Consider the following 43,054-nt stretch of genomic DNA (forward strand, 5'->3'; position numbering starts at 1 on the left):
GGGCGATCCGGGGCACTACCTGATCGAGCGAGCCTTCGTCGAGAAATAACCATCGAAACCGGTGCCGCTGCAATTGCTCAGCGGCGCCAGGGAAGGGTTAGACGCGGTCTAGAGATAAGCCGCACAACATTTCTTGAATTTCAGACCGCTGCCGCAGGGGCAGGGATCGTTGCGACCTTCCTTGAGCGGTACCGTCGGGTCGATGAAGTACCAGCGCCCGTCGCGCTGGACGAAAGCCGAGCGCTCCTGGTGGGCATGTTCGCCGCTCTGGTCGTGCCAGCGCGCGGTGAAGGTCACCAGGGCGTGCTCGGGCTTGCCGCCCAGCACGCTGCTCTCGTTCACCTCCAGCCCCAGCCAAGTGCTCTCCAGGCTCCAGCGACGCATCCCTTCCACATCCAGCGCAGCCTGCTGTGCAGGTAGCGTAGTGGCCTGTAGATAGTCCACCAGCCCCAATACATAAGCACTGTAGCGCGAGCGCATCAGTAGCTCGGCGCTCGGCGCAGCCACGCCGGCGTGATAGCGCCCGCAGCATTCGGCGAGGGCATCACCGCTGCCGCAAGGGCAGTTGAGGTCGGTTGGACGCGGTTCGCTCATGTCACCACCAGTACTTGCCGAACATTTCAGGATTGGCCCAGAACCTGGCATTGAGCCAGTCCGGAACCTGCTTGTATTGCAGTAGGTCGTATGTGAATAGCGTCAAGGTCTGTCCGTCGCGCTGGAAGCGTTCACTGACCTGCAGTGCCAGTGCATAGAAGTCCGTAGTCAGCCATTCGCATGCGTCGAGGTCGACGAGTACCGCCATCCGGCTGGTATTCAGATTGCGGATGCTGCCGAGCAGCTCCAGGCCGTTACGCTTGGAGAGGTGTTCGAGGCAGTCGACGAATATAGCCAGGTCGTAGCGCTGGCTGGCCAGATCTTCAGGCAGCGGTGCGGGATCGGCGCGATCAAGCTGGCACTCCGGATGGCATTCGGTGTAGGCAGTCAGAGCAGGTTGATCGCTGCGCCCCACGAGCAACACGCGCGTTGGAGCGTAGTGGTCGAGCATTGCCGCAAGCGCTTGCTGCGGTGTGTGCAGCGGTACAGGGTTTTCGCTCAACAGAGAATCCTCGTTTCAAAGGTGAAGACTAGCGCGGTGCCGTTTGTCGGCCTAGTCTGAAAGTAACCGGAGCCGCCTGGATTCCCATACGGGGCGATTCTGGCTGAATGTCATACTGGAGGTTTTGATCGATGAGTACATTACGGACAGCAGTACCCGTTATTGTCATGACCACGTTCCTGGCAGGTTGTGCAGGCGTGCAGAAGCAGGACTGGCCGACCTGTGCAGCCGTAGGTGGCGTGACCGGTGCCGCGCTGGGGGCCATCGAAAGCAGCAGCTACGCCGGTTGGGGTGCGCTGATCGGTGGTGGCGTCGCAGCGGCCTATTGTTGGGCCAACGGCATGGAAGAGGAAACCGTTGCGGTCGTTGAAACGGTTGAGCCGATGCCGCAGACCCAGCCTGAACCGGAACCCGCTGCTGCGCCGGTGCGCGTCGAGCTGGACGTCAAGTTCGACTTCGACCGCGCTGTGGTCAAGCCGGACAGCTACAGCGACATACAGAACCTGGCCGATTTCATGAAGGAGTATGGCCAGACCACTACCGTACTGGAAGGCCATACCGACTCGGTCGGCACCGATGCCTACAATCAGCGTCTTTCCGAGCGTCGTGCCAACGCCGTGCGCAACGTGCTGGTGGATGAACTCGGTGTCGAGGGCAATCGCGTAAATGCAGTCGGTTATGGCGAGTCTCGCCCGGTCGCCGACAACTCCACCGAGGAAGGCCGTGCGATCAACCGTCGCGTGGAAGCCGAGGTCGAAGCGCGTCCCTGATTAGTCGGGTAAGCAATGTTCCAGCCGGGCCCCGCGCCCGGCTGTTTTTTTTTGTGCAGTCAGAAGAGCGGACGCGCGCTGGCCAGGGCAATCACCAGACCCAGGATCAGGTTGACGCCCACCAGTCGGCGAATCTTTCCCAGCGCAGCGCCACCCGCTGGCCATTGCTCGCCTTCGATGGCCCTTTTGAGCGCAGGTAGTTGCAGCAGCTGGATGCGCAGGAACAGCGCCAGCATCACCAGATACAGCCCCGCCATGATGTGCACATAGCGCGGCGCGCTCTCCAGCGGGCCGAATCGCATGTGCCACATGCCGATGCCGCTGATCGGCAGCACCAGCACCGCGACCCATACCCAGACGAAGAAGCGGCGGAATACATCGGCCCATAGCCGCAGCCGCTCTGGTGCCTGCAGCACCGCCACGGCCGCTGGTCGCAGCACCATCCAGGCGAAGAACATGCCGCCGACCCACATTGTCGCGGCGAGTACGTGCAGTGCGTAGAGCATGGCGAAAGGCGTCATGGGCAAATCTCCGGTGGCGGTTGAGCGAACGCGCGCTATCATAGCCGCCCGATCGAAGTACTGAAAATATATACAGCTCCGCGCCCATGCTCAGCACCGAACTCAAGTCCCAGATCCAGGGCGCCTACACCCGTTTCCTCGAAGCCAAGGGGCTCAAGGCCCGTTATGGCCAGCGCCTGATGATCGCCGAAGTGGCCAAGGTGCTGGGCACCGTCAAGGTCGACGATGAAGGTCGGCGCAGCAGCGAGCCGGCGGTCGTCGCGGTCGAGGCGGGTACCGGTACCGGCAAAACCGTCGCCTACAGCCTGGCCGCGATTCCCACGGCTAAGGCTGCCGGCAAGCGATTGGTGATCGCCACCGCGACCGTCGCGCTGCAGGAGCAGATCGTGCACAAGGATCTGCCCGATCTGATGCGCAACAGCGGGCTCAATTTCAGCTTCGCCCTGGCCAAGGGGCGGGGGCGCTATCTGTGCCTGTCCAAGCTGGACATGCTGCTGCAGGAAGGCCAGGCGCAGAGCGCCACCGCGCAGCTGTTCGAAGAGGAAGGCTTTCGCATCGAGGTCGACGAGCGCAGCCAGAAGTTATTCACCAGCATGATCGAAAGGCTGGCCGGCAATCGCTGGGATGGCGATCGGGACAGCTGGCCGGAAGAGCTGGGCGATGCGGACTGGTCACAACTGACCACTGATCACAGCCAGTGCACTGGGCGACATTGCCCCAACTTCCAGCAGTGTGCCTTCTACAAGGCGCGCGAGGGCATGACCAAGGTGGATGTCATCGTCACCAACCACGACATGGTACTGGCCGACCTCGCGCTCGGCGGCGGAGCCGTGCTGCCCGACCCTCGCGACACCCTCTACGTGTTCGACGAAGGCCATCATCTGCCTGACAAGGCCATCGGCCACTTCGCGCATTTCACCCGGCTGCGCTCGACGGCCGACTGGCTGGGACAGGTGGAAAAGAACCTGACCAAGCTGCTCGCCCAGCATCCGCTACCGGGCGAGCTGGGGCGCCTGGTCGAAGGCATTCCGGAGATCGCCCGGGAGTTGCGTACCCAGCAGCAGTTCATGTTCAGCGCCTGCGAGCAGGTGGCCGACTTCAAGGCCGGAGAGGACATGGAGGGACGCGAGCGGCCGCGACACCGTTTCGTCGGTGGCGTGGTGCCGGAGCACCTGGTCGAACTTGGCACCGAATTGAAGAAAGGCTTCGCCAAGCTGACCGATCTCTTCACTCGCATCGCCGAACTGCTCAAGGAAGCGATGGATGGTGAGACCGGCAGCGGCATCGCCAGCCACCAGGCCGAGGAGTGGTACCCGCTGTTCGGCAGCCTGCTGACGCGCTCGCAGGGCAACTGGGATCTGTGGGCGGCCTTTACCGTCGAGGATCCGGAAGACAGCCCGCCGATGGCGCGCTGGCTGACGTTGGCCGAAGGCGGCGCGCTGTTCGATATCGAGGTCAACGCCAGCCCGATCCTGGCGGCCGAAACGCTGCGCCGCAACCTCTGGAACGTCGCCTTCGGTGCTCTGGTGACTTCCGCGACGTTGACGGCGTTGAACAGCTTCGACCGGTATCGGATGCGCGCCGGCCTGCCCAAGGCTGCGGTAACCGCGGTGGTTCCGAGCCCGTTCCATCACGCGGACGCCGGAGTGCTCCGCGTCCCTGATCTCAAAGCCGACCCACGTGATGCCGCCGCGCATACTGCGGCCATCGTCCGCGAGTTGCCGCAGCTGGTCGAGGGATCGCGCGGCACGCTGGTGCTGTTCTCCTCACGTCGGCAAATGCAGGACGTGTTCGATGGCCTGGAGCGTGACTGGCGCCGCCGGGTGCTCATTCAAGGCAACCTGTCGAAACAGGAGACGCTGAACAAGCACAAGGCGCGGGTGGACGATGGCGAGTCGAGCGTGCTTTTCGGGTTGGCCAGCTTTGCCGAGGGGGTCGATCTGCCCGGTGCCTATTGCGAGCACGTGGTGATCGCCAAGATCCCGTTCGCCGTGCCGGACGATCCGGTCGAGGCTGCACTGGCCGAATGGATCGAAGCGCGTGGCGGTAACCCTTTCATGGAGATTGCAGTGCCGGATGCCTCGCTGCGACTGGTGCAAGCGTGTGGTCGGCTGCTGCGCACCGAGGCGGATCGCGGTGCGATCACCCTGTTGGACAGGCGGGTGGTGACCCAGCGCTACGGCAAGGCGATTCTCAATGCGCTGCCGCCGTTTCGGCGCGAGATTGGCTAGTCAGCCGGGGCGGGATAAGCGGCTGCGATGAGCAGGCATCAGCGTGGCGTCGTGAGGTTTTCCTGGCCCGACGCGGTTGCCAGAATGGCAGACTTCGGATTCGAGAGGTGACAGCGTGCAGGTTCAGGGATTCTTCGATCTTCGTTTCGAAGCGGTACGCGACGCGTTCGCCGCATTGTTCGATGGCACCCAGCAGCGCGGCGCCGCGCTCTGCGTGCAGATTGGTGGCGAGACGGTCGTCGATCTGTGGGCCGGTGCAGCGGACAATCAGGGTGAGCAGGTTTGGCACAGCGATACGCTGGTCAATCTGTTCTCCTGCACCAAGACCTTCGCCGCGGTCGCGTTGCTGCAACTGGTAGAGGAAGGCAAGTTGGAGCTGGATGACCCGGTCGCACGGATCTGGCCCGAGTTCGCGGTCGGCGGCAAGGCCGCGATCACCGTGCGCCAGCTGCTCTGCCATCGGGCCGGGCTACCGGCGATACGCCAGTCGATGCCGCCGGAGGCTCTGTACGACTGGGCCGCCATGACCGGTGCCCTCGCTGCCGAGGAGCCCTGGTGGGTACCAGGCACTGACCAGGGCTACGCGGCAATGACCTATGGCTGGCTGGTCGGGGAACTCCTGCGCCGTGTCGATGGCTGCGGGCCAGGCGAATCGATCGTCCGGCGCACGGCACGGCCTCTCGACCTTGATTTTCATGTCGGCCTAAATGACGGTGAAGCGCATCGGGTCGCTTATCTGACGCGCTTCAAGAACGATTTCGGCGATGCGGCTGCACAGCGATTGTTCAAGGCGCTGATGACGCAACCTGATTCTGTCAGCGCTCGTGCTTTCAATAATCCGCCATCCATCATGAGCAGCGGTAACAAGCCCGAGTGGCGACGCATGGCCCAGCCGGCAGCCAACGGCCATGGCAATGCACGGTCGCTGGCCGGGTTCTATACCGGCTTGCTGCAGTGCAAGCTGTTGAATCGGGAGCTGCTGGCCGAAATGACCCGCGAGCAGAGCATCGGGGTGGATCGCGTCCTGCTGGCGCAGACCCGGTTCGGGCTGGGCTGTTGGCTCGATCAGCCTGATCTGGCGAACGCCACGTTCGGTATGGGCCCAAGGGCGTTCGGTCACCCCGGGGCGGGCGGTAGCGTCGGGTTCGCCGATCCGGAACGCGAACTGGCGTTCGGGTTCGTAACCAACACGCTTGGGCCCTATGTGCTGATGGATCCGCGCGCGCAGTCTCTGGCTCGCAGCGTTGCAGTTTGCCTGGGTTGAACCACTCGTCACTTCTGGTCAGGCAGGCTTTCCAAAAGAGGGACTTGCGTCCACAATTTCGAATCGAACTCACGTGTGATCTGGCTACGTCCGTTCGCTTTTCCCTGAATGCATCTGGTGATGGAACCTTGGCTCATGAACCTTCTGAAGAGCGCCTCGCTGATTCTCTGCTTGCTCCTGGCTGCCGGTTGCAGCTCGAAGAATGAAAAGCCGAGTGAGGTGGTCCCTCCAGTGGTGCCGAAGGTCGATTCGGCCTGGCTCGACGACTACGAGCCGCGCCTGCGTGAAGCGCTCGCGGACAGCCGCTTCGAGGTCGAGCGGCGTGATGGCCTGCTGGTCGTGACCGCCCCAGTTGATTCCTCGTTTAACCCAGATCGGCCGGGAATGCTCCTGCCGGTGACGCTCGGACCGATCACCCGGGTGGCGAAGCTGGTCGAGAAGGATGACAAGACTTCTGTGGTGGTCCTGGGGCACGCCGACAGCTCGGGCTCCGATGAAATCAATCGGACCATCAGCCGCGAGCGGGCAGGGGCCGTAGCCGCCATTTTTCGTCTGAGCGGTCTCAAACATGACCGGCTGCGAATTCGGGGTTTGGGCTCTGACAAGCCGCGCGCAGCCAACGACAGCCAGGAAGGGCGAGCCCTGAATCGTCGCGTCGAGATGGTGCTGGCGCCGCAAACCACTATGCTCGCACTTGTCGCTCAATACGATCAGCCGGCACAGCCTGCAACCCAGGTGGCACAGGCCGACGTGGTGAAGAAGTAAAGGCGCTGGATTGTCAGACCAAACAGGCCCGCAAGCGGGCCTGTTTTCGTTTGGCGAGGTTGCCTTGAATCAAGCGTATCGAGCCCTGACGCGGATATGCTTTCAAGGGTGTCAGGTTCCGGTTTCGGTCGTCTGCTTGCCAGCCGCCTGATACGCTGGAATCCGCTTTTCCATCAAAGGAGCCCCTCGATGATTCAGACCCTGGCCGATATGCGCCGCGACTATACCCGTGACGGTCTTAGCGAGGCCAATGCGCCCGCCGAGCCCTTTGGTCTGTTCCAGCAGTGGTTCGGTGAGGCGATGAAGACCGAGCAGGCACCGGTCGAGCCTAACGCGATGTCGCTGGCCACCGTGGATGCCGAGGGTCGGCCACACTGCCGGATTCTTCTGCTCAAGGCGCTGGACGAGCGTGGGTTTACCTTCTTTACCAATTACGACAGTGCAAAGGGCCGGCAGCTGCAAGAGGCGCCCTTTGCCGCCATGACCTTCTTCTGGCCTACGCTCGAGCGCCAGGTGCGGATCGAAGGGCGGGTTGAGAAGGTGAGCCCTGAAGAGTCGGATGCCTATTTTCAGGTGCGCCCGCTGGGTAGCCGCCTGGGTGCCTGGGCCTCGCCGCAAAGTCAGGTCATCCGTGATCGGGCCGAGCTGGAGCGGTTGCTGGCTGAGACCGAGCAGCGCTTCTTGGACAAGGCCCCCCATTGTCCGCCGCACTGGGGTGGCTATCGCCTGCTGCCAGAGCGCATCGAGTTCTGGCAGGGGCGTGCCAGCCGTCTACATGACCGGCTCGAGTATCGTCTGGTCGCCAACAGCTGGCAGCGCGAACGTCTCGCCCCCTGATCAGCTGGCGATGCCCGGCTACGGGCGGCTTGGTGATGTTGCTGGCCGTTCGAGCCGGAGTCGGCCCAGGTTCAGGCTTCGGTATAGCGCTGGGCCTGTTGTTCCAGCCAGGGCTGAAGCTCCTTGCGACGGATCTTTTGGGCTTTCGCTTCGGCAAGCTGTTGCAGCATCCAGGCGCGCTTCGCGGGATCGCCACCGGCGATCGATAGCGCGAGATCGCGGTCTGCCCAGCGGCGGAAGCGTACGATCAGCCAGCCGTGAAAAGCCAGGCCGGCCACGGTGGTGATGGCTATGATGAAGTAATCCATGGGGGTAATCTCGCTGGAAGGAACCCGGCAGGGCCGGTTCGACTCGCATACCTAGGCTTGCTGCTAGATGCTGAGTCAGGACGCTGAAGATGCCAAGCGCTTTTTTGTCGCCACCATTGCCGCTTCCGCCGGAACGAACAGCTGTCTGCAGGAGAATTTTCTATGCGCAATTCCTTTTTCGTTGCTTCCTTTGCTGCCGTGGCGCTGACCTTGGGCGGGTGTGCCTCCAGCCTGACCGGAGATACCTATTCTCGTGACGAGGCGCGTGCCGTTCAGACCGTGCGCTACGGCACCATCGAGTCGCTACGGCCGGTGAAGATCGAGGGAACCAAGACGCCGATCGGTTCCGGTGCCGGAGCGATAGTAGGCGGGGTGGCCGGTAGTGGGGTGGGTGGCGGTCGCGGCAGTGCTGTCGCTGCGGTCATCGGGGCGGTGGCCGGCGGAATGCTCGGAGCGGCGGCGGAAGAGGGAATTACCCGTACGCAGGGCGTCGAGATCACCGTGCGCGAGGATGACGGAAATGTCCGCGCCTACGTGCAAGCCGTGGAGCCCAACCAGGTGTTTCGCGTCGGCCAACGTGTCCGCATCCTGACCGTCAGTGGGACAAGTCGCGTGGCGCCTTGACCATCGAGACCGGCGAATAGCGCTGTACGTCCAGGCGCCGCCTTCCGTTCCGAAAGGAGCGGAGGCGGCGCCTTTTGTTTTTCGAAATACATGAATTCATGACGACGGCATCATCCGTATGGATAATCGGGCGCACATTTGTGTGCAGCTTCAGGCAGTTACTTCGCCTGCCAAGGATAAGAATGCCTCCGGATCGGCGGCTTAAGGGGTCTCGTTCATGGCGCTTGCGCTGATTATCGCTTTGCCATTCCTGGGCATCTGCCTGCCTCTGCTTCTGGAGCGTTTTGGTCGCTCCGCATGCGCCTTCGGCGCAGGTATCGCGCCGCTGACGGCGCTGATCCTCCTGCTTTCCAAGCGTGCCGATGTGTTTGCCGGTCAGACGGAAATCGTCCACTACAGCTGGCTGCCCGGGCTTGGGCTCAACCTCAGCCTGCGTCTCGATGGGTTGGGCTTTCTCTTTGCCTTGCTGATTCTCGGCATCGGCCTGCTGGTCATCCTCTACGCACGCTACTACCTGTCGAAGAAGGATCCGATGGGCCGCTTCTATGGCTTCTTCCTACTGTTCATGGGGGCCATGCTCGGCGTCGTGCTGTCAGAAAATCTGCTGCTGATGCTGATGTTCTGGGAGCTGACCAGCCTGTCGTCGTTTCTGCTGATCGGTTACTGGAGCCATCGGGCCGACGCCCGCCAGGGCGCACGCATGGCTCTGGCGATTACCGGTGGTGGCGGTCTGGCGCTGCTCGCTGGGGTCTTGCTGATTGGCTACATCGTCGGCAGCTTCGAGCTGACGACGATTCTGGCATCGGGCGATCTGATTCGCGGTAATTCCCTGTATCCGCTGACGCTGATTCTCGTCTTGCTCGGCGTATTCACCAAGTCGGCGCAGTTTCCTTTCCATTTCTGGTTACCGCAGGCAATGGCTGCGCCTACGCCTGTATCGGCCTTCCTGCATTCAGCGACGATGGTCAAGGCCGGGGTATTTCTTCTAGCAAGACTCTATCCGGCACTGGCGGAATCCGAATGGTGGTTCTATCTGGTGAGCATCACCGGGCTGGCGACCTTGTTGATCGGCGCTGTGATGGCGCTTTTCCAGCACGACCTGAAGGGACTGCTCGCCTATTCCACCATCAGTCACCTGGGCCTGATTACCTTGCTGTTCGGCCTCGACTCCCGCCTGGCGGCAGTGGCGGCAATCTTTCACATCATTAACCACGCCACATTCAAGGCCTCTCTGTTCATGGCCGCAGGAATCATCGATCACGAGACCGGCACGCGTGACATGCGGCGTATCAACGGCATGTGGAAGTACATGCCGCATACGGCGGCACTCGCCATGGTGGCTTCTCTGGCGATGGCAGGTGTGCCGCTGCTCAATGGCTTCCTCAGCAAGGAAATGTTCTTCGCCGAGACACTCGATCAGCATCTGCTGGGCAGCTTCTATTGGGCGATTCCGGTGGTGGCAACGCTTGCGAGCGCCTTTTCCGTGGCGTATTCGCTGCGCTTCGTACACGACGTGTTTTTCAACGGCGAGCCCATCGACCTGCCCAAGTACCCGCCTCACGAGCCTGCACGCTACATGAAGATTCCCGTGGAGATCCTCGTGCTGCTCTGCCTGCTGGTCGGCATGCTGCCGGCTTTCACGGTAGGGCCGCTTCTGGCTGCGGCGGTGTCTGGCACGCTCAACGGTGTCGTGCCGGAGTACAGCCTGTCGATCTGGCACGGTTTCAATCTGCCTTTGGCGATGAGTTTTGCTGCGCTGGTTGGAGGCATCGTCATCTATTCACTGCGCAAGTGGGCATTCCGCTGGTACGAGGGACTCCCCTCGGTGGATTCGCTGGAAGTGTTCGAACGGGTAATGGGCGGGTTGACGCTCGGCGCTCGCCATCTGACCTGCCTGCTGGACAACGGCTCGCTGCAGCGCTACCTGGCTATGATGTTGTTCAGCACGTTGGTACTGGTAGTGTTCGCGCTGACGCCTCTGGATGCTCTGCACGGTCCGGTTGCCTTGACGCCGCTGGATGGCATCACTGTATTGGGCATGGCCATTCTGGCACTCACCTCGTTGTTGACCGTGCTGTTTCATCGCCGACGGCTGGTGGCGCTGATGGTACTCAGTGTGGTCGGGCTGATGGTGGCGCTGGGCTTTGCCCGCTATTCGGCGCCTGATCTGGCGCTCACTCAGCTGTCAGTCGAAGTGGTGACCATCATCCTGTTGATCCTCGCGCTGTTCTTCATGCCGGACCGTACCCCGGCCGAGTCGAGCAGCCTGCGTGGCTTTCGGGATTTCGTGCTGGCGGCGGGCTGCGGCACCATGGTTGCGCTGCTGGCCTATGCGGTGCTGACGCGGCCCTACGACAGCATTGCCTCGTTCTTTCTGGAAAACAGTGTGTCTGGCGGAGGCGGCACCAATGTGGTGAACGTCATTCTGGTCGATTTCCGCGGCTTCGATACCCTTGGTGAGATTGCTGTGCTGGCAATCGCGGGGGTCGGCATCTTCGGGCTGCTAAAGGGCTTGCGCCTGCCTCACCCAGTTCGCGATTACGGTGGTCGGCTCTGGTCCGTCGACAGGCACCCCATGGTGCTGGATCTCCTGGCCCGGGCGATGCTGCCGATGGCGCTGCTGATTTCGGTCTTCATCTTCCTGCGTGGGCACAACCTGCCTGGCGGCGGGTTCATCGCCGGTCTGATAACGGCGGTCGCATTGATCCTGCAGTACATCTCCCACGGAGTCAGCTGGGCGCAGGCGCGGCAACCCATCAGTTACCACAGGCTCTGCGGAGCAGGGCTGCTCATCGCCGGCCTGACCGGGCTGGGGAGTCTGGTGTTCGGCTATTCGTTCCTCACCTCGTCGTTCGGTCATTTCCATCTGCCCCTCGTCGGTGAGTTCGAGCTGGCCACGGCAATGCTGTTCGATCTGGGGGTTTATCTTGTGGTGGTGGGGGCGACGTTGCTGATCCTTTCCAATATTGGCCAGGTGAGCCAGGACGACTCGGACAGGGAGGTGCTGTAATGGAGGCGTTGTTCGCGATTACCCTGGGGGTCATGACAGCAAGCGGTGTCTATCTGCTTCTGCGTGCTCGCATCTTTCCCGTGGTGATGGGGCTGACGCTGATTTCTTATGCGGTCAACCTGTTCATTTTTTCAATGGGCCGGCTTGCTACCGGTGTTCCTGCGGTGATCGGCAGAAGTGTCGAGTATGGTGACCCCTTGCCCCAGGCGCTGGTGCTTACCGCGATCGTCATTGGCTTCGCCATGACCGCTTTTGTGGTGGTTCTGGCGCTGCGCAGCATTGGCGAGCTGCGGACCGATCATGTCGATGGTCAGGAGCCGCGCCAATGAATCATGTGCTGATCCTGCCGCTGCTGGTGCCGCTGTTCACCGGAGCCCTGTTGCTGTTCGCCCATTCCTTAGGACGCTCGAGCAAACGCACCCTGTCGCTGCTTGCGACCTGGTCGTTGGTGCCTCTCGCGATCTGGCTGCTGGTGCTGGCGGACGACGGGCAACTGCGTGTCTATGCGCTGGGCAGCTGGCAACCGCCGTTCGGCATCGTCCTCATGCTGGACCGCCTGAGCGCGCTGATGCTGCTGGTCACCGCAGTGCTCGCCGGTTTCGCCGTGCTTTATGCCTGCCGCGGTGATGACGAGCGAGGCCCCAACTTTCACGCGCTCTATCAGTTCCAGTTGCTCGGCATAAACGGGGCCTTCCTGACCGGGGATCTGTTCAACCTGTTCGTCTTCTTCGAAATCCTGCTGATTTCATCTTATGCCCTGTTGCTGCATGGGCACGGCCAGCGCAGGGTGCGCTCCGGCATGCACTATGTCGTGCTGAATTTGCTCGGGTCTTCGCTGTTCCTCATTGGTGTGAGCATGCTCTATGGGCTGCTCGGTACGCTGAACATGGCCGACCTGGCTGCGCGGGTAAGCGCCGCCGATCCCGCGGATGGGCCTCTGCTGGCTGCGGCTGGCTACCTGCTGTTGGTGGTGTTCGCGCTGAAGGGCGCGATCCTGCCGTTGTACTTCTGGTTGCCGCGCGCCTATGCCTCTGCGACCGCGCCGGTCGCCGCTCTGTTCGCCATCATGACCAAGGTTGGGTTGTACGCAATCGTGCGGGTCTTCACGCTCATTTTCGGTAACGAGGCGGGGGAGTTGAGCCACATGGTCGATGCCTGGCTCTGGCCGCTGGCGTTGCTGACGCTTGGTGCTGCGGTAGTCGGTGCACTGGCTGCGCGCAATCTGCAGGTGCTGCTCGCCTATCTGGTGGTCGTTTCGGTAGGTACATTGCTGGCCGGCATAGCGCTCGGCAGTGAGGCGGGCCTCGCGGCAGCGCTCTATTACCTTGTGCACAGCACCCTGATTGCCGGTGCGTTGTTCCTGCTTGCCGATCTGATTGCGCGTCAGCGCGGTGACCTGGGAACCGATCTGATTACAGCTCCTGCGCTGCAACAACCGCTGCTGCTCGGCACGCTGTTCTTCATCGGCGCGATTTCCGTGGCGGGCTTGCCGCCGTTCTCCGGGTTTCTCGGCAAGCTGATGCTGCTTCGCGCGATCGAGCCGGGCGCGGAGGCGATAGCGCTGTGGGCGGTGGTTCTGGTTGGCGGGCTGGGTATGCTTATCGCACTGAGCCGGGCCGGCAGTCTGGTGTTCTGGCGGGCCAGCGCACTAGCCCAGGGGCACAAGGCGGATCCCGTACGCCTGCTGGCCACCACGGGACTGCTGCTCGGCAGTCTGGTCCTGGTTGCCGCGGCCGGGCCGCTGCAGGCATTCATGCAGGCCACGGCTGCACAGCTGCTGGACCTCCGGCCTTATCTGCAGATCGTTCAGGGAGGTGCGGCATGAAGGCGCGCTGGTTGCCGAATCCGGCCCTGACCCTGTTGCTGGCGCTGCTCTGGTTGCTGCTCAACAACACCCTGAGTTTCGGGCAGTTGTTGCTTGGGCTGTTTCTCGGCTGGGCGATACCGTTGCTCGTGAGCGGTTTTCTCATCGAGGTGCCTCGCGTGCGCAAGCCTGTGAAGCTTGTGCTGTTCACGCTGAAAGTTCTTCGCGATATCGTGGTGGCGAACGTGCACGTCGCCAAGCTGGTGCTCGGGCCCCGAAGGAGCCTGCGGCCAGCGTTCGTCGAGATTCCGATGGCCATCGACAACGAATTCGCTCTGGCTACGCTGACGAGCATCATCTCGCTGACACCCGGGACGGTCTCCGCCTGCCTGAGTCCTGATCGCAAGATGCTCATGGTGCATGCCCTGGATGCACCGGACATCGATGCCCTGATCGCCGAGGTCAAGCGCAACTACGAAGCCCCGCTGCTGGAGATTTTCGAATGCTCGCGTACGTGATTCCGTTCTGCCTGGCAGTGCTGGGACTGGCCGCCGTGTTGAACGTCGTCCGCCTGGTGCAGGGGCCGGACATGCCTGACCGGGTGCTCGCACTCGACACCCTTTATATCAACGCGCTGGCGCTGATCGTGCTGTTCGGCGTCTGGCTGGCCTCCGACCTGTTCTTCGAGGCTGCGCTGCTGATTGCCGTGATGGGTTTTGTCAGTACCGTGGCCGTGGGCAAGCACCTGCTGCACGGCGACATCATCGACTGAGGAGGCGACATGCCATTCTGGATTGAAGCGCTGGTGAGTCTGTTCCTGGTCGTTGGCAGCCTGTTCGCTCTGATCGGTGCGATTGGCCTGTATCGGCTGCCGGATTTCTATACCCGTTTGCACGGGCCGACCAAGGCAACGACGCTTGGGGTTGGTGGCATCATCATCGCCTCGATGATCTTTTTCAGCAGCCACAACGACGGCCTGAGCATGCACGAGCTGCTGATCACCCTGTTCCTGTTCCTGACCGCGCCGGTCAGTGCGCACATGCTGGCCAAGGCTGCCATGCAGCAGAAGCTGCCTGCTGTCGAGCAGACGCGCGGCAAGCCCTGGGACTGAGGCGCGACAAACGCTGTTCCAGAGGCTCGGACGCGACCCCAGCCTCAGATGACGATGCTGCTCGGTGAGGGCTGTTGCTCGTTCTCCTGTTGCAGCTCCTTGACCAGCGCCTGTTGCAGGCGCAGGCAGAACTGCGGATCGGAAAGTGGTTGATTGTTCGCGTCGGTAACGAAGAACACGTCTTCCACACGCTCGCCGAGTGTCGCGATCTTGGCGTTCTGCACGGACAGATCGAAATCGAGGAACAGCTGGCCGACGCGCGCCAGCAGGCCTGGCCGATCCGGGGCGATGATCTCGAGAATCGTCTGCGGCCGCTGAGTGTCGTTGTGGATAGTCACTTGCGGCGGGAAGGCGAAGTGCTTGAGCTGCCGAGGAACGCGCCGCTGGATGATGGTCAGGTAATCATCCGGGTTGCGCAGCGCGGCGATCAGACCTTTGCGGATTTCTTCGATGCGCTCCGGGTTGTTGCCGATCGGGCTGCCGTCGGCCTCCAGCACGATATAGGTATCCAGGGTGAACTGGCTGCTGGACGTCAGGATGCGCGCGTCATGGATGTTCAGGTTCAACTGGTCCATGGCCGCCACGGTCACGGCAAAGAAATCATGCTGGTCCGGCGCGTAGATGAAGATCTGCGTGCCACCCTCGAATTCGCGCTGGGTGGTCTCCTTGATCAACACCAGCGGACCGCTATCGGCAGGGTGTTCGATGATCGCATCGGTATGCCAGGCAACGTCGGTAGCGGTGTGGCGCAGGAAGTAGTCGTCGCCCAGTTGCGCCCAGAGCTGCTCGGCATCGTCCGGATCAGTGCCGTGGCGTACCAGATCGTCGAGTGCTGCGCGCTGCGTCTGGCGGATCTGTTCTTCGCGACCCAGCGGGTTTTCCAATCCGCGTTTGAGTGCGCGCTTGGTCTCTGTGTACAGCTGGCGCAGCAGGCTGGCGCGCCAGGAATTCCATAGCGTCGGATTGGTGGCGTTGATGTCGGCAACGGTGAGCACATAGAGATAGTCCAGGTGCGTCTCGTCGCCAACCAGCTGAGCGAAATCGTTGATGATCTGTGGGTCCGACAGGTCCTTGCGCTGAGCCGTGGTGGACATTACCAGGTGGTTTTCCACCAGCCAGACCACCAGGCGGGTGTCCCACGCCGGGAGCTTGTGTCGGCTGCAGAACTGCTCGGCATCGACCGCCCCCAACTCGGAGTGGTCACCGCCGCGGCCCTTGGCAATATCGTGGTAGAGGCCGGCGATGTAGATCAGCTCCGGCTTGGGCAGGCGTTCGACCAGCTTGCTGGCTAGTGGGTACTTTTCTGCAACGCCCGGTTTGGTCAGCTTGCGCAAATATTTGATGACATTGAGCGTGTGCGCATCGACCGTATAGATGTGGAAAAGGTCATGCTGCATCTGGCCGACAATATGGCCGAACTCGGGAAGGTAGCGGCCGAGAATGCCGTAGCGATTCATGCGCCGCAGATTGCGGTGAATGCCTTCCTTGCACTTGAACAGCTCGATGAACAGGCTGGTGTTGCGCAGGTCCTCGCGGAAGCTGTCGTCAATCAGGTAGCGGTGGTCACGTAGCAGGCGGATCGTATCGGAGCGCACACCCTGGATATCGGGATGCTGTGCCAGCATCACGAAGGTTTCCAGGATGGCGAATGGCGTTCGCTTGAAGATCGCCGGGTTGCTGACTTCCAGATAACCGTCGCGGACCTGGAAGCGACTGTTCAACGGCACGATTGGCCCGGACTCACCTTCCCAGAGAATCACTTCGGCGAAATGCTGGCCGACCAGATCGCCCAGCTCGGCAATGCTCATGACCACCCGGTAGTACTTCTGCATGAAGCGTTCGATGGCCAGCTTGGCGTCGCTGTCCTCGTAGCCGAGCAGTGCGGCAAGACTGCGCTGGTGATCGAACAGCAGGCGGTCCTCTGCGCGTCCGGCGAGCATGTGTAGGCCGTAACGGACCTTCCAGAGAAACTCCTGCGCAGCGGTCATCAGGCTGTGTTCGCCTTCCGTGAGAAAGCCCTGATCCACCATGGCCTGCAGATTCAGCGTGCCGAACTCACGGCGTGCGATCCAGAGGATCGTCTGGATGTCGCGCAGTCCACCCGGGGAGCCCTTGACGTTGGGCTCCAGGTTGTACTCGGTGTTGTTGTACTTGGCGTGGCGCGCGCGCTGTTCTTCGCGCTTGGCCAGGAAGAACTCCTTGCTCGGCCACATTTGCTGAGGGCTGGTGACCTGTAGCATGGCCTGGCGCAGGCGTTCGGGCCCGGCGATCGTGCGGCTTTCCATCAGGTTGGTGAGGACCGTCAGATCGGCACGTGCTTCGTCGGCGCACTCGGCGACAGAGCGTACCGCCTGCCCGACTTCCAGGCCGATATCCCAGAGCAGCGTGAGAAAGCCTTCGATCGAATCACGGAAGACTTCCTGGTCGCTTTCGTCTAGCAGAATCAGCAGGTCAATGTCGGAATAGGGATGCAGCTCGCCCCGACCGTAGCCGCCGACTGCAACCAGCGCGATATCGGTGCCCTTGTTCCACTCGAAGCGGTTCCATGCCGAGCACAGGATCTGATCGACGAACCAGGCCCGGTCCTGGATCAGCCGGCGGATGTCACGGCCGGCCCTGAAGCGCTCGTCGAGCACCTGGCGCGCCTGGCGGATCGCTTTCTTGTAGGCAGCGATGGGGCTGGCCTTGAGCGCCAGTTCCGCCTGGAACTGGCTACGATCGAACAGTTCCGGGTCGACCTGGGGCATACGGACATCCTCCGGTTGGGCTACGGCTGCGGATTTCAGGCCGAGGTGCGGGCGATGGTGTCGTCGCTGCGCAGGGTAAAGATCTCGTAGCCATCGGCGGTCACCAGAATGGTGTGTTCCCACTGCGCCGAGAGCTTGCGGTCCTTGGTGATGGCGGTCCAGCCATCGCCGAGCAGGCGGGTTTCCGGACGCCCCTGGTTGATCATCGGCTCGATGGTGAAAGTCATGCCTTCCTTGAGTTCCAGACCGGTGCCGGCGCGCCCGTAATGAAGCACCTGCGGTTCTTCATGGAACACCTTGCCGATACCGTGACCACAATACTCGCGCACCACGGAGAAGCCGTTCTTCTCGGCATGCTTCTGGATCACCTCGCCGATGTCGCCGAGGCGGGCGCCGGGACGGACCAGTTCGATGCCTTTATATAGACACTCCTGAGTGATCTGGCAGAGGCGCTCGGCCCATTCCGGTACCTTGCCGACCAGGAACATCTTGCTGGTGTCGCCGTGGTAGCCGTCCTTGATAACGGTGATGTCGATGTTGAGGATGTCACCGTCCTTCAGGGGTTTGTCATTGGGAATGCCATGGCAGACGACATGGTTGATCGAAGTGCAGATCGACTTGGGGAAGCCCTTGTAGTTCAGCGGGGCGGGAATGGCCTGCTGGACGTTGACGATATGCTCGTGGCACAGGCGATCGAGCTCCTCGGTAGTGACGCCCGGTTTGACGTGCTCGCCGATCATTTCGAGAACCTCGGCAGCGAGACGCCCGGCTACGCGCATCTTCTCGATATCTTCGGGCGTCTTGATTGTGACTGTCATGCAAACCTCTTGGTGCGCCCGCAGGCGAAGGCAATAAACGGAAAGCTGCGATGATAAACCAAAGCGCCCATGCCCTGCAGGTAAGGGCCGCTCAGGCAGCTGAGCGTGCGGCGGTTAGCCAAAGCAGTAGCCTGTCGGTGGTCTTTATGCTATAAAACGCGCCGCTCGACGGGGACACCCCGTTGCGCTTAACCCCACACACGTGTCGACACGGTATCCTGGGTGCTCGAAAGAGTTGGATATCGGGACGCGTGGAGGCCTAACCCGACTTATTCGAGGACTTATCATGTCTCAAGTCACCATGCGCGATATGCTGAAGGCCGGTGTGCACTTCGGCCACCAGACCCGTTACTGGAACCCGAAAATGGACAAATACATTTTCGGTGCGCGCAACAAGATCCACATCATCAACCTGGAAAAGACCCTGCCGATGTTCAACGACGCCCTGCGTTTCGTTGAGAAACTGGCTGCAGGCAAGAACAAGATTCTGTTCGTCGGTACCAAGCGTTCCGCTGGCAAGATCGTTCGCGAAGAAGCTGCTCGTTGCGGCTCGCCGTATGTCGATCATCGCTGGTTGGGCGGCATGCTGACCAACTACAAGACCATCCGTGCTTCCATCAAGCGTCTGCGTGAGCTGGAATCCCAGTCTCAGGATGGTACTTTCGAGAAGCTGACCAAGAAAGAAGCGCTGATGCGCACCCGCGACCTCGAGAAGCTCGAGCGCAGCCTGGGCGGCATCAAGGACATGGGCGGCCTGCCGGACGCCATGTTCGTCATCGACGTCGACCACGAGCGCATCGCCATCTCCGAAGCCAACAAGCTGGGCATCCCGGTCATCGGCATCGTCGATACCAACAGCAGCCCGGAAGGCGTCGACTACATCATTCCTGGTAATGATGACGCCATCCGTGCCGTGCAACTCTACCTCGGCTCCATGGCTGATGCCGTTCTGCGCGGCCGTCAGAATGCAGCTGGCGGTGCTGACGAGTTCGTCGAGGAAGTGGCTTCCGAAGCGGCTCAGGGCTAAGTGCGGCGCATTGCAGCGTGACACCCGATGAACAAAAAGGGGGCTAGGCCCCCTTTTTGTCTCTTGCGAATTGATCACCCGTGCGAAGGGTGAGTGGTTTAGAAACCAAATCGAGAGGATTCCCAACATGGCAGAAATCACTGCAGCCTTGGTCAAAGAACTGCGCGAGCGTACCGGTCAGGGCATGATGGAGTGCAAGAAGGCTCTGGTTGCCGCCGGCGGTGACATCGAGAAGGCCATCGACGACATGCGTGCTTCCGGCGCCATCAAGGCTGCCAAGAAGTCCGGCAACATCGCTGCCGAAGGCTCGATCGCCGTTCGTGTCGAGGGTGGCCGCGGTGTGATCATCGAAGTCAACTCGCAGACCGACTTCCTGGCTCTGCAGGATGACTTCAAGGCCTTCGTCAAGGAAAGCCTGGACCAGGCCTTCGAGCAGAAGCTGACCGAAGTGGCTCCGCTGATCGCTTCTCGCGAATCCGCTCGTGAGGCGCTGGTCGCCAAGTGCGGCGAAAACGTCAACATCCGTCGCTTGACTGCCGTTGAGGGTGATGTGGTGGGCGCCTACCTGCATGGCCATCGCATCGGTGTGCTGGTTACTCTGAAAGGCGGTGACGCCGAGCTGGCCAAGGACATCGCTATGCACGTAGCCGCCAGCAACCCGGCCGTTCTGAGCCCTGCCGACGTTTCCGAAGAGTTGGTTGCCAAGGAAAAGGAAATCTTCCTGCAACTGAACGCCGACAAGATCGCCGGCAAGCCTGAGAACATCGTCGAGAACATGATCAAGGGTCGCATCAACAAGTTCCTGGCCGAAGCCAGCCTGGTTGAGCAGCCGTTCGTCAAGGATCCGGAAGTCAAAGTTGGCGATCTGGCCAAGAAAGCCGGTGCCGAAATCGTATCCTTCGTTCGTTACGAAGTGGGCGAGGGCATCGAGAAGGCCGAGGTCGACTTCGCTGCCGAAGTTGCCGCTCAGGTGGCTGCAACCAAGAAGTAAGGACTGCTAGCCGGTTCCCGAAGAGGCTGCCCGCTCACGCGTGCGGCCTCTTTGTCGAATGGGGCGGCCGAAATTTTTTCGTCACGTTATATTCGTCGCTTGGCACCAACCGCTGGTTGCGCTGTCAAAGCGCAGATATTTTTTGGCCGGGTTCGGCCAGTCTTAGTCACACCACGCCGCAGGAGATAGAACGCCAATGGCTCAGCAGATGAGTGCACGCAACCCACGCTATAAACGCATTCTGCTCAAATTAAGCGGCGAGGCCTTGATGGGTTCCGAAGACTTCGGAATCGATCCCAAGGTGCTTGATCGCATGGCTCTGGAAGTCGGGCAGCTGGTGGGCATTGGTGTCGAGGTCGGCCTGGTGATCGGTGGGGGTAATCTGTTCCGTGGCGCGGCGCTTTCCGCAGCGGGAATGGATCGGGTTACCGGTGATCATATGGGCATGCTCGCAACGGTCATGAATGCGCTGGCCATGCGTGATGCGCTCGAGCGTTCGAATATCCCGGCGCTGGTCATGTCTGCCATTTCCATGGTCGGTGTCACCGACCATTACGACCGCCGCAAGGCCATGCGTCATCTCAAGAGCGGCGAAGTGGTGATCTTCTCTGCCGGAACCGGCAACCCGTTCTTCACCACTGATTCGGCGGCCTGCCTGCGCGCGATCGAAATCCAGGCGGATGTCGTGCTCAAGGCCACCAAGGTTGACGGCGTCTATACGGCTGATCCCTTCAAGGATCCGAACGCCGAGAAGTTCGCCGAGCTCACGTACGATGAAGTGCTCGATCGCAAGCTCGGGGTAATGGATCTGACCGCCATCTGCCTGTGCCGCGATCACAACATGCCGCTGCGTGTGTTCAACATGAACAAGCCCGGCGCCCTGCTCAATATTGTGCTGGGTGGCGCCGAAGGAACACTGATCGAGGAATCGAACGAATGATCAACGAGATCAAGCAAGACGCGCAGGAGCGCATGAAGAAAACCCTGGAATCGCTGGATCACGCCTTTGCCAAGATTCGCACCGGTAGGGCTCATCCCAGCATCCTTGATAGCGTCATGGTTTCCTATTACGGCGCCGATACGCCGTTGCGCCAGGTGGCCAACGTTGTGGCCGAGGATTCCCGCACGCTGGCGCTTACTGTGTTTGACAAGAGCATGATCCAGGCCGTCGAAAAGGCCATCATGACCTCCGATCTGGGCCTCAATCCGGCTACCGCGGGTACCACGATCCGTGTGCCGATGCCGGCGCTGACCGAAGAGACGCGCAGGGGCTACACCAAGCAGGCGCGGGCCGAAGCCGAGAATGCTCGTGTTGCGGTTCGCAACATCCGTCGCGATGCCATCGCCCAGCTGAAAGATCTGGTCAAGGAAAAGGAAATCAGCGAGGACGAGGAACGCCGTGGCCAGGATGACGTCCAGAAGCTTACCGACAAGTACGTCGCTGAGATCGACAAGGCCCTCGAGGCCAAAGAAAGCGATCTGATGGCTGTTTGACCGCTATTGGATAGTTGCCGCCGTGGCCGCAGTCGACTTCGGTCGCTGTGGACGGCGGCAGCGGTGCCTGGAAGCTGTTGCTGGCAGCTTTGTCTTTTGTTTGCAGCGTGTTCTAGCGCAAGTAGAGTTGTTCATGGAAAAGGTCAGGCAGATTGCCGGGCGGAAAATTCCCCGTCACGTAGCGATCATCATGGATGGCAACAACCGCTGGGCGAAGAGGCGCCTGCTGCCTGGTGTGGCCGGGCACAAGGCGGGCGTCGATGCTGTTCGAGCGGTGATCGAGGTCTGCGCCGATTCCGGTGTCGAGGTGCTGACACTGTTCGCCTTCTCCAGCGAGAACTGGCAGCGTCCGGCCGACGAGGTTGGCGCGCTGATGGAGCTGTTCCTTTCTGCCTTGCGTCGCGAGGCGCGCAAGCTTGACGAGAACGGCATTCGGCTTCGCATCATCGGTGACCGTACTCGTTTCCATCCAGAACTGCAGGCGGCAATGCTGGAAGTCGAGGAAATGACTGCAGCCAATCACCGCTTCGTGCTCCAGGTGGCCGCCAATTACGGTGGTCAGTGGGACATCCTGCAGGCGGCTCAGCATCTTGCCAGCGAGGCTCAGTCCGGGCGGCTGAACCCTGCCGAAATCACCCCGGCCTTGTTTCAAAGCTATCTGGCGACGGGGGACATGCCTTTGCCGGATCTTTGCATCCGAACCGGCGGCGAACGGCGCATCAGTAATTTCTTGTTGTGGCAGCTGGCTTACGCGGAGCTGTATTTCTCCGATCTTTACTGGCCGGACTTCAAGCACGTCGCCATGCGTAAGGCTCTCGCGGATTTCGCTACACGACAGCGGCGCTTTGGCAAGACCGGCGAACAGGTCGAAAGCGAGGTCAAGGTCGAATGCTGAAGCAGCGCATCATCACCGCAGCGATACTTCTGCCTGTTGCGATCGTAGGTTTCTTTCTTCTCCAAGGACTCGCCTTCGCGCTTTTCATCGGCCTCGTTGTGGTCTTGGGGGCGTGGGAGTGGGCCCGGCTGGCTGGTTTTGCCGGTCAGGGGTTACGGGTCGGATACGCGCTGTTGGTGGCACTGCTGCTTGGCGTGCTCTACCAGTTTCCATCGTTGGCGCCCTGGATGCTGGCCCTGGCTGTGCTCTGGTGGCTGGTCGCAACCTATCTGGTGCTGACCTATCCAGAGAGCAGTCGTCTATGGGGTGGCCGTGGCGGCAGCCTGCTGATCGGCCTGGCGGTGCTTTTGCCGTCTTGGCAGGGTCTTGTGGTGCTCAAGCAATGGCAACTGGGCAATTGGCTGATTCTGGCAGTGATGATTCTGGTATGGGTGGCGGATATCGGCGCCTATTTCTCCGGCAAGGCCTTCGGCAGGCGCAAACTGGCGCCGAAGGTGAGCCCTGGGAAGAGCTGGGAGGGGCTGGTTGGCGGGCTGCTGACCAGCTTGCTCGTCACGCTCGCGGTCGGTGTGTATCGCGGTTGGACGGCTCGCGAACTGGTTCTAGCTCTGCTCGGCGCCGCACTTGTGGTATCGATATCGGTCATCGGTGATCTAACTGAGAGCATGTTCAAGCGCAGTGCCGGCATCAAGGACAGCAGCCAGCTGCTGCCGGGGCACGGTGGTGTGATGGATCGTATCGACAGCCTCACCGCTGCGATCCCGGTGTTCGCTGTGCTGTTGTGGCTAGCAGGTTGGGGCGCGCTGTGAATCGACCGTTACAGGTAACCGTTCTTGGCGCTACTGGTTCGATCGGTCTCAGCACGCTGGATGTCATTGCGCGTCACCCGGATCGTTACGCTGTCTTCGCACTCACCGGTTTCAGCCGGCTTGCCGAGCTGAGGGCGCTCTGTCTTGTCCATCGTCCGCGCTTCGCGGTGGCTGCTGACGAGATCCAGGCCGGAGTTCTGCAGCAGCAGCTGCGCGAAGATGGTCTGACGACTCAGGTCATGAGCGGCGAAGGCGGTCTGAGCGAGGTCGCAGCACATCCCGAGACGGACGTGGTCATGGCCGCCATCGTGGGTGCCGCGGGCCTGAAGCCAACGCTGGCCGCAGTACAGTCCGGTAAGCGGGTGCTGCTCGCCAACAAAGAGGCGCTGGTGATGTCCGGTGCCCTGTTCATGCGGGCGTTGCGCGACAGTGGGGCCGTGCTGTTACCTATCGATAGCGAGCACAACGCGATCTTCCAGTGTCTGCCGTCCACCTATTCCCAAGGGCTCGGTTCGGTTGGCGTGCGACGTATCCTGCTGACCGCGTCCGGTGGGCCCTTTCGCGAGTTTGCGCCGGAGCGGCTTATCGATGTGACGCCGGAACAGGCTTGTGCCCACCCCAACTGGTCGATGGGGCGCAAAATATCGGTGGACTCGGCGAGCATGATGAACAAGGGGCTCGAGCTGATCGAAGCCTGCTGGTTGTTCGACGCTCACCCGAATCAGGTCGAGGTAGTGATTCATCCGCAGAGTGTCATCCATTCCATGGTCGATTACGTCGATGGCTCGGTACTGGCGCAGCTGGGAAATCCCGATATGCGTACCCCGATCGCACATGCGCTTGCATGGCCGGAGCGGATCGAGTCCGGAGTCTCGGCATTGGACCTCCTGCAGATCGGTCGGCTCGACTTCCAGGCGCCGGACGATTCGCGGTTTCCTTGCCTGCAGCTGGCTCGTCAGTCAGCTGAAAACGGTGGTACCGCGCCCGCGATGCTGAATGCGGCGAACGAAGTGGCGGTCGAGGCGTTTCTCAATCGACGCATCCGTTTCACCGAGATCGCGAGTATCATCGATGATGTATTGAACCGTGAGGCGCCAGTGGCCGTAGGCTGCCTCGAAGATGTGTTGGCGGCTGACAGATGTGCACGGGAACGTGCTGGGCAGTGGCTCGACCGCAACGGGCGATAGGGGTCTGCTGGCCTGCGGCCGGCAGTGATATCAGCACCAGACCCACCCCCGGAGGATAGTTATGGGCGCGCTTTACATGATCATTGGTACCCTCGTGGCGCTCGGGGTGTTGGTCACTTTCCACGAGTTTGGGCATTTCTGGGTTGCGCGTCGTTGCGGTGTAAAGGTGCTGCGATTTTCCGTCGGCTTTGGCAGCCCGCTGTTCCGCTGGCATGACCGTCAGGGCACCGAGTTCGTCATCGCTGCGATACCCCTGGGTGGCTACGTCAAGATGCTGGACGAGCGCGAGGGCGACGTGCCGCCGGCGCTGCTCGACAGCGCGTTTAACCGAAAGAGCGTCCGTCAGCGGTTTGCCATCGTGTCCGCAGGTCCGCTCGCCAATTTCCTCCTGGCTCTGGTGTTCTTCTGGCTGCTGGCCATGCTTGGCAGCGAGCAGATTCGTCCAGTTATCGGCGCGGTCGAGCCGGGCAGTCTCGCTGCTCAGGCCGGGTTGGCCGTCGACCAGGAAATCGTTGCGGTCAACGGTAAGCCGGTTAGCGGTTGGGGTGAGGTCAATCTGCAGCTGGTGAGGCGCCTGGGGGAGAGCGGGCAGCTCGACGTTACGGTGCGTGATGTGGGCGGCTCAAGCGAGAAACATCTGCAGATTTCCTTGCAGAACTGGTTGAAGGGGGTCGAGGAGCCGGACCCCATCACCTCGCTCGGTATCAGGCCGTGGCGGCCGCAGATTGTCCCGGTGATCGCGCAGCTGGACCCAGAGGGGCCGGCGCAGGCAGCGGGAATCCGTCTCGGTGATCGTCTGCTCAGCCTGAATCAGCAGCCTCTGGATGACTGGCAGCAGGTCATCGATGCAGTAAGGACTCTGCCTGGCGAGCCCGTTTCGTTGCAGGTCGAGCGGCAAGGGCAGCGCTTGGATGTATCGCTAACACTGGCCACCCGCGGCGAGGGCGAAGTGCGGCGCGGTTATCTTGGAGCTGGCGTCGAGGGAGGGGAGTGGCCAGCTGAAATGTTGCGCGAGGTCAGCTTCGGTCCGCTCGAAGCGGTGGCTGAAGGTGTCAGACGCACCTGGACCATGAGCCTGCTGACGCTCGATTCACTGAAGAAAATGCTGTTCGGGGAGCTGTCGGTAAAAAACTTGAGCGGCCCGATAACCATTGCTAAAGTGGCGGGCGCTTCTGCCCAGTCCGGTCTGGGGGATTTCCTCAATTTCCTCGCCTACCTGAGCATTAGTCTGGGGGTTCTCAATCTATTGCCTATCCCGGTGCTCGACGGCGGGCATCTGCTCTTCTATCTCGTTGAGTGGGTGCGTGGGCGTCCATTGTCGGAGCGGGTGCAGGGATGGGGAGTACAGATCGGCATCAGCCTGGTGGTTGGCGTGATGCTGCTTGCGTTGGTCAACGACCTTGGCCGTCTGTAACGCCGAATCCATAGTGTCGCCGTGCCCAATTGCCGGTTCATTCATCAGGTTTGAATAAGAAAGGACTTCATGAAACGTCTGCTGCTACCTGCGGTTATCTCCGCATTGATGATCGCCGAAGTTCACGCTGAGTCCTTCACTATCTCCGATATCCGCGTCAATGGTCTGCAACGGGTTTCTGCCGGCAGCGTCTTCGGTGCGCTACCGTTGAATGTGGGTGAGGCTGCAGACGACAGCCGCCTCGTTGAAGCGACCCGCGCGCTCTTTCGTACCGGCTTCTTTCAGGATATCCAGCTTGGTCGTGACGGCGACGTGCTGGTCATCAGCGTAGTCGAACGCCCGTCTATTTCGGCGATCGAGATCGAGGGCAACAAGGCGATCAAGACCGAGGATCTGCTTTCTGGGCTGCAGCAGTCAGGGCTGGCCGAGGGCGAGATTTTCCAGCGTGCGACGCTCGAAGGCGTGCGCAACGAACTGCAGCGCCAATATGTCGCCCAGGGGCGTTATTCGGCCACCATCGAAACCGAAGTGGTTGCCCAGCCGCGCAATCGCGTCGCGCTGAAAATCAAGATCAATGAGGGCTCGGTCGCGGCCATCAAGCACATCAACGTTGTTGGCAACTCGGTGTTCCCGGACGAGGATCTGGTCGACCTGTTCGAGCTCAAGACCACCAACTGGCTTTCCTTCTTCCGCAACGACGACAAGTATGCCCGCGAGAAACTGTCCGGCGATCTGGAACGCTTGCGCTCCTATTACCTGGACCGTGGCTACATCAACATGGATATCACCTCGACCCAGGTATCCATCACGCCGGACAAGAAGCACGTCTATGTGACGGTCAATATCGACGAGGGTGAGCGTTACACGGTGCGCGACGTCAAGCTCAGTGGCGATCTCAAGGTTCCGCAGGAAGAGATCGAAGCGCTGTTGCTGGCAAAGGAAGGGCAGGTATTCTCCCGTAAGGTGATGACGTCCACTTCCGAACTGATCACGCGGCGGCTGGGCAACGAGGGCTACACCTTCGCCAACGTCAACGGCATTCCCGAAGCCAATGACGAGGACAATACCGTCTCGATCACCTTCGTCGTCGATCCCGGCAAGCGCGCCTACGTCAACCGCATCAACTTCCGTGGCAACACCAAGACCGAAGATGAAGTGCTGCGCCGCGAAATGCGCCAGATGGAAGGCGGCTGGGCCTCGACCTACCTGATCGACCAGTCCAAGGTCCGCCTGGAACGCCTGGGCTTCTTCAAGGAAGTCAACGTCGAGACCCCGCAGGTGCCGGGCACCGACGACCAGATCGACGTCAACTACAGCGTCGAGGAGCAGCCGTCCGGTTCGATCATGGCGAGCATCGGCTTCGCCCAGAACGCCGGCCTGATCCTCGGTGGCTCGATCAGCCAGAACAACTTCCTGGGTACCGGCAACCGCGTCAGCATCGGCCTCAACCGCAGCGAATACCAGACGCGCTACAACTTCGGCTTCGTCGACCCCTACTGGACCGAAGACGGCGTCAGCCTGGGCTACAACGCTTTCTACCGCACCACCGACTACGATAAGCTGGCCTACGACGTATCCAGCTATTCGGTGGACAGCCTGGGTGGCGGTATCAATATCGGCTATCCGATCAGCGAGACATCGCGCCTGTCCTTCGGCCTTACATTGCAGCAGGATGATCTGGACACCGGTCGTTATACGGTGGACGAGATCTTCACGTTCATGGAAGAGGAGGGCGATAGCTTCCTCAACTTCAAGGCATCGGCCGGCTGGTCGGAATCGACCCTCAATCGCGGCGTGCTGGCGACACGTGGTCACTCGCAGAGCCTGGTTTTTGAAACGACCATCCCTGGAAGCGATCTGTCGTTCTATAAGCTCGACTACAACGGCCAGCTGTTCGTGCCGATGACCAAGGACTATACCCTGCGCATGCATACCCGCCTCGGGTACGGTGATGCCTATGGCTCGACCTCAAGCCTGCCGTTCTACGAGCATTATTACGCGGGTGGTTTCAATTCCGTCCGAGGTTTCAAAGATAGCCGTCTTGGCCCGCGCAGTACTCCGAGCGACGGTTCGCGGCCTGGCACCATTGCCGACCCGGACCAGGACCCGTTGCCGTTCGGTGGTAACGTGTTGATTCAGGGTGGTCTTGAAGTGCTGTTCCCGATGCCGTTCGTCAAGGATCAGCGTTCGCTGCGTACTTCCGTGTTCTGGGATGTGGGTAACGTCTACAACACCAATTGTCCTTCGGAATCGAAGAACTGCACCGACATCGACTTCGGCGACATGGCCAGTTCGGTGGGTGTCGGGCTGACCTGGATCACCGCCATGGGCCCGCTGAGCTTCAGTCTGGCGATGCCGGTGGTCAAGCCGGACGAGGCCGACACCCAGGTATTCCAGTTCTCGCTGGGACAAACGTTCTAACATTGGGGCGCCATGCTTCAGTGCTTTCTTTCAGGAGTGGTGTTTACCGTGCGTAAGTTGACTCAATTGTTTCTCGTCGTTGCCGCGCTGGTAGCGACTCCCGCGTTTGCCGAAATGAAGATTGCCGTCATGAACTATCAGATGGCACTGCTCGAGTCCGACGCGGCCAAGCGCTATGCGGTCGATGCCGAGAAGAAGTTCGGCCCCCAGCTGAGCAAACTCAAGTCGCTCGAAAGCGATGCCAAGCGTATCCAGGACCGTCTGGTCAAGGATGGCGACAAGATGCAGCAGGCCGAGCGCGAGCGCCTGGAACTCGAATTCAAGCAGAAGGCTCGTGACTTTCAGTTCCAGTCCAAGGAGCTGAACGAGGCCAAGGCCGTGGCTGACCGCGACATGCTCAAGCAGCTCAAGCCGAAGCTGGACCAGGCTGTCGAAGAGGTGATCAAAAAGGGCAATTACGATCTCGTGTTCGAGCGCGGTGCCGTGGTGGATGTCAAACCGCAGTTCGATATCACCCGCCAGGTCATCGAGCGCATGAATCAGCTGCGCTGATATGGCCGGTGCAGTTTTCGCGCTCGGTCAGCTGGCCGAGGTGTTGGGTGGCAGTCTGCGCGGCGACGCTGCGCAGGTCATCGATGGCTTGGCGACGCTGCAGGAGGCGGGCCCAACGCAGCTGAGCTTCCTCGCCAATGCCCAGTACCGCAAGTATCTGTCGACCAGCCGCGCCGCAGCGGTATTGCTGTCAGCCGAGGATGCCGGGAGTTTCGGTGGTTCGGCGATCGTCGTCAGTGACCCCTATCTTGCCTACGCACGTGCTTCCCATCTGTTCGAGACGCGTCCGGCTGTCCGCGCTGGGATCCATCCCACGGCAATAGTGGCCGATGATGCAGATGTCGATGCGTCTGCCAGCGTCGGCGCTTATGTGGTGATCGAATCCGGCGCGGTCATCGAAAAGGATGTGGTGATCGGTGCGCAGTCATTCATCGGCGCACGCTGCCGCATTGGCGAGGGTGGACGCCTTGCGCCGCGGGTCACGCTGTACCACGACGTTCTGATCGGCAAGCGTGTCGTCATTCAATCGGGTGCGGTGATCGGTGGCGAGGGATTCGGTTTCGCCAAGGAAAAAGGTGCCTGGCAGAAGATCGCTCAGATCGGCGGCGTGCGTATTGGGGATGACGTCGAGATCGGTTCCAACACCACGATCGACCGCGGTGCGCTCTCCGATACCCTGATTGGCAACGGCGTAAAGCTCGACAACCAGATCATGATCGCGCACAACGTGCAGGTTGGTGATAACACCGCCATGGCGGGTTGTGCGGGGATTTCAGGCAGCACCAAGATCGGGCGCAACTGCATGATCGCCGGTGGCGTCGGCATGGTCGGCCACATCGAGGTTTGCGACAACGTGTTCGTCACGGGTATGACGATGGTCACTCGTTCAATCACCGAGCCCGGCAGCTATTCATCGGGCACTGCGATGCAAAGCGCGGCCGATTGGAGAAAGAGTGCCGCGCGTATTCGTCAGCTGGACGACATGGCTCGTCGGCTGCAGCAGCTGGAGAAAAGCCTGGCAGCCGTGACTCAGGATCTGAATCCGACTTCTGATGCCTGAGCTTACCGTCTGATCCGGTTTTTTTCGGGGTGCTGTCTGTGAATGCTGGCGCGAGCTTTCGGCGCAGGCGGCCCTTTACTTTCTTACAGGCGCTTTCCTGACATGATGGACATCAACGAGATTCGCGAATATTTGCCTCACCGTTACCCCTTCCTGCTGGTGGACCGGGTGACGGAGATGGATATCGAGGCCAAGCGCGTTCGCGCCTACAAGAACGTCACCATCAACGAGCCGTTCTTCAACGGTCACTTCCCGCAACATCCGATCATGCCGGGCGTGCTGATCATCGAGGCGATGGCCCAGGCGGCTGGCTTGTTGGGGTTCAAGATGATGGGCGTCAAGCCATCCGATGGCACGCTTTACTATTTCGTCGGTTCTGACAAGCTGCGTTTCCGCCAGCCGGTTCGTCCAGGCGATCAACTGGTTCTCGAGGCGGCCTTCCTGAGCAACAAGCGCGGCATCTGGAAGTTCGATTGTCGCGCTACCGTCGATGGCAAGCCGGTCTGCTCGGCTGAAATCATCTGCGCGGAACAGAAAATATGAGTTTGATCGACCCTCGCGCCATTATCGATCCCGCGGCTCGGCTGGCGGATGACGTCCAGGTAGGGCCCTGGTCGATCATCGGCCCGGATGTCGAAATTGGCGAGGGTACGGTGATCGCGTCGCACGTGGTCATCAAGGGACCGACCCGCATCGGTCGCAACAATCGCATCTATCAGTTCTCCTCGGTCGGCGAAGACACTCCTGATCTCAAATACAAGGGCGAACCGACGCGGTTGGTGATCGGCGATAACAACGTGATTCGCGAGGGTGTCACCATCCATCGCGGCACCGTGCAGGATCGTTCCGAAACCACCATCGGTGATCACAACCTGATCATGGCCTATGCGCACATCGGCCACGACAGCGTCATCGCCAATCATTGCATCCTGGTCAACAACACCGCGCTGGCCGGGCACGTGCACGTTGGGGATTGGGCGATTCTTTCCGGCTACACCCTGGTACATCAGTTCTGCCATATCGGTGCGCACAGTTTTTCCGGTATGGGGACGGCGATTGGCAAGGATGTGCCGGCATTCGTCACCGTGTTCGGAAATCCGGCCGAGGCGCGCAGCATGAACTTCGAGGGCATGCGTCGTCGCGGCTTCAGCGCCGAAGCCGTGCATGCCTTGCGCAATGCGTACAAAGTCGTCTACCGCAAAGGCTTGACGGTCGAGGCAGCGCTCAGCGAACTGGCCGAGAGTGCAGCGGCATTCCCCGAGGTCGCGATTTTCCGCGACTCGATCCAGGCTTCGACTCGTGGCATCACCCGCTGAAATGAGCAAACCGCTCAGGGTCGCGCTGGTTGCCGGGGAATCATCTGGTGACATTCTCGGCGCGGGCCTGATGCAGGCGCTGAAGGCGCAACATGCCAATGTCGAGTTCATCGGCGTAGGTGGACCACGCATGCAGGCCGAAGGGCTGCGGTCCTACTTTCCGCTGGAACGGCTGGCGGTGATGGGGCTCGTCGAAGTGCTTGGCCGACTGCCGGAACTCCTTGCGCGCCGCAAGCGTCTGGTGAGCACTTTGATCGCGCAGCGGCCAGATGTATTCATCGGCATCGACGCCCCGGATTTCAATCTGGGGCTCGAGCTCAAGCTGCGTCGAGCCGGGATCAAGACGGTCCACTACGTCAGCCCGTCGGTCTGGGCATGGCGGCAGAAGCGAGTGTTGAAGATTCGCGAAGCCTGCGATCTGATGCTGACGCTGTTCCCCTTCGAGGCCAGGTTTTACGACGAGCATCAGGTGCCGGTGCGCTTCGTCGGCCATCCGTTGGCCGATACCATTCCGCTTTGTGCCGACCGCGCAGCCGCACGGGAGGCGCTCGGTTTGCCGCAGCAGGGCATGATCGTCGCGCTGATGCCGGGCAGCCGCGGTGGTGAGGTATCCCGTCTGGGCGAACTGTTCCTTAGCGCTGCCGAGCGGTTGCGCGCCATGCGTCCCGGCATTCGTTTCGTCATGCCCTGCGCCAGCCCGGAGCGCCGGCTGCAGCTGGAACAGATGCTGGCAGCCCGCGACTTGCCGCTGACGCTGCTCGACGGCCGATCCCACGAGGCGCTGGCCGCCTGCAATGCGGTGCTGATCGCCTCCGGTACCGCCACGCTCGAGGCGTTGCTATTCAAGCGGCCCATGGTGGTGGCCTACAGCGTGGCGCCGATGACCTATCGCATCTTGCGCCGATTGGTGAAAAGCCCTTACGTCGCATTGCCCAATCTACTGGCGCAGCGCCTGCTGGTGCCGGAGCTGCTGCAGGATGCGGCGACACCGGAGGCGCTGGCCCAGGCGTTGTCGCCCCTGCTGGATGATGGCGAAGTGCAGACGGAGGGATTCGACAGCATCCATCGCACGCTGCGCTGTGACGCCTCGGGTCAGGCCGCCGATGCGGTTCTGCGGTTGGTGGAAGCACGCTGATGCAGTTCGGGCTCGATTTCAATCTCGTGGAAGAGCTGGTTGCCGGTGTCGACGAGGTGGGCCGTGGGCCGCTGTGTGGTCCTGTGGTGACGGCGGCCGTGATCCTCGATCCGGCACGGCCGATCGAAGGGCTGAATGACTCGAAGAAGCTGACCGAGGCTCGCCGAGAGGCCTTGTTCGACGAAATTCGGGAGAAAGCGGTCGCCTGGTGCATCGCACGCGCCGAGGTGGAGGAGATCGACCAGCTCAATATCCTGCATGCCACCATGCTGGCCATGCAGCGTGCGGTCGAAGGACTGAGCGTCACACCGCGGCTGGCGCTGATCGACGGCAATCGCTGCCCTAAGCTGGCCGTGCCCAGCGCGCCGGTGATCCAGGGTGACGCACAGGTTCCGGCCATCGCGGCCGCGTCCATCCTGGCCAAGGTCAGCCGCGACCGCGAAATGCAGGCGCTGGATCTGTGCTATCCGGGCTATGGGCTGGCCGGCCACAAGGGCTACCCGACGCCGAGCCACCTTGAAGCGCTGCGTCGTCTCGGGCCAACGCCCATTCACCGTCGCTCGTTTGCACCCGTCCGCGCGATGCTCGAACAGGTGAGCAGCGAGGTAGAGGTTCCGACCAGCGTCCTGCTGGTCTAGGGCCACCGGCTGCCACGGGCAGAGGTTCCGCTCTGCCTTCATGCGCTTCTGCGGTCACGGTTTGCGATGGCTCTGGCGGTCGGTACGTTCGCCAGCGGACGATTGCTTTCCGGTACAATCCCGCGCTTGTCGTTCTGCCAGCTCAAGGTCTGTACATGCCTGCTTCCTTCGTCCATCTCCGTCTGCATACCGAGTACTCGCTGGTCGATGGCCTGGTACGCGTCAAGCCGCTGATCAAGGCGGTGGCGGCGAGCGGAATGCCGGCGGTGGCGGTGACCGACATGAGCAACATGTGCTCGCTGGTGAAGTTCTACAAGACGGCCCAGGGTGCCGGAATCAAACCGATCTGTGGCGCCGATATCTGGCTGGCCGGCTGCGACGAGGATGGTCCGCTCAGCCGCCTGACGCTGCTGGCGATGAACCCCAAGGGTTATCGCAATCTCACCGAGTTGATTTCTCGCGGCTGGACCGAAGGTCAGCGCAACGATCTGGTCATCATCGAGCGCGAGTGGGTCAAAGAAGCGGCCGAAGGGCTGATTGCGCTTTCCGGTGCCAAGGAAGGGGAGATTGGCCACGCTCTGCTCAATGGCGACGAAGCGCTGGCGGCGTCGCGTCTTGCCGAATGGCGCGAGGTATTCGCCGATCGCTTCTACCTGGAAGTGCAACGCACCAATCGGGTCAATGACGAAGAACATCTGCATGCGGCCGTGGCGCTGGCCGAGCGCAGCGGCGCGCCGCTGGTGGCGACCAACGACGTGCGCTTTCTCAAGCAGGATGATTTCGAGGCGCACGAGACCCGCGTCTGCATCGGTGAAGGCCGTACCCTGGATGATCCGCGTCGCCCGCGCACCTATTCCGATCAGCAGTACCTGAAGACGCCCGAGGAGATGGCCGAGCTGTTCGCGGACCTGCCCGAGGCGCTGGAAAACACCGTCGAGATCGCCAAACGCTGCAACATCGAAGTGCAGCTGGGTACCTACTTTCTGCCGAATTTCCCGGTACCCGAAGGCATGACCATCGACGACTACCTGCGTCAGGTCTCGTTCGAGGGCCTGGAGGAGCGCCTGGAAGTCCTGCTGCCCAAGGACACGCCGGACTACGAGGCGAAGAAGCAGGTCTATATCGACCGCCTCGAGTTCGAACTGGGCACCATCATTCAGATGGGCTTTCCCGGTTACTTCCTGATCGTTATGGACTTCATCAAGTGGGCCAAGAACAACGGCGTGCCGGTCGGCCCGGGCCGCGGTTCGGGTGCCGGCTCGCTGGTGGCCTACGTGCTGAAGATCACCGACCTCGATCCGCTGGCCTACGACCTGCTGTTCGAGCGCTTCCTCAACCCCGAACGTATTTCCATGCCCGACTTCGACGTCGACTTCTGCATGGACGGCCGCGACCGGGTCATCGATTACGTGGCCGAGGCGTACGGGCGCAATGCGGTGAGCCAGATCATCACCTTCGGTACCATGGCGGCCAAGGCGGTGGTGCGTGACGTGGCGCGGGTCCAGGGCAAGTCCTATGGTCTTGCCGACCGTCTGTCGAAGATGATCCCTTTCGAGGTGGGCATGACCCTCGAGAAGGCCTATGAGATGGAGGAGCCGCTGCGCGACTTCCTCGCCGTCGACGAGGACGCCCGCGAAATCTGGGATATGGCGCTCAAGCTCGAAGGCATCACCCGCGGTACCGGCAAGCACGCCGGCGGTGTGGTGATCGCGCCGACCAAGCTCACCGACTTCGCGCCGATCGCCTGTGACGAGGAAGGCGGCGGCCTGGTGACTCAGTTCGACAAGGACGACGTCGAGCAGGCCGGCCTGGTGAAGTTCGACTTCCTCGGCCTGCGCACGCTGACCATCATCAAGTGGGCGCTGGAAACCATCAACCGCGAGCAGTCCAAGAAGGGCCTGGAGCCGGTCAACATCGACTTCATTCCGCTGGACGACAAGCCGACCTACCAGCTGCTGCAGAAGGCCGAGACCACAGCGGTGTTCCAGCTCGAATCGCGCGGCATGAAGGAGCTGATCAAGAAGCTCAAGCCGGACTGCCTGGAAGATCTCATCGCACTGGTGGCCCTGTTCCGCCCCGGCCCGTTGCAGTCGGGCATGGTGGATGACTTCATCAACCGCAAGCATGGGCGTGCCGAAGTCTCATATCCGCACCCGGACTACCAGTACGCGGGGCTGGAGCCGGTGCTCAAGCCCACCTACGGCATCATCCTGTACCAGGAACAGGTGATGCAGATCGCCCAGGTGATGGCCGGCTACACCCTCGGTGGCGCCGACATGTTGCGCCGCGCCATGGGTAAGAAGAAGCCCGAGGAGATGGCCAAGCAGCGCGGCGGCTTCATCGAAGGTTGCGCCAATAATGGGATCGATGCGGACCTGGCGGGCAACATCTTCGACCTGGTGGAAAAGTTCGCCGGCTACGGCTTCAACAAATCGCACTCAGCCGCCTACGGCCTGGTGTCCTACCAGACGGCCTGGCTCAAGGCACATCACCCGTCGCCGTTCATGGCAGCCGTGCTCTCGGCGGATATGCACAACACCGACAAGGTGGTGATCCTCATCGAGGAATGCCGCAGCATGAAGCTGCGCATCGATCCGCCCGACGTTAACGTCTCCGAGTTCAAGTTCACCGTCAATGACGACGGCCGCATCGTCTATGGCCTGGGCGCGGTCAAGGGTGTGGGCGAGGGGCCTGTCGAGGCCATCGCCGAATGCCGCGCCGCGGGAGGCCCGTTCAAGGATCTGTTCGATTTCTGCGCGCGCATCGACCTCAAACGCATCAACAAGCGCACCCTGGAAGCACTGATCCGCTCCGGTGCGCTGGATCGCCTCGGACCGTATTTCTTCGAGGAGGCCAAGGCCTACCAGGCCAACATCGACCGCAACCGCGCAGTGCTGCTGGCGGCGATGGAAGAGGCGGTACAGGCCGCCGAACAGACCGCACGCAGCGCCGAGAGCGGCCACATGGATCTGTTCGGCGGCCTGTTCGCCGAGCCGGAGGCCGACGTCTACGCCAATCACCGAAAGGCGCGCGAGCTTTCGCTGAAGGAGCGTCTGAAAGGCGAAAAGGACACCCTCGGTCTCTATCTCACCGGCCACCCGATCGATGAATACGAGGGGGAAGTGCGTCGTTTCGCTCGTCAGCGCATCGTCGACCTGCGCCCGGCGCGCGGAGAACAGACCATTGCCGGCCTCATCGTCAACCTGCGGGTCATGAAGAACAAGAAAGGCGACAAGATGGGCTTCATCACCCTGGATGACCGCTCGGGGCGTATCGAGGCTTCGCTGTTCGCCGAGGCGTTCAACACGGCGCAGGCCTTGCTGCAGACCGATGCCCTGGTGGTGGTCGAAGGCGAGGTGAGCAACGACGACTTTTCCGGCGGCCTGCGCCTGCGCGCCAAGCGTGTGATGAGTCTGGAGGAAGCGCGTACCGGGCTGGCCGAGAGTCTGCGGGTCAAGGTCGCCGGCGAGGCGCTCAAGGGCGAACGCATGCGCTGGCTGGCCGAGGTTTGCGGCCGCCATCGCGGTGCCTGCCCGATCACGCTGGAGTACACCGGTCGCGATGCGCGGGCGCTGCTGCAGTTCGGCGAGGACTGGCGAATCGATCCGGCGGACAACTTGATTCAGGCATTGCGTGACCAGTTCGGACGCGACAACGTCTTCCTGCAATACCGATAGAGGGCCAGGCCCGGAAAGTTCATCGACATGTGCTTTCCGAGTCAGGCCTGAACGGCCCGGTGCTGACCGGGTCATGGTTTCAGAACAATTTTTGTTCGACCTGAATGCGCCGCTCCCGTAAGGTAAGGCGCAAAAAACGGAACAGCCTCCCGGCCGCCTGGCCGTCGACGCATGACGGATGCCTATGAACCCGAACTTCCTGGATTTCGAACAGCCGATCGCCGACCTGCAAGCCAAGATCGAAGAATTGCGCCTGGTTGGTAACGACAACTCGCTGAACATCGGCGATGAGATTGCCCGCCTGCAGGACAAGAGCGAGTCGCTCACCGAAAGCATCTTCGGCAATCTGACCAGCTGGCAGATCGCCCGTCTGGCTCGCCACCCGCAGCGGCCCTATACCCTCGATTACATCAATCACCTGTTCACCGAGTTTGAAGAACTGCACGGTGACCGCCATTTCTCCGACGACGCGGCCATTGTTGGTGGTACGGCGCGTCTGGACGGCCAGCCGGTGATGATCATCGGTCATCAGAAAGGCCGTGAAGTACGCGAGAAGGTGCGTCGTAACTTCGGTATGCCGCGTCCGGAGGGCTATCGCAAGGCCTGCCGTCTGATGGAAATGGCCGAGCGCTTCAAGATGCCGATCCTGACCTTCATTGATACCCCGGGCGCCTATCCTGGGATCGATGCCGAAGAGCGCAACCAGAGCGAGGCCATCGCCTGGAACCTCCGCGTGATGGCGCGGCTGAAGACTCCGATCATTGCCACCGTGATCGGCGAGGGTGGTTCCGGCGGTGCTCTGGCGATCGGCGTCTGCGACCAGTTGAACATGCTGCAGTATTCCACCTACGCGGTAATCTCCCCGGAAGGCTGCGCCTCGATTCTCTGGCGTACCGCCGAGAAGGCGCCGGAAGCCGCCGAGGCCATGGGTGTCACCGCCGAGCGCCTGAAGGATCTGGGCATCGTCGACAAGGTGATCCCCGAGCCGCTGGGCGGCGCCCATCGCAACCCGGCCGTCATGGCCGCGGCCATGCGCGAGCAGCTCAACAGCCAGCTGCACATGCTCAAGTCGCTGGACACCGATGCGCTGCTGGCGCGTCGCTATGAGCGTCTGATGAGCTACGGTATCGCCTGAGTCATCCGTGTGCGTGCTTCGCCTCTCTGAGCGAGGCACGCCAGGATTCGCTGTCGGGCCTTCGCTCGCGGCTTTCGCTCCTGAGCCTTATGCTTGCCGGCATTCTCGATTTTCGAAGCGCCCGCATGTCCCTCGATTCCCTCCTCCTTTCCCGTCTTGCTCCGTGGCGCGGCTCATCGGCGTGGTGGGTGGCGTTCTCCGGCGGTCTTGATTCCACTGTTCTGTTGCACGCGCTGGTGCGGCTGGCGGAACGTCGTGCGCTGCCTCCGATTCGCGCAATTCATGTGCACCATGGCCTGCAGGTCGCCGCTGACGACTGGCCAGCACACTGCCAGCAAGTCTGCGACCGGCTTGGCGTCGCGCTGGAGATTGTGCGCGTGCAAATTGTTCCAGGCGCCAGTCTGGAGCGGGCTGCACGCGATGCGCGCTATCAGGCGTTCGCTGCGCGCCTGGGCGAAGATGAGCTGCTGCTGACCGGCCAGCACCGTGATGACCAGGCCGAGACGCTGCTGTTCCGGCTGCTGCGCGGAGCTGGTGTACGGGGGCTGGCAGCGATGCCGGTCGCGCGCGCCTTGGCAAGCGGCCAGCTGGTTCGGCCGTTGCTGGACGTGTCGCGGGCCGAACTCGAAGGTTATGCACGTGCCAACGGCTTGGCGTGGGTCGAGGATCCCAGCAACAAGCAGCTGGAATATTCACGCAATTTTCTGCGTCGGCAGGTCCTGCCTCTGCTGCAGCAGCGCTGGCCTCAGGTTTCATCCAGCCTGGCACGCACGGCAGCGCATATGGCTGATGCGCAGCAGCTGCTCGATGACCTGGCGCAGCAGGATCTCGCGGTTGCCCAAGCCGACATTGATTTCGACTGGCTGAATCTGCCGAGTCTTGCCCTTGCGCCGTTGCGCGAGCTGACGCCGGCGCGGCAGCGCAATGCGCTGCGCCATTGGTTGGCAGGGCTGACCCTGGCGCCGGATGAGAATCACTGGGCCGGTTGGGAGTGTCTGCGTGACGCCAGGGCGGATGCCACGCCTCGCTGGCGGCTGGCAGGTGGAGAGCTGCAGCGCAGCGGCGAGCGCATCTGGTGGCTGCCGGAGGGCTGGCTTGCGTCTGTTGGCGGGCCGGTCGACTGGCTCGCCCCCTCCGTCGAGCTGCAGCTTCCCGGCAATGGCTCGCTTCGGCTGGACGGGATGCCGCCCACTGGCAGGCTGCAGATTCGCTATCGTAAGGGTGGTGAAGTGATGGATGTGTCCGGTCGCGGCCGGCGAGACCTCAAGCGCCTGCTGAATGAAGCCGGGGTTCCTGCGTTTGCCCGTGGCCGATTGCCCTTGCTGTATTGCGATGAGCAACTGGTCGCCGTGGCCAACCTTCCGCAACTGAGCGCTGGCCGGTGCGCCCTGAATTGGTGCGCGCCGGGCTGCTAAGTGGTTTGAGCTGATAGGGCCTTTCCGGTAGACTACGCTCCCGTCTCAATACAGCTTCTGCGGTTTCTTCGAATCCGCGGCAGTTGCGCTATTGCCGATCCGCGCAATGGCACCTTCGCTTTCCCCCGGCGGCGCCGGCCGCTTAACGCAGACTTCTAGGGTTTTTCATGACGCGCTACATCTTCGTCACGGGTGGTGTTGTTTCTTCATTGGGGAAAGGCATCGCCTCGGCTTCATTGGCGGCCATCCTGGAGGCGCGGGGCCTGAAGGTCACGATGCTCAAGCTGGACCCTTACATCAACGTCGATCCGGGCACCATGAGCCCGTTCCAGCACGGCGAGGTGTTCGTCACCCATGACGGCGCCGAGACCGACCTCGACCTGGGCCACTACGAGCGGTTCATCCGCACCCGCATGACCCAGAACAACAACTTCACCACTGGTCGCGTCTACGAGGACGTGCTGCGCCGTGAGCGCCGGGGCGACTACCTGGGCGCAACCATCCAGGTCATCCCGCACATCACCGACGAGATCAAGCGTCGCATCATCAAGGGTGCCGGCGACGCCGACGTGGCGCTGGTGGAGGTCGGCGGTACCGTGGGCGACATCGAGTCGCAACCCTTCCTCGAGGCCATCCGCCAGTTGCGTGTCGAAGTCGGCGCCAAGCGCGCCATGCTGATGCACCTGACGCTGGTGCCTTACATCGCCACCGCCGGCGAGACCAAGACCAAGCCGACCCAGCATTCGGTGAAGGAGCTGCGCTCCATCGGCCTGCAGCCTGACGTACTGGTCTGCCGTTCGGATCGCGCCATCGACGTGTCTTCGCGGCGCAAGATCGCGCTGTTCACCAACGTCGAAGAGCGCGCGGTGATCAGCTTGCCGGACGCCGACACCATCTACAAGATCCCGGGCATCCTGCATGCTCAGGGTCTCGATGACTATGTCGTCGAGCGTTTCGGTCTCGAATGCCGTGGCGCCGATCTCTCCGAATGGGATCGTGTCGTCGATGCCAAGCTGCATCCGGAGAAGGAAGTCACCATCGCCATGGTCGGCAAGTACATGGAACTTCTGGATGCCTACAAATCTCTGATCGAGGCGATGAGCCACGCTGGCATTCAGAGTCGGACCAAAGTGAACCTGCGTTACATCGACTCCGAAGACATCGAGAACCAGGGCACCGGCCTGCTCGAAGGCGTCGATGCCATTCTGGTGCCGGGCGGTTTCGGCCTGCGCGGCGTGGAAGGCAAGATCGCCACCGTGCGCTATGCCCGCGAGAACAAGATCCCATACCTGGGTATCTGCCTGGGCATGCAGGTGGCGGTCATCGAGTTCGCTCGCGATGTGCTGGGCTGGACCGATGCCAACTCCACCGAGTTCGACAAGGACAGCGGTCACCCGGTCGTCGGTCTGATCACCGAGTGGGAAGATGCCAGCGGTGCGGTGGAGACCCGCAGCGATAGCTCCGACCTCGGCGGCACCATGCGCCTCGGTGCGCAGGAATGTGGTCTGGAGCCGGGCTCGAAGGTGTTCGAATGCTATGGCCAGGAGCGCATCGTCGAGCGTCATCGTCATCGCTATGAAGTGAACAACAACCTGCTGCCGCAACTGCAGGCAGCCGGACTGAAGATTACCGGGCGCTCCGGAGACGGTGCGCTGGTGGAAGTGGTCGAGGCTCCGGATCATCCCTGGTTCGTCGCTTGCCAGTTCCACCCTGAGTTCACCTCCACGCCGCGCGACGGTCATCCGCTGTTCAGCGGTTTCGTCAACGCAGCGTTGGAATACAAGGCGAAGAAGGCATGAGTCAGAAGACCATTCGCGTAGGCAACATCGAGATCGCCAACGACAAGCCGTTCGTGCTGTTCGGCGGCATCAACGTCCTCGAGTCGCGGGACCTGGCCATGCAGGCCTGTGAGGAATACGTGCGGGTAACCGAGAAGCTCGGCATTCCGTACGTGTTCAAGGCGAGCTTCGACAAGGCCAACCGCTCATCGATCACTTCGTTCCGCGGCCCCGGTCTGGAAGAGGGGATGAAGATCTTCGAGGAAGTGAAGAAGACTTTTGGCGTGCCGGTCATCACCGACGTACACGAGCCGTGGCAGGCGCAGCCGGTGGCAGATGTCTGTGACATCATCCAGCTGCCGGCCTTCCTCTCGCGGCAGACCGACCTGGTGGTGGCGATGGCCAAGACCGGTGCGGTGATCAACATCAAGAAAGCGCAATTTCTCGCACCGCAGGAGATGAAGCACATCCTGAAGAAGTGCGAGGAGGCTGGTAATGACCAACTGATCCTCTGCGAGCGCGGCTCGTCCTTCGGCTACAACAATCTGGTCGTCGACATGCTCGGCTTCGGCATCATGAAGCAGTTCGAGTACCCGGTGTTCTTCGACGTCACCCATGCCCTGCAGATGCCGGGCGGTCGCGCCGACTCGGCTGGTGGGCGTCGTGCCCAGGTCACCGACCTGGCCAAGGCCGGCCTGTCCCAGGGGCTGGCCGGGCTGTTTCTGGAGGCGCATCCGGAGCCGGAGAATGCCAAGTGCGACGGTCCGTGCGCGCTGCGTCTGAACAAGCTCGAAGCTTTCCTCACCCAGCTCAAGCAGCTGGATGATCTGGTCAAGAATTTCCCGCCAATCGAAACTGCTTGAAGCCTTGCAGCTATCTATGGAGTGTTAACAACAATGGCAAAGATCGTCGACATCAAGGGGCGTGAAGTTCTCGACTCCCGTGGCAACCCCACCGTGGAAGCCGATGTGATCCTCGATAACGGCATCATCGGCAGCGCCTGCGCGCCGTCCGGTGCATCCACCGGTTCGCGCGAGGCTCTGGAACTGCGCGATGGCGACAAGAGCCGTTACCTGGGTAAGGGCGTGCTGAAGGCCGTGGGCAACGTCAACGGGCCGATTCGCGATCTGCTGCTGGGCAAGGATCCGGCCGATCAGAAGGCCCTGGATCAGGCGATGATCGAGCTCGACGGTACCGAGAACAAGGCCAAGCTCGGCGCCAACGCGATCCTCGCCGTGTCCCTGGCGGCTGCCAAGGCCGCTGCCCAAGCCAAGGGCGTGCCGCTGTATGCGCACATCGCCGACCTCAATGGCACCCCTGGCCAGTATTCGATGCCGGTGCCGATGATGAACATCATCAACGGCGGCGAACACGCAGACAACAACGTCGACATCCAGGAGTTCATGGTCCAGCCGGTCGGAGCCAAGACCTTCGCCGACGCGCTGCGCATGGGTGCCGAGATCTTCCATCACCTGAAAGCCGTGCTGAAGGCTCGTGGCCTGAACACCGCAGTGGGCGACGAGGGCGGTTTCGCGCCGAACCTGGCCTCCAACGAGGATGCGCTGGGTGCCATCGCCGAGGCGGTCGAGAAGGCCGGCTACAAGCTGGGCAGTGACGTGACCCTGGCCCTGGACTGCGCTTCCAGCGAGTTCTACAAGGACGGCAAATACGACCTGGCCGGTGAAGGCAAGGTGTTCGACGCCGAGGGCTTCGCCGATTACCTGGCGGGCCTGACCCAGCGCTACCCGATCATCTCCATCGAAGACGGCATGGACGAGTCCGACTGGGCAGGCTGGAAGTCGCTGACCGACAAGATCGGCGAGAAGGTTCAGCTGGTCGGTGACGACCTGTTCGTGACCAACACCAAGATCCTCAAGCGCGGCATCGACGAGAAAATCGGCAACTCGATCCTGATCAAGTTCAACCAGATTGGCTCGCTGACCGAAACCCTGGAAGCCATTCAGATGGCCAAGGCGGCCGGTTACACTGCTGTGATCTCGCACCGTTCCGGCGAGACCGAAGACAGCACCATCGCCGACCTGGCCGTCGGCACTGCCGCTGGTCAGATCAAGACCGGTTCGCTGTGCCGCTCCGACCGCGTGTCGAAGTACAACCAGCTGCTGCGTATCGAAGAGCAGCTGGCCGGCAAGGCACCGTACAACGGTCGTGCCGAATTCCGCGGCTGATCCTGCGGCATTAAAAAA

The 43,054-nt window shown here is 61.6% G+C and carries 39 protein-coding genes and 1 pseudogene (1 of these 40 running past the window's edge); 34 read left to right on the plus strand and 6 right to left on the minus strand.

Annotation, left to right across the window (positions count from 1 at the left end):
* A protein-coding gene (gene fpr / locus HZR81_RS10380; RefSeq protein WP_500128040.1) for a ferredoxin-NADP reductase crosses the window boundary here: on the plus strand, positions 1-49 show its 3' portion. 728 nt of this gene lie to the left of the window's left edge; 49 of the gene's 777 nt are visible here — the last part of the coding sequence; its start codon lies off the left edge, out of view; its stop codon occupies positions 47-49.
* A gap of 59 nt (positions 50-108) precedes the next feature.
* On the opposite strand, the gene HZR81_RS10385 is transcribed toward fpr, so the two are convergent.
* A complete protein-coding gene (locus HZR81_RS10385) occupies positions 109-594 on the minus strand; it encodes a YchJ family protein (RefSeq protein WP_063543741.1) in 486 nt (161 codons plus the stop codon).
* A gap of 1 nt (position 595) precedes the next feature.
* A complete protein-coding gene (locus HZR81_RS10390; protein ID WP_156244573.1) occupies positions 596-1,096 on the minus strand; it encodes a DUF6231 family protein in 501 nt (166 codons plus the stop codon).
* Between the two features lie 410 nt (positions 1,097-1,506).
* On the opposite strand from HZR81_RS10390, the pseudogene HZR81_RS10395 reads away from it, so the two are divergent.
* A pseudogene (locus HZR81_RS10395) lies at positions 1,507-1,866 on the plus strand (OmpA family protein); the annotation flags it as partial.
* 59 nt (positions 1,867-1,925) lie between these two features.
* Here HZR81_RS10395 and HZR81_RS10400 read toward each other — a convergent pair.
* Positions 1,926-2,387, minus strand: a complete 462-nt coding sequence (locus HZR81_RS10400; RefSeq protein ID WP_500128041.1) for a CopD family protein — start codon at positions 2,385-2,387, stop codon at positions 1,926-1,928.
* Positions 2,388-2,473: 86 nt separating this feature from the next.
* Between HZR81_RS10400 and dinG the strand changes: the two genes are divergently transcribed.
* From dinG to pdxH, 4 genes are all read left to right on the plus strand, one after another.
* On the plus strand, positions 2,474-4,618 hold the full coding sequence (dinG, locus tag HZR81_RS10405; RefSeq protein WP_500128042.1) for an ATP-dependent DNA helicase DinG: 2,145 nt from the start codon (positions 2,474-2,476) through the stop codon (positions 4,616-4,618).
* A 115-nt stretch (positions 4,619-4,733) separates the two neighbouring features.
* Positions 4,734-5,882 (plus strand): serine hydrolase domain-containing protein, encoded by a 1,149-nt coding sequence (locus HZR81_RS10410; RefSeq protein ID WP_500128043.1) that lies wholly within the window; start codon positions 4,734-4,736, stop codon positions 5,880-5,882.
* Between the two features lie 135 nt (positions 5,883-6,017).
* Entirely contained in the window at positions 6,018-6,647 is a 630-nt protein-coding gene (locus HZR81_RS10415; RefSeq protein ID WP_500128044.1) for an OmpA family protein, read from the plus strand.
* Between the two features lie 189 nt (positions 6,648-6,836).
* Positions 6,837-7,484, plus strand: coding sequence for a pyridoxamine 5'-phosphate oxidase (gene pdxH / locus HZR81_RS10420; RefSeq protein WP_500128045.1), 648 nt, complete (start codon positions 6,837-6,839; stop codon positions 7,482-7,484).
* Between the two features lie 71 nt (positions 7,485-7,555).
* Here pdxH and HZR81_RS10425 read toward each other — a convergent pair whose 3' ends face one another.
* Positions 7,556-7,792, minus strand: a complete 237-nt coding sequence (locus HZR81_RS10425; RefSeq protein ID WP_063543755.1) for a hypothetical protein — start codon at positions 7,790-7,792, stop codon at positions 7,556-7,558.
* Between the two features lie 162 nt (positions 7,793-7,954).
* Here HZR81_RS10425 and HZR81_RS10430 point away from each other — a divergent pair, with 162 nt between their 5' ends.
* From HZR81_RS10430 to HZR81_RS10460, 7 genes are all read left to right on the plus strand, one after another.
* Positions 7,955-8,416, plus strand: coding sequence for an outer membrane lipoprotein (locus HZR81_RS10430; RefSeq protein ID WP_125868501.1), 462 nt, complete (start codon positions 7,955-7,957; stop codon positions 8,414-8,416).
* A gap of 217 nt (positions 8,417-8,633) precedes the next feature.
* Positions 8,634-11,426, plus strand: a complete 2,793-nt coding sequence (locus tag HZR81_RS10435; protein ID WP_161612067.1) for a monovalent cation/H+ antiporter subunit A — start codon at positions 8,634-8,636, stop codon at positions 11,424-11,426.
* Positions 11,426-11,755 carry a Na+/H+ antiporter subunit C gene (locus tag HZR81_RS10440; RefSeq protein WP_500128046.1) on the plus strand — a complete coding sequence of 110 codons (330 nt, stop codon included), beginning with the start codon at positions 11,426-11,428 and terminating at the stop codon, positions 11,753-11,755. The genes HZR81_RS10435 and HZR81_RS10440 overlap by 1 nt, the downstream gene beginning before the upstream one ends.
* Positions 11,752-13,251, plus strand: a complete 1,500-nt coding sequence (locus HZR81_RS10445; protein WP_500128047.1) for a monovalent cation/H+ antiporter subunit D — start codon at positions 11,752-11,754, stop codon at positions 13,249-13,251. The genes HZR81_RS10440 and HZR81_RS10445 overlap by 4 nt, the downstream gene beginning before the upstream one ends.
* Positions 13,248-13,748 (plus strand): Na+/H+ antiporter subunit E, encoded by a 501-nt coding sequence (locus HZR81_RS10450; RefSeq protein WP_063543765.1) that lies wholly within the window; start codon positions 13,248-13,250, stop codon positions 13,746-13,748. Before HZR81_RS10445 ends, HZR81_RS10450 begins: the two co-directional genes overlap by 4 nt.
* On the plus strand, positions 13,733-14,002 hold the full coding sequence (locus HZR81_RS10455) for a K+/H+ antiporter subunit F (RefSeq protein WP_063543767.1): 270 nt from the start codon (positions 13,733-13,735) through the stop codon (positions 14,000-14,002). Before HZR81_RS10450 ends, HZR81_RS10455 begins: the two co-directional genes overlap by 16 nt.
* Before the next feature lie 9 nt (positions 14,003-14,011).
* The gene (locus HZR81_RS10460; RefSeq protein WP_152481068.1) at positions 14,012-14,341 is read left to right on the plus strand and encodes a Na+/H+ antiporter subunit G; all 330 of its coding nucleotides are present in this window, start codon (positions 14,012-14,014) and stop codon (positions 14,339-14,341) included.
* Positions 14,342-14,385: 44 nt separating this feature from the next.
* Here HZR81_RS10460 and HZR81_RS10465 read toward each other — a convergent pair whose 3' ends face one another.
* Positions 14,386-17,088 (minus strand): [protein-PII] uridylyltransferase, encoded by a 2,703-nt coding sequence (locus tag HZR81_RS10465; protein WP_152481069.1) that lies wholly within the window; start codon positions 17,086-17,088, stop codon positions 14,386-14,388.
* Between the two features lie 35 nt (positions 17,089-17,123).
* Positions 17,124-17,906 (minus strand): type I methionyl aminopeptidase, encoded by a 783-nt coding sequence (map, locus tag HZR81_RS10470; RefSeq protein ID WP_110777623.1) that lies wholly within the window; start codon positions 17,904-17,906, stop codon positions 17,124-17,126.
* 286 nt (positions 17,907-18,192) lie between these two features.
* On the opposite strand from map, the gene rpsB reads away from it, so the two are divergent.
* The 21 genes from rpsB to eno all read left to right on the plus strand — a co-directional run bounded on the left by rpsB (position 18,193) and on the right by eno (position 43,036).
* Positions 18,193-18,933, plus strand: coding sequence for a 30S ribosomal protein S2 (gene rpsB / locus HZR81_RS10475; RefSeq protein ID WP_063543775.1), 741 nt, complete (start codon positions 18,193-18,195; stop codon positions 18,931-18,933).
* A gap of 127 nt (positions 18,934-19,060) precedes the next feature.
* The gene (gene tsf, locus HZR81_RS10480; protein WP_152481070.1) at positions 19,061-19,924 is read left to right on the plus strand and encodes a translation elongation factor Ts; all 864 of its coding nucleotides are present in this window, start codon (positions 19,061-19,063) and stop codon (positions 19,922-19,924) included.
* A gap of 196 nt (positions 19,925-20,120) precedes the next feature.
* Entirely contained in the window at positions 20,121-20,864 is a 744-nt protein-coding gene (gene pyrH, locus HZR81_RS10485) for a UMP kinase (protein WP_102840847.1), read from the plus strand.
* A complete protein-coding gene (gene frr, locus HZR81_RS10490) occupies positions 20,861-21,418 on the plus strand; it encodes a ribosome recycling factor (RefSeq protein WP_063543781.1) in 558 nt (185 codons plus the stop codon). The genes pyrH and frr overlap by 4 nt, the downstream gene beginning before the upstream one ends.
* A gap of 133 nt (positions 21,419-21,551) precedes the next feature.
* Positions 21,552-22,313 carry a polyprenyl diphosphate synthase gene (gene uppS / locus HZR81_RS10495; protein ID WP_102840848.1) on the plus strand — a complete coding sequence of 254 codons (762 nt, stop codon included), beginning with the start codon at positions 21,552-21,554 and terminating at the stop codon, positions 22,311-22,313.
* Positions 22,307-23,122, plus strand: a complete 816-nt coding sequence (locus HZR81_RS10500; protein ID WP_133455907.1) for a phosphatidate cytidylyltransferase — start codon at positions 22,307-22,309, stop codon at positions 23,120-23,122. The genes uppS and HZR81_RS10500 overlap by 7 nt, the downstream gene beginning before the upstream one ends.
* Positions 23,119-24,309 carry a 1-deoxy-D-xylulose-5-phosphate reductoisomerase gene (ispC, locus tag HZR81_RS10505; protein ID WP_253747920.1) on the plus strand — a complete coding sequence of 397 codons (1,191 nt, stop codon included), beginning with the start codon at positions 23,119-23,121 and terminating at the stop codon, positions 24,307-24,309. Before HZR81_RS10500 ends, ispC begins: the two co-directional genes overlap by 4 nt.
* A gap of 61 nt (positions 24,310-24,370) precedes the next feature.
* On the plus strand, positions 24,371-25,723 hold the full coding sequence (gene rseP / locus HZR81_RS10510) for an RIP metalloprotease RseP (RefSeq protein ID WP_500128048.1): 1,353 nt from the start codon (positions 24,371-24,373) through the stop codon (positions 25,721-25,723).
* A gap of 69 nt (positions 25,724-25,792) precedes the next feature.
* On the plus strand, positions 25,793-28,144 hold the full coding sequence (bamA, locus tag HZR81_RS10515; protein WP_500128049.1) for an outer membrane protein assembly factor BamA: 2,352 nt from the start codon (positions 25,793-25,795) through the stop codon (positions 28,142-28,144).
* A 48-nt stretch (positions 28,145-28,192) separates the two neighbouring features.
* The gene (locus HZR81_RS10520) at positions 28,193-28,696 is read left to right on the plus strand and encodes an OmpH/Skp family outer membrane protein (RefSeq protein ID WP_063544005.1); all 504 of its coding nucleotides are present in this window, start codon (positions 28,193-28,195) and stop codon (positions 28,694-28,696) included.
* Position 28,697: 1 nt separating this feature from the next.
* On the plus strand, positions 28,698-29,756 hold the full coding sequence (gene lpxD, locus HZR81_RS10525) for a UDP-3-O-(3-hydroxymyristoyl)glucosamine N-acyltransferase (protein WP_264884502.1): 1,059 nt from the start codon (positions 28,698-28,700) through the stop codon (positions 29,754-29,756).
* Between the two features lie 102 nt (positions 29,757-29,858).
* Entirely contained in the window at positions 29,859-30,299 is a 441-nt protein-coding gene (gene fabZ / locus HZR81_RS10530; protein WP_264884526.1) for a 3-hydroxyacyl-ACP dehydratase FabZ, read from the plus strand.
* Complete coding sequence (gene lpxA / locus HZR81_RS10535) at positions 30,296-31,072, plus strand: acyl-ACP--UDP-N-acetylglucosamine O-acyltransferase (RefSeq protein WP_063543797.1); 777 nt, start codon at positions 30,296-30,298, stop codon at positions 31,070-31,072. The genes fabZ and lpxA overlap by 4 nt, the downstream gene beginning before the upstream one ends.
* Before the next feature lies 1 nt (position 31,073).
* On the plus strand, positions 31,074-32,207 hold the full coding sequence (gene lpxB, locus HZR81_RS10540) for a lipid-A-disaccharide synthase (protein WP_500128054.1): 1,134 nt from the start codon (positions 31,074-31,076) through the stop codon (positions 32,205-32,207).
* A complete protein-coding gene (rnhB, locus tag HZR81_RS10545; protein ID WP_152481077.1) occupies positions 32,207-32,845 on the plus strand; it encodes a ribonuclease HII in 639 nt (212 codons plus the stop codon). The genes lpxB and rnhB overlap by 1 nt, the downstream gene beginning before the upstream one ends.
* 155 nt (positions 32,846-33,000) lie before the next feature.
* Positions 33,001-36,522 carry a DNA polymerase III subunit alpha gene (dnaE, locus tag HZR81_RS10550; RefSeq protein ID WP_500128050.1) on the plus strand — a complete coding sequence of 1,174 codons (3,522 nt, stop codon included), beginning with the start codon at positions 33,001-33,003 and terminating at the stop codon, positions 36,520-36,522.
* A gap of 184 nt (positions 36,523-36,706) precedes the next feature.
* The gene (locus tag HZR81_RS10555; RefSeq protein ID WP_014819915.1) at positions 36,707-37,657 is read left to right on the plus strand and encodes an acetyl-CoA carboxylase carboxyltransferase subunit alpha; all 951 of its coding nucleotides are present in this window, start codon (positions 36,707-36,709) and stop codon (positions 37,655-37,657) included.
* 125 nt (positions 37,658-37,782) lie between these two features.
* A complete protein-coding gene (tilS, locus tag HZR81_RS10560) occupies positions 37,783-39,072 on the plus strand; it encodes a tRNA lysidine(34) synthetase TilS (protein ID WP_500128051.1) in 1,290 nt (429 codons plus the stop codon).
* A gap of 167 nt (positions 39,073-39,239) precedes the next feature.
* Positions 39,240-40,871, plus strand: coding sequence for a CTP synthase (gene pyrG, locus HZR81_RS10565; RefSeq protein ID WP_133455899.1), 1,632 nt, complete (start codon positions 39,240-39,242; stop codon positions 40,869-40,871).
* On the plus strand, positions 40,868-41,713 hold the full coding sequence (gene kdsA / locus HZR81_RS10570) for a 3-deoxy-8-phosphooctulonate synthase (RefSeq protein WP_102840858.1): 846 nt from the start codon (positions 40,868-40,870) through the stop codon (positions 41,711-41,713). Before pyrG ends, kdsA begins: the two co-directional genes overlap by 4 nt.
* Positions 41,714-41,746: 33 nt before the next feature.
* The gene (gene eno / locus HZR81_RS10575) at positions 41,747-43,036 is read left to right on the plus strand and encodes a phosphopyruvate hydratase (protein ID WP_500128052.1); all 1,290 of its coding nucleotides are present in this window, start codon (positions 41,747-41,749) and stop codon (positions 43,034-43,036) included.
* The last annotated feature ends 18 nt before the right edge of the window (positions 43,037-43,054 follow it).

This window comes from Pseudomonas sp. LM13, from assembly GCF_041381355.1.
GTDB lineage: Bacteria > Pseudomonadota > Gammaproteobacteria > Pseudomonadales > Pseudomonadaceae > Stutzerimonas > Stutzerimonas frequens.

Bases quoted from the DNA above. Each gene is read 5' to 3' on its own strand.
- HZR81_RS10430 (WP_125868501.1), top strand. From the start codon at position 7,955: ATGCGCAATTCCTTTTTCGTTGCTTCCTTTGCTGCCGTGGCGCTGACC.
- tsf (WP_152481070.1), top strand. From the start codon at position 19,061: ATGGCAGAAATCACTGCAGCCTTGGTCAAAGAACTGCGCGAGCGTACC.
- tilS (WP_500128051.1), top strand. From the start codon at position 37,783: ATGTCCCTCGATTCCCTCCTCCTTTCCCGTCTTGCTCCGTGGCGCGGC.
- pdxH (WP_500128045.1), top strand. From the start codon at position 6,837: ATGATTCAGACCCTGGCCGATATGCGCCGCGACTATACCCGTGACGGT.
- lpxD (WP_264884502.1), top strand. From the start codon at position 28,698: ATGGCCGGTGCAGTTTTCGCGCTCGGTCAGCTGGCCGAGGTGTTGGGT.
- rnhB (WP_152481077.1), top strand. From the start codon at position 32,207: ATGCAGTTCGGGCTCGATTTCAATCTCGTGGAAGAGCTGGTTGCCGGT.
- HZR81_RS10460 (WP_152481068.1), top strand. From the start codon at position 14,012: ATGCCATTCTGGATTGAAGCGCTGGTGAGTCTGTTCCTGGTCGTTGGC.
- map (WP_110777623.1), bottom strand. From the start codon at position 17,906: ATGACAGTCACAATCAAGACGCCCGAAGATATCGAGAAGATGCGCGTA.
- HZR81_RS10500 (WP_133455907.1), top strand. From the start codon at position 22,307: ATGCTGAAGCAGCGCATCATCACCGCAGCGATACTTCTGCCTGTTGCG.
- frr (WP_063543781.1), top strand. From the start codon at position 20,861: ATGATCAACGAGATCAAGCAAGACGCGCAGGAGCGCATGAAGAAAACC.
- kdsA (WP_102840858.1), top strand. From the start codon at position 40,868: ATGAGTCAGAAGACCATTCGCGTAGGCAACATCGAGATCGCCAACGAC.
- HZR81_RS10385 (WP_063543741.1), bottom strand. From the start codon at position 594: ATGAGCGAACCGCGTCCAACCGACCTCAACTGCCCTTGCGGCAGCGGT.
- HZR81_RS10555 (WP_014819915.1), top strand. From the start codon at position 36,707: ATGAACCCGAACTTCCTGGATTTCGAACAGCCGATCGCCGACCTGCAA.
- uppS (WP_102840848.1), top strand. From the start codon at position 21,552: ATGGAAAAGGTCAGGCAGATTGCCGGGCGGAAAATTCCCCGTCACGTA.
- dnaE (WP_500128050.1), top strand. From the start codon at position 33,001: ATGCCTGCTTCCTTCGTCCATCTCCGTCTGCATACCGAGTACTCGCTG.
- HZR81_RS10440 (WP_500128046.1), top strand. From the start codon at position 11,426: ATGGAGGCGTTGTTCGCGATTACCCTGGGGGTCATGACAGCAAGCGGT.
- pyrG (WP_133455899.1), top strand. From the start codon at position 39,240: ATGACGCGCTACATCTTCGTCACGGGTGGTGTTGTTTCTTCATTGGGG.
- dinG (WP_500128042.1), top strand. From the start codon at position 2,474: ATGCTCAGCACCGAACTCAAGTCCCAGATCCAGGGCGCCTACACCCGT.
- HZR81_RS10445 (WP_500128047.1), top strand. From the start codon at position 11,752: ATGAATCATGTGCTGATCCTGCCGCTGCTGGTGCCGCTGTTCACCGGA.
- lpxB (WP_500128054.1), top strand. From the start codon at position 31,074: ATGAGCAAACCGCTCAGGGTCGCGCTGGTTGCCGGGGAATCATCTGGT.
- HZR81_RS10425 (WP_063543755.1), bottom strand. From the start codon at position 7,792: ATGGATTACTTCATCATAGCCATCACCACCGTGGCCGGCCTGGCTTTT.
- pyrH (WP_102840847.1), top strand. From the start codon at position 20,121: ATGGCTCAGCAGATGAGTGCACGCAACCCACGCTATAAACGCATTCTG.
- fabZ (WP_264884526.1), top strand. From the start codon at position 29,859: ATGATGGACATCAACGAGATTCGCGAATATTTGCCTCACCGTTACCCC.
- lpxA (WP_063543797.1), top strand. From the start codon at position 30,296: ATGAGTTTGATCGACCCTCGCGCCATTATCGATCCCGCGGCTCGGCTG.
- HZR81_RS10415 (WP_500128044.1), top strand. From the start codon at position 6,018: ATGAACCTTCTGAAGAGCGCCTCGCTGATTCTCTGCTTGCTCCTGGCT.
- HZR81_RS10455 (WP_063543767.1), top strand. From the start codon at position 13,733: ATGCTCGCGTACGTGATTCCGTTCTGCCTGGCAGTGCTGGGACTGGCC.
- HZR81_RS10450 (WP_063543765.1), top strand. From the start codon at position 13,248: ATGAAGGCGCGCTGGTTGCCGAATCCGGCCCTGACCCTGTTGCTGGCG.
- rpsB (WP_063543775.1), top strand. From the start codon at position 18,193: ATGTCTCAAGTCACCATGCGCGATATGCTGAAGGCCGGTGTGCACTTC.
- HZR81_RS10400 (WP_500128041.1), bottom strand. From the start codon at position 2,387: ATGACGCCTTTCGCCATGCTCTACGCACTGCACGTACTCGCCGCGACA.
- HZR81_RS10435 (WP_161612067.1), top strand. From the start codon at position 8,634: ATGGCGCTTGCGCTGATTATCGCTTTGCCATTCCTGGGCATCTGCCTG.
- bamA (WP_500128049.1), top strand. From the start codon at position 25,793: ATGAAACGTCTGCTGCTACCTGCGGTTATCTCCGCATTGATGATCGCC.
- HZR81_RS10465 (WP_152481069.1), bottom strand. From the start codon at position 17,088: ATGCCCCAGGTCGACCCGGAACTGTTCGATCGTAGCCAGTTCCAGGCG.
- eno (WP_500128052.1), top strand. From the start codon at position 41,747: ATGGCAAAGATCGTCGACATCAAGGGGCGTGAAGTTCTCGACTCCCGT.
- rseP (WP_500128048.1), top strand. From the start codon at position 24,371: ATGGGCGCGCTTTACATGATCATTGGTACCCTCGTGGCGCTCGGGGTG.